The sequence below is a fragment of the Acetobacter persici genome (assembly GCF_018256955.1).
Taxonomy (GTDB): Bacteria; Pseudomonadota; Alphaproteobacteria; order Acetobacterales; family Acetobacteraceae; genus Acetobacter; species Acetobacter persici.
The window spans coordinates 1-57,671 of record NZ_JAERKU010000004.1 but is presented as its reverse complement, the minus strand read 5'-3'; the positions used below and the strand labels follow the sequence as shown (position 1 = coordinate 57,671).

Here is a 57,671-nt window from a genome sequence, read left to right as displayed (position 1 = left end):
CGACTCTCTTTCCGCTCTTGCAGCGTGGCGGTGTATCCCCTACATGGAGGATCATCCTTTCATTGAATTCAGAATTTTGGGGGGTGGCCTTGACGGGCCGCCTTTTTTGCATTGGACGCTGATCTGCCTGCTCATTCCGGTCTTGAAGCCCGGCTTGTCGCCCTTGTGGCGCCAACGCTGGAAGACATGGGATATGAAATTGTCCGCATTGCGGTGCTGGGGCGTGAAAGCCCGACCGTGCAGATCATGGCAGACCGCGCGGATGGTTCGCTGATCAGCGTGGAAGATTGCGAACGTATCAGCCATGCGGTCGGCGCCGTGCTGGATGTGGAAGACCCTATTCCGGGGGCGTGGACTCTGGAAGTTTCCTCCGCGGGAATCGACAGACCACTGACCCGCGCCAAGGACTGGAACCGCTTTGCCGGGCATCAGGCCAAGGCCGAAGTGCTGGTGCCAATTGACGGCCGCCGCCGGTTTTCCGGTGTTGTGCTTGGGGCGGAAGATGGTATTGCCCGGCTGCGGCTGGATGATGGGACCGAGGCCGCCCTGCCGCTGGAAGAAATCCGGCGGGCAAGACTGGTCCTGACAGATGCCCTGATCGAGGCGAGCGCGCAGATGGCGCGCCCGGCCGAAACGGGTGAAGAAGAAAAGAGCAAGGTCGGGGAAGAAGATCCGGCCGGGCGCAAGTTACACTGATCAAGCCGCCTGCTTTGGAGAGCTGAGAGTATGGATACCTCTGTTTCCCGTCCTGAACTGCTGCTGGTTGCAGATGCTGTCTCGCGCGAGAAAGGAATCGAGCGCGAGGAAGTTCTGGAGGCCATGGAGCAGGCCATCCAGAAGGCCGGTCGTGCAAAATACGGGCACGAAAAAGATATTCGCGCGACGATTGACCGCCGGACCGGGGAAGTCCGCCTTTCCCGCTGGACTGAAGTGGTTGAGACGGTAGAGAACGAAGAAACCCAGATCCCGCTGGCGATTGCCAGCAAGTTCCAGCCCGAAATCAAGGCTGGCGAGTATCTGGTTGATCCGCTGCCGCCGATTGATTTTGGCCGTATTGCCGCCCAGACTGCCAAGCAGGTGATTGTCCAGCGCGTGCGTGAATATGAACGCAAGCGCCAGTACAATGAGTTCAAGGATCGCGTGGGCGAGATTGTGAACGGCACTGTCAAGCGGACCGAGTATGGCAACCTGATGGTTGAAATCGGCTCTGCGGAAGCGCTGCTGCGCCGTGATGAACTGATCCCGCGTGAAACATTCCGCAACTCGGACCGCGTCCGCGCCTATATCTATGATGTGCGTGACGAACCGCGTGGCCCGCAGATTTTCCTCTCCCGCACGCATCCGGCCTTTCTGGCCAAGCTGTTTGCGCAGGAAGTGCCGGAAATCTACGATGGTATCATCGAGATCAAGGCTGTGGCGCGTGACCCCGGTTCCCGCGCAAAAATGGCCGTTATCTCCCGTGATGCGTCTATCGACCCGGTCGGGGCCTGCGTTGGTATGCGTGGCTCCCGCGTGCAGGCCGTTGTGGCGGAATTGCAGGGTGAGAAAATCGATATCATCCCCTGGAGCCCGCAGGCTGCCACCTTTGTGGTGAATGCCCTTGCTCCGGCTGAAGTCAGCAAGGTGGTGATGGATGAAGAAGCCGGCCGCGTTGAAGTGGTTGTGCCGGATGAACAGCTTTCGCTGGCCATCGGTCGCCGTGGCCAGAACGTGCGTCTGGCCAGCCAGCTTACGCGCTGGGATATTGATATTCTGACGGAAGCGGAAGAATCCGAACGCCGTCAGGAAGAATTCCGCCGCCGGACCAATCTGTTTGTGGAAGCGCTGGACGTTGATGACGTCATTGCAGGGCTGCTGGTCACAGAAGGATTCCACACGGTTGAAGAACTGGCCTATGCTGACCCGGACGAGCTGATTGGTATTGAAGGCTTTGACGAGTCGGTGGTGGGTGAGCTGGTTCAGCGCGCCGAAGCCTATCTGGTGCGTCAGGAAGAAAACCTTGATGCCAAGCGCCGTGAGCTTGGTGTGACGGACGATATCGCCAATCTCGGGGTCTTCACGAACCAGATGCTTGTGACGTTGGGTGAAAAGGGTGTAAAAACCCTCGACGACCTCGCTGACCTGGCTGGTGACGAGCTTGTCGAGATTCTCGGATCCGATGCCATTGAGGAAGATGCTGCCAATGAAATCATCATGGCGGCGCGTGCTCACTGGTTTGATGGAGAAGAGGGTAAGCCTTCCGATCAGGAAGAAGGCTGAGCAGGGACTTCGGGCCTGACGAACAATGAGTGGTGATTTGCCCGAAGCGTATGATGATGAGAAAGGTCCCCTGCGGCGTTGCGCGGTAACGCGGGAGCAGGGGCAGCCCTCCCTGATGATACGGTTTGTGGTGTCACCCTCTGGTGTTGTTGTCCCGGATCTGGACGCCCGTCTTCCCGGACGGGGAATATGGTTGAGCGCCCGGCGGGATGTGATAGAACAGGCCCGCAAACGCGGCGTGTTCGCACGCGCCGCGCGGTGCCAGGTTACAGTACCGGAAGATCTGTCCGCTCAGGTGGAGGCGGGTCTGCTCCGGCGTATGGTGGAACTTCTTGGGCTGGCGCGGCGTGCCGGGCAGTCCATAAGCGGTTTTATGAAGGTGCGGGAATGGGTTGCGCAGCGTCGTGCTGCCGTGATCGTTCACGCATCGGATGGAAGCGGAGATGAACTTGGGCGGCTCATGTCGGGCGCCAGGGACCTCCCCGTGGTTGAGGCGCTCTCAACGGAAGACCTTGCAAAGGTTTTCGGGCGGGAGCGAGTTGTGAATGCGGCGCTGGCGGCCGGGGTTCTGGCCTCGCGTCTGTGTTGTGAGAATAAGCGTTTTTCGGGGGTTGCCGATGGCGGCTCCCGGGTTCGTCGGACCTTTCCGGCGGATGGGTGTGAACAGGCGGGTCAATGAGCGAAGGCAAGGATCAGGATCAGGGCAAGGGGCGTCTGTCCCTTCGACCGGCAGGGCGTTCGGACGTCGGACGGACGGTTGATGCCGGGTCCGTGCGGCAGAGTTTCAGCCATGGGCGTTCGAAGGTTGTACAGGTTGAGGTGCGCAAAAAGCGTGGCCCCGGTACTCCTGGTGGCGCTGGTGGGCGAGGTGCCGGCGGGCGGGCCGGGGGTGGTCGCACCCTGACGGCTGCTGAACTGGCCATGCGCCAGCGTGTGCTGGTGGAGCAGGCAAAAGAAGCTGCTGAGGCTGAACGGCGTGAGGCCGAACGGCGCGAACAGGAAAAGATTCAGATCCTGTCTGCGGCTGAAGAAGCACGTCGTCGGGAAGAAGACGAAAAGCGTGCTGCGGAAGAGCAGGCCGCTGCTCAGGTTGAGGCGGAAGAAGCCGAACGTAAGGCCCGTATTGACGCCATCAAGCCGATCGAGCCGAAAGGCCCAGTTGTGTCGGCTGTGCCGATTCCGGGTGAAGTGACGCTTGCACCGCCCGTTAATCGCCTGAAGCCTCTGGCTGAACGTGCAATCATGCCGGCCCGTCCGCTCAAACCCGCAACACCCCGCCCGCAGCCTGCTGCGAGCACGGGTGCGGAAGCTCCGGCGGCTCAGACCCTGCGTCTGCGTGGCCGTGGCGCGGAAGGCGATGATGAACCGCGTCGTGCGCCCGCACGCCGTCCGGGTGGCGGCGGTGCACCGCCGAGCCGCAAGAGCGCCGGGCCGCGTAAAAATGATTCCGGGCGCCGTGCAGGCCGTATTGACGTGCAGGCCGCGATCGAAGGGGATGATGACAAGACGCGTTCACTCGCATCTGTGCGTCGCCAGCGTGAGCGTGAACGCCGTCAGGCTGAGCTTGAACGCCTGCGTGCCGATCAGGTCCGCGTGGTGCGTGATGTGATCCTGCCGGAAACTATTACCGTGCAGGAACTCGCCAACCGTATGGCCGCCCGTCAGGGTGAGGTTATCAAGGCGCTGATGAAAAACGGCGTCATGGCGACTGTCACGCAGAGCATTGATGCCGATACGGCCGAGCTGATTGTTGAAGAATTCGGCCACCGCGTGCGCCGTGTTTCTGAAAGCGACGTCGAACTGGGGATCGAAGGCGTTGAGGATCAGCCCGAAGAGCTGGTTTCTCGTCCGCCGGTTGTGACCGTGATGGGCCATGTTGACCATGGTAAGACCTCCCTGCTTGATGCGCTGCGCACCACGGATGTGGCCGCAGGGGAAGCCGGTGGTATTACCCAGCATATCGGTGCCTATCAGGTCACGCTGAAGTCTGGCGCGAAGATCACGTTCCTCGATACACCGGGCCATGAGGCGTTTACCGCCATGCGTGCCCGTGGTGCATCCATTACTGACGTGGTGGTGCTGGTGGTGGCAGCGGATGACGGCGTGATGCCGCAGACGATTGAAGCCATCAAACACGCCAAGGCTGCGAATGCGCCGATCATTGTGGCGATCAACAAGATCGACAAGCCGGGTGCAAACCCGGACCGGGTGCGGCAGGAACTGCTGAACCACGAGATTGTTGTGGAATCCATGAGCGGTGACGTTCAGGACGTGGAAGTGTCCGCCACTAAGCGTCTTGGTCTGGAACAGCTTGAAGAAGCCATTCTGCTGCAGGCCGAAATTCTCGACCTGAAAGCTAACCCGGACCGCTCTGCGGAAGGTGCGGTGATTGAAAGCCGTCTGGATCGTGGCCGCGGTTCTGTGGCCTCTGTGCTGGTGCAGAAAGGCACCCTGCATAAGGGCGACATTGTTGTGGCTGGTTCTGAATGGGGCCGTGTGCGTGCGCTGCTTGATGACCGTGGTCGTCAGATTACGGATGCAACGCCGTCCATGCCGGTTGAAATTCTCGGCCTGACAGGTGTGCCGTCTGCTGGCGCGCCGTTTGTTGTCGTGGAAAATGAAAACCGCGCCCGTGAGATTTCCGAGTTCCGTCAGCGGAAACTGAAGGAGCATCAGGTTGCTGGTCAGGTTGCCGCCCGCGGCACGCTGGACCAGATGCTGGCGCGGATTCAGGCTGGTGAGCAGAAGGAAGTCGCGGTCCTTATCAAGGCCGACGTGCAGGGGTCTGCTGAAGCCATTCAGACAACCGTGCTGAAGCTGGCGCATGAAGAAGTCGCGGTGCGGGTGCTTAACGCAACGGTGGGGCAGATCACGGAAAGTGATGTGCAGTTCGCCAAGGCGTCTGATGCCATCATCATCGCCTTCAACGTGCGCGCCACGGCGCAGGCCCGCACCCTCGCCCAGCGCGAGGGTGTGGAAATCCGCTACTACTCCATCATCTATCAGGTGGCGGATGACGTGGAACAGCTGGTGCGCGGCAAGATTGCGCCCAAACATCGCGAGAAGTTCCTGGGTTATGCCGAAATCCGCAAGGTTTTCGAAATTACCAAGGTCGGAAAAGTGGCCGGTTGCTACATTACGGAAGGCGTGGTCAAGCGCGGCTGTGGTGTGCGTCTGCTGCGTGATGGCGTGGTGATCCATGAAGGTGACCTGAGCCAGCTCAAACGCTTCAAGGACGATGTGAAGGAAGTGGCCAAAGGCTACGAGTGCGGTCTGTCTTTCGCGGGGTATAATGACCTGCGCGAGGGTGACGTGGTCGAGTGCTTTGAAAGCGAACTGGTGCCTGCATGAGCCGTCGCAACGGATCAGGCAAGGCAGGGAATGCAGGACCGGCGGGATATCTCGCCGGTCTTTCTCCATTAGGGCCGTCCCAGCGCCAGTTGCGCGTGGGTGAAGAAGTGCGGCGCGTGCTGGCGGAACTGTTTGCCCGCACCACATTCCGCGACCCGGATCTGGCAGATGCTACGGTCACGGTGACGGAAGTCCGGCTTTCTCCCGACTTTAAACACGCCACGGTTTTTGTGGCACGCCTTGGCCGAAGCGATGTGGATGCGTTGCTGCCTGCTCTCAAGCGGGTCGGGCCATGGTTGCGGACCCAGATGTCCCACAAGCTGCGTCTGCGCGCAGCACCGGAATTGCATTTCCAGCCGGATACGACACTGGATGTCGCGATGCATATGGATTCGCTGCTGAAATCCCCGGATGTTCAGCGCGATCTGGGGTCTAAAGACCACGACGAGGAAGAGCCGGAAGACTGAGACTTTCAGCTTTTCTGACTGTTCAGCTCTTCCAGGGCTGAACGACGGGGCGGATGGCAAAATTACTTTGTATCCGCACTACCCCCGGCATCCGGGATAATTCTTCTTTATGAATCCGTTCGTAATCTGACATGTCGCGGGCTTCCACGCGCAGCAGATAATCTGCGTCTCCCGTCATCAGGTAACATTCTTTGACATCCGGGCATTCGCGCGCCCGGCTTTCAAAGCGGCGCAGGCAATCATCGGTCTGCCGTTCCAGTGTGATCTGCACAATGACGGTGGACATGCTGTGGACCGCGTTTTTATCAATAATAGCGCGGTAGCCCTGAATAACGCCTTCCTGTTCCAGTATTTTAACCCGGCGCAGACAGGCGGACGGGGAGAGCCCGACCTTCTGGGCTAGTTCCGCATTGCTCATGCGGCCATCATGCTGAAGGTGGCGTAAAATCGCGTCTGTCAGGCGGTCGAAGATCATAAGGCGATATCCTGCTTTTCTTCACATAATCTACAGGAAATTTGGAGATGTGTCGCATTTTATGCGGCTGATCGACAGGATATTCCACAGGCTTTTTGTTAAGGTTTTGGAGTCGAAATATTCTGGATGGTTAGCTGTGGCGTCTTCCTGTGTTTCTGTTTCTCCTGACTGGCCAGCACATCGGGCCGGAGCAATTCTGACGGTTGACCTTGCCGCGATTGCTGCAAACTATCGTCTGCTGGACGCCAGAACCCCCGGCGCGCTCTGTGCCGCCGTCGTCAAGGCAGATGCGTATGGTCTGGGGGCTGCGCAGGTTGCCCCGGTGCTGGAGCAGGCCGGAGCGCGGCATTTTTTTGTCGCGCATGTGGATGAAGGTCTGGCTCTGCGGCAATGGGTCTCCCCGGCTACGCAGATTACCGTGTTGCACGGCGCGCGCCCTGAAGCCGTGGAAGACAGTGTTCGCTCCGGCCTGCGTCCTGTTTTAAATTCTCTTGAGCAGATCAGTCAGTTGCAGAGTCTGGCAAAACAGCTTGATCGCCCGCTGGATGCGGTCCTGCAACTGGATACCGGCATGTCCCGCTTTGGTCTTTCCGGCGCGGATGTCCAGCGTCTGGTACAGGAGCCTGAGCGCCTGACGGGTATTTTTCTCAGCCTGATCATGAGCCATCTGGCCTGCGCTGATACGCCGGAAAACCCTGCCAATGCGGACCAGCTCCGCACGTTGCAGACATATGCGGCTTTGCTGCCAAAGGCCCCTCTCAGCCTTGCGGCATCCTCCGGTATTTTTCTGGGGGAAGCGTTTCATCAGAGCCTTGTTCGGCCCGGTGCGGCTTTGTACGGCATTGCGCCGAACACATCCGGCCCCAACCCTCTTGCACCGGTTGTGACATTGCAGGCGCATATTCTGCAAATCCGGCAGTTATCCAAGGGAGATCGGGTGGGATACGGGCTGACATGGCAGGCAGACGGGCCGCGGCGTGTCGCGACCATCGCCACCGGCTACGCGGATGGCTTTGCCCGGCAGGGGGCTGCCAAAGGGTGTGCGTGGTTCCGGGGCCAGAGGCTGCCTCTGCTTGGCCGCGTCTCCATGGATTCCATGACGGTGGATATCTCCGCCATTCCGGAAGGGCAGATCACCGCGGATGATACGGTTGATCTGCTGAATGACGCCTATGGGGTGGACGCACTGGCGGCGGCTGAAGGCACCATAGGGTATGAAGTGCTGACGTCGCTCGGGCGACGCTATCATCGTGTTTATAAAAATACTGAACAGAGCATCTGAATTTCTAAAAAGGCGTTTACCATGAAGGTTGTTGTTCTTGGTGGTGGTGTTGTGGGCGTAACCTCGGCCTGGTATCTGGCGCAGGCCGGGCACGAGGTCACGGTGGTCGAGCGTCAGCCGGAATCCGGGATGGAAACCAGTTTTGCCAATGCGGGGCAGGTTTCTCCGGGCTATTCCGCCCCGTGGGCCGGGCCGGGTGTGCCGCTAAAATCCATCAAATGGCTGATGATGGCGTACCGGCCCTTCGTTTTCTGGCCAATGCCGGACCCGCATCTGTGGACATGGCTTGTGCAGATGCTGGAAAACTGCACGACTGCGGCCTATGACCGCAATAAAGGCCGGATGGTGCGTCTGGCGGAATATAGCCGGGATGTCATGATGGACCTGCGGGCCCAGACGGGCATTACGTATGATGATCGCCAGCAGGGCACATTGCAGGTCTTCCGCACCCAGAAGCAGCTTGATGGTGCTGAGCAGGATATTGCGGTGCTGAAGCAGTATCAGGTGCCCTATGAGGTTCTGGACCGGGCGGCCTGTGTACAGGCGGAACCGGGGCTGGCCGATGCCGCCAACAAGATTGTGGGTGGCCTGCGCCTGCCGGGTGATGAGACGGGGGATGCCTTCAAATTCACCCAGCGTCTTGCCAGAATGGCGGAAGAGGCTGGCGTGACATTTCTGTATAATACCCGCATCAAACAGCTTTTATCCGAAGGCGGCCGCATTACCGGTGTAGAGACCAGCAAAGGCGTGCTGACTGCGGATTCCTATGTTCTGTCTCTGGGGAGTTTCTCCCCGGCTCTGGTGCGTTCTCTGGGGATAAAGCTGCCGATCTACCCGGTAAAAGGCTATTCTCTGACAGCAGATATCACCAATGCGGACCGTGCTCCGGTTTCAACAATTATGGATGAAACCTTCAAAATCGGTATTACCCGTCTGGGTGACCGTGTGCGGGTGGGCGGCACGGCGGAGCTGGCCGGGTTCAGCCGTCGCCTGCGGGCTCCACGTCGCGCCACGCTGGAACATTCCGTGACGGATCTGTTCCCCGACTGCTGTGATGTGCCGGGTGCATCCTTCTGGACAGGCCTGCGGCCCATGACGCCGGATGGCACACCTATTATCGGCCGTACCGGGCTGGAAAACCTGTTCCTGAATACCGGGCATGGCACACTGGGCTGGACTATGGCCTGTGGTTCGGGCCGGGTTCTGGCAGATATTATGTCCGGCAAGAAACCCGATATTGCCTATGAAGATCTGAATATTTTCCGCTACCAGACAGCCTAAAAATTCATGTCATAACTGACATATTTCTGTAAAAAACCAGTATTGTCATGATGTTTGACGTGCCGCCTGCCCGAAAAGGCAGGCGGTTTTCTTTTCTGCATGCTGAACATGCAGGCCATGCAGAAGCGTGTGGTCTATGTTTTTTCAAAAAACTGTAAAACCGATCAGGCAGAAAAAATGTTTTTCTGAGAAAACATATTTTCCGCTGGCGTATGACATAGATATGCTTCGTTTGGATGCTGTGTTGGCGGCCGAACAGGGATGTTCATGTTGCTCCTGATGTTTTTATAGGATGGGCCTTGGTCGTTATGCTGCCAGACTGGTTTTTCTTGCCTTCCCGCTTCGCTTCTCTTTTCCGCCGTGCCTGCCGACCGGTTCCTCCCTGTGCCCAGCGGCTTTCTTTAGGCGTCAGCCTGCTTGCCGTAGCAGGCAGCCTGACCGCGATGCCGGTTGCGGCCTACGCGGCGGGCACACAGGCTGCGGGCGGGCAGGTGGCGGCCCCACAGACTTCCGCAATGCCTGCGCCGCCTTCCGCCAGCCAGCAGCGGCAGGCTGCCCGCCTGTCCACCAGCGTTGTGTTCAGGCCCAGCCGCACCGATATGGCGCTGATTGAGGATCTGGAACATCGGACGTTCCTGTGGTTCTGGGAAGCAGGGGATGCAAAGACCGGACTGGTGCCGGACCGTTACCCGTCTGACCAGACACAGGCGAGTGTTGCCTCCATCGGCTTTGGCCTGACGGCATATGGCATCGGGGTGGAGCGGGGTTACATTACGCGCCAGCAGGCCATCGGGCGGACTTTGAACACCCTGCGTTATCTCTCCAGCCTGCCACAGAATGACAGCATGGAAAAATCCTCTGGTTATCACGGGTTTTTCTATCACTTTCTGAATAAAGATACTGGACTGCGCTTTAATAAAGATATTGAACTGTCCAGTATTGATACTGCGTTACTGATGCAGGGTATTCTGTTTGCCGAAAGTTATTATACGCAGAATACGGCGCAGGAAGCGGAAATTCGCACGCTGGCCAACGCGCTGTATCAGAATGTGGACTGGGTCTGGATGCGCCGCCCTGACCTGCGGCTGAGCATGGGATGGTCCCCGGAGCGCCAGTTCCTGCCGAATTACTGGGAAGGATACAGTGAGGGCATGATGGCCTATATTCTGGCCCTTGGTTCTCAGAAGCATCCGCTGGACTCTGCCTCATGGCAGGTCTGGCTGACGACGAATGACCGGCGGTGGGGCGAGTATTACGGTCAGACCCTGCTGAATTTTGCGCCCATGTTCGGCCACCAGTACACTCACTCCTGGATTGATTTCCGCGGGATTCAGGATGACTGGAACCGGGAAAAGGGCATCGACTATTTTGAAAACAGCCGCCGCGCCACCTACGCGCAGCGGACCTACGCCATGACCAACCCCGGTAAATGGCAGGATTACGGGAAAGATGTGTGGGGCCTGACGGCGAGTGACGGGCCGGGGGAACTGACGCAGACTGTTGGGGGCACGCCACGCCATTTCATGTCCTATTCCGCACGTGGGACGGGGCGTGACTATACGCAGGATGATGGCACGATTGCTCCGACGGCGGCGGGCGGTTCCGTTGCCTTTGCTCCGGAAATTGCCATTCCAGCCCTGCGGGAAATGAAACACCGTTACGGCAGCCATATCTATAGCCGTTACGGGTTTGTGGATGCCTTCAACCCCAGCTTCCACAACGCGGACAAGTCTTTCTGGTCTGATACGGCCTATCTGGGCATTGATCAGGGGCCGATTCTGCTGATGATTGAAAACTGGCGCAGCGGGCTGGTGTGGAACACCATGAAGCGTAATCCGGCCATCAGGCAGGGTTTGCTCAAAGCCGGGTTCCGGGGGGGCTGGCTTGGGGAAAGTGCAGACAATGTCTCTGCACCGTTTCCCGCAACGCATGCCAGCGCAGCCCCGTCTGACCAGCCTGAGTCAGGCAGCCAGCATGCCCGCGCACGGGCGTCTGCCCGCAGCGGTGCGCAGCAGGCAGGGTGATACCCGGCGGCGTTTATCCCTGATAGGACGCTATTTCGATCAGGTTCTGGTCCGGGTCGTGGCAATAGACGGATGTAATCGGCCCCAGTGCGCCAAGCCGCGCAACGGGGCCTTCCACCACGGTCACACCGCATTTTTGCAGATGCTCAATCACATCATCACTTGTGACGGCGGTGACAAAACATAAGTCATTCCCGCCGGGCAGCGCATGCACGGCGGTCTCCCATCCTGTGGCGTCCTGCGGGCGCAGGTTGAGTTTCTGCCCCCCAAAACGCAGAGCAGTGCGGTTGTTGCGCCCGTATTCCTCACGCTCCATGCCCAGCACGCGCTGGTACCATGAGGCAGAAATTTCGAGGTCTCTTACAGTCAGGACCGCATGGTCCATCCGGTCAACAGTAAAGCGCATGAAGCAACCCGGCTCCTCTGGCTGGCCCGCCTTCCCATAAGGCGGGCATTCTGAACGTGTCAGCTCAGTTCAGCGTAGAAGTCATTTCCCTTGTCGTCGATAACAATAAAGGCGGGGAAGTCTTCAACCTCGATTTTCCACACGGCTTCCATGCCCAGTTCGGGATACTCCAGCACCTCAACCTTGCGGATACAGTCCTGCGCCAGCCGGGCAGCCGGACCACCGACAGACCCCAGATAGAAGCCACCATAAGTCTGGCAGGCTTCCTTCACCGCTTTGGAGCGGTTGCCTTTGGCCAGCATGATGTAGGAGCCGCCCGCGGCCTGAAGCTCGGCCACGTAAGAGTCCATGCGTCCGGCTGTGGTCGGGCCAAAGGAGCCGGTTGCCATGCCTTCCGGCGTTTTGGCGGGGCCAGCGTAATAAACGGGATGGTCTTTCAGATATTGCGGCAGGCCCTCACCCCGTTCCAGCCGTTCCCGGAACTTGGCGTGGGCAATATCCCGCGCCACAACGACTGTACCGGTCAGCGCAAGGCGGGTTTTGACCGGGTAGCGGGAGAGTTCTTTGCGGATATCATCCATCGGGCGGTTGAGGTCGATTTTCACAGCCTCGCCTTCCAGATGTTCATCCGTGGTTTCCGGCAGGAAGCGGGCCGGGTCATGTTCCAGCTCTTCCAGAAAGAAGCCATCCGCCGTGATCCGCGCCTTGATCTGCCGGTCCGCCGAGCAGGAGACGCCCATCCCGACAGGCAGGGAGGCACCGTGGCGCGGCAGGCGGATCACGCGGACATCATGGCAGAAATATTTACCGCCAAACTGAGCGCCAATGCCCAGCTTGCGCGTCAGGTCCAGAACCTTCTGCTCCATCTCCACATCCCGGAAGGCGTGGCCGGTCATGCTGCCGCTGGTGGGCAGGCTGTCATACCAGTGGGTGGAGGCCAGTTTGACGGTCTTGAGCGTCTGCTCGGCCGACATGCCGCCAATCACAATGGCCAGATGGTACGGCGGGCAGGCGGATGTGCCGAGTGTTTTGATTTTAACATCCAGCCAGTCCAGCAGCTTCTGCTCGGACCCCAGCAGGGCGCGGGTTTCCTGAAACAGGAAGGTCTTGTTGGCAGAACCGCCGCCCTTGGCCACAAACATCAGGTCAAACTGTTCATCATGATGCGTGGCGGGGCTGGCGAAAATATCGCACTGCACCGGCAGGTTGGTTCCGGTGTTTTTTTCCTCGAACATGCTGAGGGGCGCCATCTGGGAATAGCGCAGGCTGGTACGGGTATAGGTTTCATACACGCCTTTGGAGAAGGCGACTTCCTCATCACCTTCCACCCACACGCGCTGGCCTTTTTTGCCGAAAACAATGGCGGTGCCGGTATCCTGACACATAGGCAGCACGCCCCCTGCGGCAATGCAGGCATTTTTCAGCAGGTCCAGCGCCACGAAGCGGTCATTGTCCGAGGCTTCGGGGTCTTTGAGGATGCTGGCAAGCTGCTTGAGGTGCGCCGGGCGCAGATAATGCGCAACTTCATGAAAAGCCTGCGCCGTGAACTCCGTCAGGGCTTCCGGCGTGATGTGCAGGATGGTCTTGCCGCCACATTCCGATGTGCTGACACCGGCGATATCCACCTTCCGGTAGGACGTGGTGTCCTCCCCCAGAGGAAAAATGGGGGAGTAGGTAAAGGCGGGTACCGGGGGGCGAGGGGGCTGGCTGGTCATGATGTGCTGAACTCTCCGTCGGCCTGCCCCGAAAAGTGGGGCTTAACCGGGTGATGGCCCCTTCTTGCGAAAGGCGTCAAGACTGACAACCTGTGAGGAGGAGTCACTTTCCGCTGAGCCTTCCGCCTCGTCCCCAGCCGGGGTGGCCGCCGGGGCTTCTGCCACGGGCGCGGACTCTTCGTCCGGTTCCGCCGCCGTGAAATGCAGGCTGAGATGGATGGAAGGGTCCGCAAAACCGGTAAAGGCCCGCACGGGAATTTCCAGAATGGAGCCGACGCCGCCAAAGGACAGACCAACCGAGACTTTCCCTGCCGTGCGGTCCACATTCAGGTCCCAGAACTGGTGTTGCAGCACGATCGTCATTTCATGCGGGTACTGCGCGCGGAGCCGGTCCGGGATCACCACGCCGGGGATATCCGTGCGGAATGTCAGGTAAAAATGATGTTCCCCCGCAAGGCCTTCACGGCTCACATAGTCCAGAGCGCTCAGCATGACGCCACGATAGGCGTCCTCCAGCCATGTTTCATAAGGCAGCAGGCTTTCTGGCGGGAAAACGCCATTTTCCGGGGTGTTATCGTGGTCATCCGCCATGACTGCTCTCCTCGTTTGCGCCGGGTCGACATTCCGGCGTTCTGTCATATCACTCTGCCGTCAGCCATGCGTGAAAGAGGGGGGAAGTGCAAGTCGGCATGGCATAATTCTGCAACACATCCGGCTGGCAGACGCGCCACCGCTGCCTCTTCAAAAGTTCTTGATCCGCGCCTGCCAGGGGTGCTTACGGGACGTGCTGAGTGCTGAGTGCTGAGTGCTGAGTGCTGAGTGCTGAGTGCTGAGTGCTGAGTGCTGAGTGCTGAGTGCTGAGCCTGTGCCAGGCCACATCCCTGATTTCTGCGCAGGAGAATCTTTTAGGGGAAGGACGCCAGTTTTGCTGGCGGCTAAAGTGGGAGGGCTTCTGTTGCCCGGTGCCCTCCCGAACCGCGCTTATCGCTTATGCAGCGACAGCGAGCACCTCAGTGTTATCATTGGCACTTGTAAGTTTAGCCCGATAACGGCGGTACAATGCCGGGCAAAAGGAAGGTCTTTACCACGCGTGTCGAGCCTGTTTCGTCCCCATCCGTCCGGGCCGTAAGGCCGGATTGAAAATGGTGGAGACGCCGGGTACTGCCCCCGGGTCCACAACGATTATTCCACGTTCCGTTTATCACCATAGCCAAGGAGCAAGCCCCTCCGGCACTGATGAACATAAGGAGCACGGGGCAGTTTTGCAAGAGGAATGGAGCAGGCGTTATGCCGCATCAGGCCGGAAGGCGCTGTTTGCTATGGGCTTCAGCCAGTATCAGCAGGCGTTCCAGATCCTCTGTTTCAATATCAAATGTTTCCCCGGTTTTATGGAGGGCCGCCAGAATATCCTCGCGGTGCAGTCCGGCGGCTTTTTCTGTCTGGTGGGGAACGGTGACCGCATGGTGCGGGTAGCTGTGGCCGGAAAGCCTGTGAAACATCATGCCGATGCAGACCAGCACGAGGGAATTAAGCCCTACGGGAATGAGCGGGAAGAGGAGGGCCATGTCCATCCCGGCAGAAGAGGGGTGCAGCATAACCGCTGTCAGAGCGGCGGCTCCGCCCGGCGGATGCAGGGTGCGGGTGGCGCTCATCACCATAATGGCCAGCCCTACCGCGAGCCCCGCCGCAGGCATGGGATTGGCAATAAGCAGGCTGACCAGCACGCCGGTCGCGGCGGAGAGGATGTTGCCCATAATCACTGCGCGCGGCTTTGCCAGCGGGCTTGCGGGGATGGCAAAAACCAGAACGGACGACGCGCCGATGGGGGCAACCAGAGCAGGCAGGGCAGCGGGCGCACACAGGGCAGTCAGCCCCATGCTGGCCAGAATACCACAAAGTGCTCCCGGACCGGCTGCCAGAGAAAGCGGGACGGCAACGCCTGTTTGTCCTGAAGGCATGGGAAATTTCTGGAACAGGCTACGCATACATGCAGTATCCACTACATATGAATGTTTAATTTTTATTTATATCGATTGTAAAATAATTTGCGTATTCTACAATTTCTGGTGTCATAATCAGATAGACACTGTCTAATGAAATTTTATTATTAACTGATAATTGCTCTTTATATAGGCTGCGATAAGCGTCTTGCCGGTGCGATGAATCATTTCCGCGCAGAGCATTTTGCGCTAGGGAGAGGCTATGTCACTGACCGATGCTCAACGCGCCGAAATTGCGGCGCACGCCCAGGAAACAAGCTCCACCCGTCGGCCAACGGTGCCCGCGCTGGAAGCCATGCTCTATGAACCTCAGGAGGTGCTCGACCACGGGTTCCTGCGGGTGATTGACTATATGGGGGACGATTCCGCCATTGTGCAGGCGGCCCGTGTTTCCTACGGGCGCGGCACGCGCAAGGTCTCGGAAGATGCCGGGCTGATCCGCTATCTGATGCGGCATCGTCATTCCTCGCCGTTTGAAATGTGCGAGATGAAATTTCACGTCAAACTGCCGATCTTTGTAGCGCGGCAGTGGATCCGCCACCGTATGGCCAGCGTGAACGAATATTCTGCCCGTTATTCCATTCTCGACAGTGAATTCTACATTCCGGCCCCGGACCATATGGCGGCCCAGAGTGCCGTGAACCGTCAGGGCCGTGGGGATGTGCTGGCCACGGATGATGCCGCTGCCGTCATGGATATTCTGCGGGATGATGCCATCCGCACCTACCGCAATTATGAGACCATGCTGAGTACGGAAGAGGATGGCTACGGTCTGGCGCGTGAGCTGGCGCGCATCAACCTGACCGTGAACACCTATACCCAGTGGTACTGGAAGATTGATCTGCACAACCTGATGCATTTTCTGGCCCTGCGGCTGGACCCGCATGCGCAGTATGAAATCCGGGTTTATGCGGAAGCCATGCTGAAAATCCTGCATGCCTGGGTGCCGCAGACGGCGGCTGCGTTTGAGGATTATCGCCGTGGCGCGGTGACGTTCTCTGCCGGGATGCTGAAAATTGTGCGCCGTATGCTGGCCGGGGAACAGGTGGAGCAGGCAGGTTCCGGCCTGAGCAAGCGGGAATGGGATGAAATGATGGCTGTTCTGAAAGGCTGAGTTCCAGCCTGTGAAGAAGACCTCTTTTCACGATGAACCCTTTACGGAGAGTGAGGCGGGCGTTCCGGCTGCGTCCTCTCCGTTTCCGGCCACGCCGGATGATCTGAAGGGCTTGCGTCCGCCCTCAGAGCGCCTGCCGAATTTTACCCCCTTTCTTGTGGTGGCGGCCCTGCTTGTGGGCGTGTGGGCCTATCTGTTGTTTACGGCTCCGAAAGATATGAAGCCCCAGCATCTGCATGTGTGCGAGACACAGGGGCCGGACAGCCATAAGACGCTCTGTTTCCATTAAAAATTGACACATCCGTCAAATTCATTATTTTTGTGCAGGTCAGCCGATCAGGATGATGTGTGGTGACCGGACGTGTCTTTTCTGTATCGTTAGAAACGTCATCGTTTTTGCGGCTGGCTGATTTTTCTTACAGAAAATGGATTGAAGCGAGATGTCTATTTTGAAGCGCAGATTTGCACGCACACTCGGTCTGGCCGTAGGGGCGGCAGCCTTGTTCAGTACACTCGCTCCGGCTCATGCAGAGGACGACTCTCTTCGCCAGAAGCAGACGCAGGCCTGCAAAGGGGATGCCCTCAAGCTGTGCGCGCTGGCCATCCCGAATGAAAAGAAAATTACCGCCTGCATGGAACGGAAAAAAGACAAGCTCAGCCCGCAATGCCGTGCGTTTTTTGAAAACAAGCCCGCTGGCGGCAAAAAAGCGCCTGCTAAAAAGCACTAAATCCTGCGCCGGGGGAGGCGGGGGTAACCCGCCTCCCGGCCATTAACCGGCGGGGCTGCTCTTCGCCTTCAGAGCTGCGGCGGTCGCCTGCGCAATCCGGCGGAAGGCCTGAGCGCCCTCACTGTCAGGGGCACTGGCGACAATCGGCGCACCTGCATCCCCGGTGGAGCGGATATCGGCAAGAAGAGGTACTTCCCCAAGGAAGGGCACCCCCATGACCTCGGCTTCCTTCCGTGCGCCGCCATGGCCGAACAGTTCGGTATTATGGCCGCAGTTCGGGCAGCAGAAGTAGGACATGTTCTCAATCAGGCCGAGAACTGGCACCTTCATTTTCTCAAACATGCTTACGCCGCGCCGTGCATCAATCAGGGCGATATCCTGCGGGGTGGATACAATCACAGCGCCTGCCAGCGGCACTTTCTGCATCAGGGACAACTGGGCATCCCCCGTGCCCGGCGGCATATCAACCACCAGAACATCCAGCGGCCCCCAGTCCACATCTGTCAGAAACTGATTGATGGCCCCCATCACCATCGGGCCACGCCAGATCATGGCCTGCTTTTCATCCACCAGCATACCAATGGAGACAGCCTTCAGCCCCCACACCGGCATGGGTTGCAGGCGGCCTTCGCGCACTTCTGGTTTGTTTGTATCCGTGCCGAGCATGCGGTGCAGGGACGGGCCATGAATATCCGCATCCATCAGCCCCACGCGCAGCCCTTCCTGCGCCAGACCAATTGCCAGATTGGTGGCGGTGGTGGATTTGCCAACGCCCCCCTTGCCGGACGCCACGGCGATAATGGCTTTCACGTCAGGCAGAACCGGCGCATCTGGTGCCGGGGCCGGACCGCCAAACGGACGATGGCCACCGCCCGAGGCTTTGGGGCGTGCCGGGGCAGAAGGGGTAGCCGGCGTGCCGCCGGACGCCGGGCCGGGGCGGTGCGCTGTGAGAATGACGATGGCGGTCTGCACCCCCGGCAGCTTTTCCAGTGCGGGTTTGGCGGCATCACATAGCGGGGCGAGGGTTGCGGCCTGTTCCTTGCTGGCGGCCAGCGCCACACTCAGCCGCCCGTCTTCCAGCCGGAACCCGTCCAGCTTGCTCAGGGCCAGCAGGGAATGGCCTGTTTTGGTGTCCCGCACGGAATCCAGCACACGGGCAACGTCATCATGATGAAGGGGAGAAGAGTGTTCCACGGTTGTTTGTCCTGACTCCGGCTTTCTGTGCGGCGCGAAAGGCCTGTGCCCTGTTGGCAACAGCATGAGGCCGCCGCCGTCAAGGGGGCGGAACGGGTCCTGTTTTGCCCACCCCATCGTTTTGCCGCTTTTTTCGGGAATTCGGTGCGGGTAAAGAAGGAACTGGTCGCCCGATATCTGGTGTGCGTCTGAAGTCTGATGGAAAAAGGGGCTGATCCGTTATCATGAGCGTCCTGCCGCCTGATCCGTCTAGCATGGAAAGCCCTGTTTTGTCCTCAGCTTTACCTTCTCAGCCTGCGCCGCCGGTGGCGCGCTCCGTGCGGGACCACCGGATTGACGCCATGCGGGGTGTGGCGCTGCTGATGATGTTTGTGGACCATATTCCGCAAAGCCTGCTCAACCGTTTTACCATGCGCAATGTCGGTTTTGCCGATGCGGCGGAAATCTTTGTTCTGCTGGCAGGCTATGCCTCATGGCTGGCCTATGGGCGCGGTTTCAGGAAATACGGGGTGTCCGTGTGTCTGGGCCGGATCTTCCGGCGGTGCGGGCAGCTTTATATCGGCCAGACCATTATGGTGATGGTGTATGTCCTCACCATCCGTGTGTGGCGGCATTATACGCTGGTGCCGGTGGATTTTCTGGAGCCAGAACTGGCGCACGGGCTGAGCTGGGTCTGGCGCGTCATGATGTTTGATGCGTTGCCCAGTAACCTGAATATCCTGCCGCTCTACATTGTTCTGCTGGGCGGGTTTCCGCTGTTTTATGTGCTGATGCGCATTCACCGCTCTCTGGCGCTGCTGCTGGCTGGCGCGATGTGGATGCTGGTCAATCTGGACCCGGACCTCAATCTGCCCAATTGGCTGGACCCGGATGGCTGGTATTTCAACCCGTTTGCCTGGCAGTTCCTGTTTGCGCTCGGGGCGTCCGCCGCGGCTGAGACGGAACGGCGCGGCGCGGACTTCCCGCGGGTGGATCTGCTGGCCGGGTGCTGCGTGCTGTATCTGATGTTTTCCGCCCTTCAGGCTTTCCCGTGGGCTTTGTGGGGGTTGCCGGATCTGCGGCCGTTCGGTGCGATGATCATGCCGGAAAAAAGCTGGCTTTCGCCTTTGCGGCTGCTGGATGTGATGGCCATTTTCTATCTGGTGCAGTCTTCCTCCGCTGCGCGCAAATGGGCGGCGGAAAGCCGCATGGGCCAGATTCTGGCCCGTGTGGGGCGGCATTCTCTGGAAATTTTTGTGGTGGGCACCGTGCTGGACCTGTATGCGCGCCTGCTGTTCAGCACCTTTGGGGATGGCTGGCTGTTGCAGATTGTCGTCAATGTGGTGGGGCTGAGCATTTTGCTGGCGCTGGCCGCATGGCTGGATGGGTATCGCAAGCGCCAGCGGGCGGCAAAGGCAGCATGAGGGGCTGAGGTGGGGGCCGGAAGGCCCGTGCGCAAAACAGGCTGACGATGAGGCAGGATCGTGCGATAGATTGAGGTCTGATGTGATTTCTGTCGTTTGAGAGTAGTTTCGCCCATGCGCCTGTTCAGCCCTCTTCTTCGTGCCGGTTCCTTGTCCTGCCTGCTGCTGGCGGGGGTTTCCGGCCCGGTTGTGGCACGGGCGGCGGAGGGGGCTGCTCTGCCCACAGCCCCGCAGGCAACCACGGCGCCGGTCGCGGGGCGGTTAAACGGCGCACCAGACAGTTTTGCGGATCTCGCGGCCCGGCTGCTGCCTGCCGTGGTCAATGTCTCCACCACTCAGACCGTCAAAAGCGGTTCGGAAGACGACGATGATGAGGGGGATGGCGGGGATGATCAGCTTCCCCAGATGCCCAACTTCCCGCAGGGCTCACCGTTTGAAAAATTCTTCCATGATTTCATGAACCGCCAGAACAGCCCGGATGGGCCGCCGCGCCGGATGCAGGCGCTGGGGTCCGGGTTTATTATCGACCCGGCAGGCTATATCGTGACGAACAACCACGTGATCCGCCATGCCGACAAAATCACGGTGACGTTGCAGGACAATACAGTGCTGACGGCCCGCGCCGTCGGGCATGATGACCGGACCGATCTGGCCCTGCTCAAAGTGGAGAGCAAGAAGCCGCTCCCCGCCGTGCATTTTGGGGATAGTGACAAGCGCCGGGTCGGGGACTGGGTTCTGGCCATCGGCAACCCGTTTGGTCTGTCCGGCACGGTCACAGCCGGGATTATTTCCTCACGCGGGCGCAATATTGATCAGGGGCCGTATGATGATTTCATCCAGACGGATGCGCCCATCAACAAGGGCAATTCCGGTGGCCCGCTGTTTGATATGGATGGCAACGTGATTGGCGTGAATACCGCCATTTACTCGCCGTCCGGTGGCTCCGTGGGGATTGGCTTTTCCATTCCGTCCAACGAGGCCCGCGGTATTCTGGAGCAGCTCCGCAAAACCGGGAAAGTCTCCCGTGGCTGGCTGGGGGTGCGCATCCAGAATGTGACGCAGGATATTGCGGATGGTCTGGGCCTCAGCCCCGCACGCGGCGCGCTGGTGGCCGGTGTGGAAAAAGATGGCCCCGCCGACAAGGCGAAGTTGCAGACAGGCGATGTCATTCAGACGCTGGATGGTCAGCCGATTGAAGGCAAGGCGCTCCCGCGCCTCTCCGCCCAGTTGCCAGTTGGCACGGTGGCGCATCTGGGCGTGTGGCGTCACGGCAAGATGGTGGATGTGCCGGTGACGATTGGTATGCTGCCCGAACCGGCTGCGGAGCCGGAGGCCAAACCCGCAGCGGCTCCTAAAGGGGCGGCGGAAGTCAGCCTGTCCGCGCTGGGCTTTTCAGTCGGGCCGCTGGATGCAGCCGCACGGCAGAAATATAACCTGCCTTCCGGCCAGAAAGGTGTGCTGGTTACGTCCGTGAAGGATGGTGGGCTGGCGTCTGACCGTGGCCTGCGGGAAGGGGATGTGGTGACGGAGGTGCAGCAGGCGGAAGTGACCAGCCCGGCGGACCTCAAAAAGCGGATTGAAGCGGCTCAGAAGGCCCACAAAAAATCCATCCTGCTGCTGGTGCATGATGCCGATGGTCTGCGCTGGGTGCCGTTCCCACTGAATGGTGAGGACACTCCCTGAGCCTGTCCTGCGTTCTTTACCCGTCTTGTAAAGGCAGAACAGGTTTTTGATGCAGTTTAAATTTTTTGCCGCCCCATGGCTGGGGAACCCTGTTGTCCGGCAGACCATCAGACTTCTGGTCTCTGTCGGGCTTTGCGGGTTTGTGGCCTGGCTTACAAATTTGCAGGAGCCGGGCTGGGCGCTGATCACCTCGGTGATTGTCACACAGAGCAGTATTACGGAAACCCTGTCCAGCGGGCGGTATCAGCTTGTGGGCACGCTGATCGGCGCGGCCGCCAGCATCCTGCCTATTACGCTCCTGCTGTACCACTGGCCGTTATGGAGAGCCTTTGCTGTGGCCTTTGTGCCGCTGGCGGTTCTGGCCTCATGGAAGCCCGGCACGCGGATGAGCGTCGTCACGCTGATGATCGCAACGCTCTTTGCAACACCGAATGACCCATATCTCCTGCCAATTGAGCGTGTGTTATCGATCCTGATGGGGGTCGGGGTGTCCATGCTGGTGACCTATGTTGTGCTGCATGAACAGGCGCGGCGGGATGCCTTCCGCAACGCGGCGGCAACGGTGCGCCAGAGTGTCGCCATGCTCACCCATGCCCGGAGCCACGCCATGAGCTGGTCCGACATTCAGGATCTGAATGATGCGGGCATCGCCTCCCTGCGCAAGGTGCAGACGGCGGTGGAAGAGGCCCGGCGTGAACACTGGCGGCCTCTGGAAAAGCGGGACCCTATGCTCGCGGCGCTCCCCAAGGCGCTGCGGCAGTTGCAGACGGATGCTCTGGTGGTAACGCGGGCGGTTCTGCTGGCGGAAAATCCGCCTCCGGACGGGCAGGATGACGCGACGGACCCGCTCAACCCCGGCCTGATGCGTGCGTTTGACTGGATTATTGAACGGTGTGAGGGTGAAGCTGTAGCCCGCACGGGCGAGGAATATCGGGTGGCGGCCGGAGTGATTACGGCGCTGCCGGAAGATACGGCGCAGGATGATGAGATCATGCGGTTTGTGATGGGCGTTCTTCGCACGGACCTGAAAACCCTGATCCAGCTTCTGGCGCAGGACGATACCAGACAGGCCTGAGGCGCGCTGGTGTATGGAATTGTTCAGCCTCTTTTTTAAGACAGAAAGTGTTCTGCCATGAATGATGAAGCCAATACCGTCATACGAGTCCATGCGCCGGGTGGCCCCGGTGTTCTGAGTGTGGAACATCAGCCTGTGCCCAGACCCGCACGAGGGGAAATTCTGCTGCGGCAGGAGGCGATCGGCGTCAATTTTATCGATACGTATTTCCGCTCCGGCCTGTATAAATTTCCGTCTCTGCCCGCTGTGCCGGGGATGGAAGGTGCTGGCGTGATTGAGGCCGTAGGGCCTGACGTGCAGGATCTTACTCCGGGCATGCACGTTGCTTACGCCGGGGTTCTGGGCGGGTATGCGCACTACCGGACGATTGCGGCGGACCGGGTTGTGGTGCTGCCTGAGAGTGTGTCCTGCCGGACGGCGGCCTCCGTCATGCTGCGCGGGCTTTCCGCCCATATGCTGCTGCGGCAGGTTTATCCGGTGCGTAAAGGCGAGAGCATTCTGGTTTACGCTGCCGCCGGAGGGGTCGGACAGTTGCTCTGCCAGTGGGGCAGACATCTGGGCGCGCGGGTGATCGGCGTGACCTCCACGCAGGAAAAGGCAGATGTGGCCCGCGCCTGTGGAGCTGCGGATGTGCTGATTGGCACGGATAATCTGCCCCATCGCGTGCAGGACCTGACAAACGGCGCCATGGTGCCGGTGGTGTATGACAGCATCGGCAAGGATACGTTTGAGACCAGTCTGGACTGTCTGGCCCCGCGTGGCCTGATGGTCAGTTACGGGAATGCGTCCGGCCCGGTCACGGATGTGGATGTGGGGACATTAGGGGCGCACGGCAGCCTGTATCTCACCCGCCCGACGCTGATGACGTATATTGCAGACAAAGCCGAACTTCAGGCATCTGCCGCGGAACTGTTCCGTATGCTGGAGCAGGGCATGCTGAAGCCTGCCATTGGCCAGCATTACACGCTGGCAGATGCGGCGCAGGCACACCGGGCTCTGGAGTCGCGCAAGACAACCGGGAGCACCATTCTTCTGCCGTAAGGCGGTCTGGCGCAGTTGGTGAGGGCGCGTCACGAAGAGGTGCTCCTTGCCGGATTATGGAACGGTGGGGTGGCTGAGGCGTTTTTTAAAGACGTGCCAATGGAGGCACAGACATGTGGCGGTTACGGCATGACGGGCCGTCACGGATGCGTTAGATTGACCTGTCTGCCCGGTACATCGGGTAGCCAGAAAGAATGCAAGGATATCTGATATGCCGAAATGTCCGGTAAAATGCCCGAAATCTCCCTGTGTGCGCGGTCTGCTGATTGCTGGCGTGGTTGCGGCTGTGGTTTATTTCTTCCGCAAGAAAAAATGCTGCGGCTAAGTCTGATTTTCTGATCAGATAAAGCTGCCCAAAAGCCCGCCCGGTCCCTGCCGGGCGGGCTTTTTTTGTGCAGGCTGGCGGCCCACGGCCTGACGCACATGCCTTGAGGTAGAGCAATGTGCTGGTGACGGGTTGTGTTATAATCCCGGCCCTGTATCAGACTAAATCCAGTGTAACTGCGGTCTGCACCCCCTGTGTTGTCAGACTGATTTCAGAAAGGATAAGGGCGTTGCATCCTATCGTCTCCCGTCTTGCTTCTCTGGCTGCAGGGTCCGTGGCTGCATGTGCGCTGACAGTTGGCGGCGTTGTTGCCGCTGGCCTGCCCTCAGCAGCGCATGCGCAGGCTTCTGTTCTGCTCAAAAACCAGTCCGCCAAAGCGGTTGTGGAAACTGTTGATCATGACGCGCGTGAACTGCTGCTGCGTGAAGCCAACGGCCACCTCATCACCATTGAATATGGTGCGTCCGTGCGTGACCTGCCGCACGTGAATGCTGGTGACAAACTGAGCATCCATTTTGTGGAAACGCTGGGTGCGGAAATTGCGCCTCCCGGCAGCCCGCTGCCGGAATCCACGCTGACAACTGCTAAAGGCTATGTGCATGGCCACCCGCGCGGCGTGATTGCGGCCTTCCGCCGTGAACGTGCGACGGTGCAGAGCATTGACCTTGCAACACACACTCTCTCCTTCGTCACGACGGATGGGGAATCTCACGTTGCCGTGCTGCGCATCAAAGCGATGCAGGACTTCATGGCGACGCTGAAGGTTGGTGATGTGATTGACATCACACGCATGGAATCCATTTCCTACCTTATCCTGAATGACACGGTTGCTCCGGCGGCCGACCCGAATGCGCCGGCTCCGGCCGATGCGGCCTCTGCCGCTGGTGCTGTGCCGGCCGCTCCTGCGGTTCCTGCCGTGCCAGGTGTTCCGGCTGCGCCCGCAGTTCCGGCGGCCCCTGCTGTACCGTCTGCTCCGGCAGCGCCTGCGGCCCAGTAACGCGCCTCATTTTTGCAGAGCGTGCAGCAAAGGCGTCCCATCCGGGGCGCCTTTTCTTTTTGAGGTACGTGCCATGAATTCACCTGATTCCTCATTGCACAGTCGAACTGTTTTTGATGGATCTGTGCTGCATGGTAAAAGCTCTCTTTCCTCTGCCTGAGACAGAGTCCCGCAACGCAGGGATAGATGTTCTGCGAGGTCTGGCAATCATCATGGTTATTGTGAACCATGTTGCGATCAGACTGCCGCTTGAAAAAACCCATGTTGCGGGTGTTTTGCCCTATCGTGTGCTCCGTTTTCTCACACATCAGGGTTACCACAGCGTTTTTATGTTTTTTGTTATTTCCGGATTTTTGATTACATCCGGCATGCTTCGGCGCTGGGGAAATTTGCGGAATAGTCAGCTTCCATTTTTTTATGTCCGGCGCTTTTCCCGTATTGTTCCCTGTCTGCTTGTCTTGCTCAGTACCCTTGTTGTGCTGGACCTCTGCGGTGTGCCGGATTTCACAATTAATAAAGCAGGGCAAAGCCTTGGTGCTGCTCTGGCTTCAGCATTAGGATTGTATCTGAACAAATATGAATGCTGGACAGGATACCTGCCTGCGAACTGGGATGTTCTGTGGTCTCTTTCTATTGAGGAACTGTTCTATCTTATTTTCCCGCTCATTTGCCTGATGCTGCCACGATCAGAAAAATGGCAGATTATCCTGTTTGGAAGCGCGGCATTCGCTCTGCCTGTCACTATGCACCTGATGACGGGCGATGCTGATATCTGCCGGCATAAAGCCTATCTTCCGGGAGCATCGGCGTTGTCCGCTGGTGTGGCGGCGGCCCTTCTTCTGTCCCGGTGGGGCCGGATGGGGCGCTCTGGTGTCACGCTTCTGGGGTGGCTCGGTAGTATCGGGATTTTTCTGAGCTGTGTTCAGGTATATTTTATGCCCGACCCTGTGGCGGATGATCTGACTGTAGCCTTGACCCTGAGCACTGGGGCTTTGCTGATAGCTCTCTCCAAAGGCTGGGGGAGTATGGCACGGCACAGGGCTCTGGCGTGGGTCAGATCATGCGGCTTCATGAGTTATGAGATCTATCTGACCCATATGTTTTTTGTGCTCGGGCTTGTGCGGGCATATCAGGCTGCCGGATTTTCAGAGCGTTCAGCATGGATCTGTTACCCAGTCGCCCTGTTGGGGGCATGGTTGCTGGGGTACGTGACGGACCGGTTTTTGTCCTATCCCGCAGAGCGCAGGCTGCGTGTGCTGTTCCAGCAGCGTTTTTTCAGAAAGCAGAAAAAATTCTAAAAAGGATAAGTGCCAGTCAAAGAACAATGGTGAAGGCATGTGGTGATTATGCCGGGGATTGGTCTGGATGTGATGGGGATGGGCATCGTCCGCTCATAAAACACTAATAAAAATAGTTATAATATAATTACAACACGATAATGTTGACTTCAAAATTAAACACTAATAACGATTGTTTTTGTATCGTTTCGTATCCACGATTTTTATCGTAGATCCACATCAAAGGAAAATATCTTATGAAGCGGCGCCAGATCAGAGGCACATTCTGGGTCTCTCTTACCTGCACCGCTCTGTCCTGCTCAGGTCAGGCGCTGGCCAGCGCGTCTCAGGGCACAGAACCGGAGAATGAAAACGTCATCGTGACGGGCACGCGAGAGATCCACAAAAAAGTGCGGGACAGTCTCTCACCGGTGGATGTCGTCAGTAACCGCGAGATGCTCAACACAGGCCAGACAAATGCCACAGCAGCTCTCGCCCAGATTCTGCCATCTGTGACGCGCCCGGCGGTTGGACAATTTGATGGTGCCCCAACGGATTTCATCAGCCTGAGGGGCCTTAACCCCAATCAGACTCTGGTGCTTGTCAATGGCAAGCGCCACCATAATTCTTCCTATTTATATACAGACGGTTTTGCCGATGGTGCCACGCCCACGGATATTGACCTGATTGCTCCGGAACTGATCGACCATATTGAAGTGCTGCGGGATGGTGCCGCGGCGCAGTACGGGTCCGATGCTATTGCCGGTGTGGTCAATATTATTCTGAAAAAAGCAGATCATGGCGGCAGCGCGCGGAGCCAGATTGGCCAGACCTACGAGGGTGACGGTTTTGTTGTTCAGGCAGGGGCCGAGAAAGGGCTTAAACTCGGCTCATCCGGCTTTGTGGATCTGAGCTTTGACTACCGCCATCAGGACCACACGTTCAGAAGCGGGACGGACAGCCGGACAGGCACGGATACGCTGCGTGTGGTGGGGGACCCCTCAACAACCCGTTATGACGCCGCTTTGAACGCGGGCTATACGTTTGAAAACGGGATTGAGGCGTATACGACGGAAACATACGCGCACCGCTTTACGGATATCATGCAGGTCTATCGCGTGCCCAGCCGTTTCCCGGCGGTTTATCCCAACGGGTTTACGCCGCATCAGACGGCGACGGAAAATGATTTTTCCGCAGCAGTCGGGCTGCGCGGCAATAACCTGTTTGGCTGGCACTGGGACCTTGCATCCAATTATGGTGGGGACTTCATCAACAGCAACCTGAATAATACGCTCAATAGCGGTCTCTACGAGGCGACGGGTTCCAGTCCGCTTTCTGTTCATCTTGCGGATTATTCCACCACACAGTTAAATAATGCCTTTGATCTGACAAAGCCTTTCAAAATTAAGGGGCTTGCAGGACCGTTAACTGTTGCGGCAGGTGTGTCACACAGGTTTGAGACATATGGCACGGGCGTGGGCAGCCCCGCCTCTTATCTGTATGGGGGAACACAGGCGCAGGCAGGCTTGTTGCCCTCCAACGCAGGCCCACATTCCCGCGTGGTCTATAGTACTTATCTGGATCTTTCTGCACGGCTGACCAGAAACTGGCAGGCGGAACTGGCTGGCCGGTACGAGCATTACACAGATTTTGGAAATACCTATAACGGCAAAGCCTCAACCCGATATGATATTACGCCGAAGCTGGCCGTAAGGGCGACATTCAGCACCGGAACGCGCGCGCCAAGTCTGGCGAATGAATATTACAGCGCGCTTGCTGTCGGGCCGGAAAGTGCAAGCGGCACACTGGCGGCAAACTCTGCCGCCGCGCGCCTGCTGGGGGCCACCCCGCTTAAACCGGAATATGCCACCAATCTGACGGCGGGGCTGGTCTATTCACCGCTTAAGCGTCTGCATGTCACACTGGATGCCTATCAGATTGATATTCGGGATCGTATTGTCAGCGGTCCCGGTATTTCCGGGAATGCGGCTCTGGAGGCTCTGCAGGTGCAGGGGATTGCTGTCTCGTCCTCTCTCGCGCCGGACGATGTTTCAGCGTCTTTCTTCACCAATGCGGCCGCCACCAGAACGCGCGGTGTTGATGTAACGGTCACGTACCGTACAGAATTCGGCCGTTTTGGTAATGTCGACTGGGATGCCTCTCTGAACGCCAATTACACCAGCATCCGGCATGTAAATACGCTGGCAAATGGCATGTCGGCACTCAATGCGCAGACGGCCGCCTATCTGGCCAGCAGTACACCAAAAAACCGGATTATCTTTGGCGGCCACTGGCAGTCTGCATCCGGAACGTGGGATGTCAGTCTGCATGAACAACGCTTTGGCCAGACCGCGGATGAAATGACATGGTACGAAGGGCCTTATGCCTATTCTGCTACAGATTTTAACAGAATTTACAATCAGCCCCGCTGGATTACCAATTTTGAGGTAGGCTACCGGCCGATTGAAAAACTCCGTCTCGCCTTAGGTGCCAATAACCTGTTCAACAGTTATCCCAGCCGGATTCCTGCGGCAAACGGATATTACGGGTCAGGAAAATATGATGGTGCAGCAAGCCAGATCGGCATCAATGGCGGGTTTTATTACGCACAGGCGTCTTATCAGCTCTGATTATCATGGCTCTGGCCGGGAGCCTTTCAGCAACAGGACAGACCATCATGGCTCAGCTTACAAAACGTCAGCTTTTTTCCCTTACAGCCTCGGCTGCGTTTCTCACCTCTCTCCCGCGGGCGCAGGCCGCCCCCGGCAAGCAGCCAGTTCTTGAACTGGCGTTAAATGAAAATCCGTTTGGTCCTTCGCCCAAAGCGGAGCAGGCGCTGGCTGCGCAGATTAAAAACGCTAACCGCTACGGGGATACTCTTTCAGCCGATCAGTTTGTGGAGCAGGTTGCCAGATTTGAAAATGTCGCATCTGAGCAGATCATTCTCGGAGAAATTCTGGAACTTCTTGGCCTGTTTCTGGCCGCCCGTGCACCGGTTGGAGGGAATATCGTCTATTCCTCGCCCGGTTACATGGCTCTGGTCGATGCGGGCAAACCGGCTGGTTTGACAGGCGTTGGGGTGCCGCTGGATGCGTCTTTGAAAAATGATTTACCAGCACTTGCAAAAGCCATCACACCCCAGACGAAAGCCCTTTATCTTGTAAACCCGCATAATCCGAGCGGGACTGTCTCGGCGCCAGCGGATTTTGAGAAATTTCTTCGGGACATCTCCAGAAAAACGCTTGTAATTGTCGATGAAGCGTATCTTGAATATGGCACTTCCGTGCGGAGCGCCGTCTCCCTTACGCGACAGGGGGAGAATGTCGCGGTTTTCAGAACATTTGATAAAATTTACGGTCTTGCCGGGCTGCCTATCGGGTATCTTGTGGCTCCGCGCTCACTGGCCACAGCGTTGCGCGATGCAGGGTTTGGGAACCCGCATGGTCTCGGGCGGCTGGCTATCAGTGCCGCCAGTGCCGCTTTGACGGATCAGAACTGGGTCCGTTCTGTTCATACCCGTATTGCCGCAGGGCGCACACGCCTGACGCAAACACTGGACAGTCTGAAATTAAAGCACACAGACAGCGAGGCCAATTTTGTCTTTTTCCAGAGCCCGAAACCTGTGACGGATGTCCGGGAGCAATTTGCAAAACAGGGCATCGTGATTGCCCGTCCTTTTGCGCCGCTGAATGACTGGCTGCGCATTTCCGTGGGTACGGAAGCAGAGGTGACGCGCGTTATCTCTGCCCTGAAAGAGATTTTTGCCACCTGACGGCCGGGAGGCCGGAGAAGAGACCGGCCTCCCGTTTTTTACAGGCGCTCTGTGCGGTTTTACCGCGGTGTGCGCCGGGTCAGTTGCCCGACGTCACGCACGGCACCACGTGCGGCACTGGTGGTGAGTGCTGCGTAGGCTTTCAGAGCCGTGGAGACAACGCGGTCTCGCTTTGGCTGCCATGCGGCATCGCCTTTTTCATCCATCCGCTCCCGCCGGGCAGAAAGCTCACTGTCTGGCACTGCAACGGACAGGCGGCGGTTGGGAATGTCGATCTCAATCCGGTCCCCTTCTTCCACCAGACCAATCACGCCGCCTTCCCCTGCTTCCGGGGAAATATGGCCGATGGACAGGCCCGAGCTGCCACCCGAGAAGCGACCATCGGTAATCAGGGCGCATTTTTCGGCCAGCCCTTTGGATTTCAGGTAGCTGGTCGGGTAGAGCATTTCCTGCATGCCGGGGCCGCCTTTGGGGCCTTCATACCGGATGAGCACCACATCACCGGGCTGAATTTTATCTCCCAGAATGGCGGCAACGGCATCATCCTGACTTTCAAAAATACGGGCCGGACCAGAGAAGGTTTCAAGGCCTGCTGCCACGCCAGCGGTTTTTACAATCGCACCGTCTTCGGCCAGATTGCCGTACAGCACTGCCAGACCGCCATCCTGATTGTAAGCGTGCGCGCCATCACGAATGGCGCCGTTTTCCTGATCCGTATCCAGCTCCTTATACAGGCTGGCCTGAGAAAACGCCTGCGTGGTGCGCACGCCGCCGGGGGCCGCACGGAAGAAGTCACGGGCTTTAGTATTGTCCGCATTGTCGGTGGCCCGGATGTCCCATGCTGCCAGCCCGTCTTTCAGGCTTGCGGCATGCACCATCGGGATTTCATTATGCAGCAGGCCGAGGCGGTCCAGCTCCCCCATAATGGCGGGAATACCACCAGCCCGATGCACATCTTCCATATGCACGTCCGAACGGGACGGAGAGACCTTGCACAGATGCGGCACCTTGCGGGAGAGGCGGTCAATATCCTGCATGGTAAAGGGCACTTCACCCTCATGGGCGGCAGCCAGCAGATGCAGCACCGTGTTGGTGGAGCCCCCCATGGCGATATCAACAGACATTGCGTTTTCAAACGCCTTCATGGTGGCAATGCTGCGGGGCAGCACGCTGGCATCGTCCTGCTCGTAATAGCGGCGGGCCAGATCCACGACGCGCTTGCCGGCTTCCACAAACAGCTCCCGCCGTGCGGCGTGCGTTGCGACCAGCGTACCGTTACCGGGCAGGGACAGGCCGAGGGCTTCTGTCAGGCAGTTCATGGAATTGGCGGTGAACATGCCGGAGCAGGAGCCGCAGGTCGGGCAGGCGGAGCGTTCAATGGCCTGAGAGTCCGCTTCACTGACGCTCGGGTTGGCGGCGGCGACCATGGAGGTTACGAGGTCGGCCCGCTGCTCGATATCATCCAGCGTGACGCGCCCGGCTTCCATCGGACCACCAGAGACAAACACCACCGGAATGTTCAGCCGCATGGAGGCCATCAGCATGCCGGGGGTAATCTTGTCACAGTTGCTGATGCAGACCAGCGCATCCGCACAATGCGCGTTGACCATATATTCCACGGCATCGGCAATCAGCTCACGCGAGGGCAGGCTGTAGAGCATCCCGCCATGACCCATGGCAATGCCATCATCCACCGCAATGGTGTTGAACTCGCGGCCAATGCCTCCGGCTTCCGCAATGGCGTCACATACAAGCTGACCCATGTCTTTGAGGTGGACATGGCCGGGCACAAACTGGGTGAAGGAGTTGGCGACGGCAATAATGGGTTTGCCGAAGTCTGAATCCTTCATGCCTGTGGCGCGCCACAGGCTGCGGGCGCCTGCCATGTTGCGGCCATGGGTAGTAGTGCGGGAACGGTAGCCGGCCATTGCGGGGTCTCTCTGGTCAATACATCAAAAGGGGTAAAAAGACGGCCCGGTCTCAGGCAGGCCGACAATGCGGGCGCGCATCCTACGCCATAAGTGGGGCTGTGTCAGGGTGTGGGGAAGGGGTTTGAGACATATTCGGTGTAAAAGTGCTACAGTTTCATGACATTTGTTGCGTATGGGTGCGTTTGTTCACGGCTCTGGTTGCAGGCCGCCGGGTGGTTCAGTATTGCTCCCAATTCCCGGCCTGTAGATCGGAACGGAGTGCAGATGGACGGAACCGCAGTGCAGCCCCCGCAGGCTGCAACGCCTCAGATAAACCGCCGATGGGATGGTGATGCCCTGTTCAGGACGCTGGTCGTTGTGACGGGTATTGGCGTCCTTCTTGTGCTGGGCGCCATCATTACAGTGATGCTTACAGGCGGCTGGAAGGCATTTTCCACGTTTGGTCCGGGCTTTTTTGTCACGGCTGTCTGGAATCCGGTCACGCAGCATTTTGGTGCGGTGGCCCCGGTGTTCGGCACGCTGGCCAGCAGCTTTCTGGGGCTGGTGATTGCCGTTCCGCTGGCCTTTGGTACGGCCTTCTGGCTGACAGCTCTGGCGCCCCCGGCGGTCTCCTCCGTTATTGGTATGGCCGTGCAGCTTCTGGCGGCTGTTCCCTCCATTATTTTTGGCATGTGGGGCTTTTTTGTGCTCGTGCCTGTCATGGCGCATTACGTGCAGCCGACGGCGCGCCACATGTTTGGCCATGTGCCTGTGCTGTCCGCGCTGGTCAGCGGGGCGCCATTCGGCACCGGCCTGCTGACAGCCGGGCTGGTACTGGCGGTGATGGTCGTGCCGTCCATTACCGCCGTGATGCGGGATGTGTTTGTTTCCATGCCAACTGTGCTGCGTGAAAGCGCATACGGGCTGGGCGCGACTCGCTGGGAAGTGATGCGGCAGGTTGTGCTGCCCTGGTCCCGGCAGGGTGTTGTTGGCGGCATTGTGCTGGGCATGGGCCGCGCCATGGGGGAAACCATGGCTGTGACCTTTGTGATCGGGGACAGTAACCATATTGGCTGGTCTCTCTTTGCACCGGCCAACACCATTGCCTCTCTGATTGCTCTGGAATTCCCGGAAAGCCCGTCGGGCAGCCTCAAGCTGTCCTCCCTGATGGCGCTCGGGGCTATTCTGATGGCTATTTCCTTCGTGACGCTCTGGGTCTCGCGCATTCTGCTGGCCAGAGGGGAAGCACAGGCAGGAAAACGCTCATGACCCGTCAGGTCTTCTCACTGGCTGCCGGGCGGCCACAGCGGTCCGGCGTACTGGCCCTGCATCGCAAGATGATCGACAAGCTGGCAACCGGCATGAGCTGGCTGGCCATGCTGATTGTGGTGTTTGTGCTGGGGTCCATTCTCTGGACGCTGCTTAAAAACGGCCTGCCCGGTCTGACCCTCTCCCTGTTCACCCATTCCATGGGGGCTCCGGGGGCTGGTGGTGGTCTGGCCAACGCCATTGTTGGCAGTCTGCTGCAAACGGGTCTGTCCATTCTGCTGGGCGCACCGGCTGGTCTGCTGACGGGTATTTTTCTGGCGGAATACGGGGCTGACAGCAAACTGGCCCGGACTGTGCGGTTTGTGTCGGACATGCTGCTGTCCGCGCCGTCCATTCTGATCGGCCTGTTTATCTACATGCTGCTGGTTGAGCCGTTTGGCCACTTCTCCGGTTTTTCCGGTGCCGCAGCCCTCGCGCTCATGGCCATGCCAATTATTGTGCGCACCACGGAAGACATGCTGCGGCTGGTGCCGGTGTCCATGCGTGAGGCCGGGATTGCACTGGGTGCGGCCAAGTGGCGCGTCATTCTGTTTATCTGCGTGCGGGCCGCGCGCGGCGGCATCATGACCGGTGTGCTGCTGGCCATTGCCCGCGTGGCGGGGGAGACGGCGCCGCTGCTGTTCACCTCGCTGGGGAATTCTGAGTGGTCTCTGGATATGCGGCGGCCCATGGCCAGCCTTCCGGTGGCAATTTATCAGTATGCAGGCTCTGCCTATCAGGACTGGATGCAGCAGGCATGGACCGGAGCCCTGCTGGTGACGATGGGTGTGCTCATTATCAATATTGTGGTGCGGGTGGGCATCCGCGGAGGACGGACATGAACGAGAACACCATGCAGGTTATGCCCTCGGCTAACGGGGAGGCTGATGCGTCAGCTGCTGCGCTGTCAGAACGTCCGATCGCTATTCAGGTGAATGATCTGGATTTCTATTACGGCAAGACCCACGCGCTGCATAACATTACGCTGGGCTTTCCCGAGCGGAGTGTGACGGGGATGATCGGCCCCTCGGGCTGCGGAAAATCCACGCTGCTGCGGGTGCTGAACCGGATGTATGACCTGTATCCGGGCCAGCGCGCCACGGGTGAGGTGCTGTTTGCCGGCCAGAATATTCTGGGCAGCGGACTGGATCTGAATGCCCTGCGCTCCCGCGTGGGGATGGTGTTCCAGAAGCCTACGCCGTTCCCGATGTCCATTTATGACAACATCGCGTTTGGCATCCGCCTGCATGAGCGTGTGTCCCGCTCCGAAATGGATGGGCGTGTGGAAGATGCGCTGCGCCGCGTGGCGTTGTGGCCGGAGGTAAAGGACCGCCTTCAGGCATCCGCCACGGCACTTTCCGGGGGCCAGCAGCAGCGTCTGTGTATTGCCCGCACCATTGCCGTGCGCCCGGAAGTCATTCTGCTGGATGAGCCGACCAGTGCGCTGGACCCGGTCTCCACCGCCCGGATTGAAGAACTGCTGGACGAACTCAAGACCGATTTCACCATTGCCATTGTCACGCATAACATGCAGCAGGCTGCCCGCTGTGCGGATCAGGTCGCCTTTTTCTATCTGGGGGAACTGGTGGAAGTGGACAGCACGGCGCGGATGTTTACCGCCCCGCGTGAAAGCCGCACACAGGACTACATTACCGGCCGCTTTGGCTGAACAGGGAGGAGACACTCATGGGGAACGAACCCGCGCATACCGTCACCCGATATGATCAGGAGCTGGACCGTCTGCGTGGGCTGGTTGCCCGCATGGGTGGTCTGGTGGAACGCCAGACGGCGCAGGCCATTGCCGCCGTGGTGGATCAGGATGAAGACGCCGCTCTGGAGCCGCCTGAGCTGGATGTGGAAGTGGATGCGCTGGAGCGTGAGGCGGAAAGCCTCGCCATCCGTATTCTCGCCCTGCGTGCGCCGATGGCGGTTGATCTGCGCGTGATTATCGCCGTGCTGAAAATTACCGGCGATTTTGAGCGGATCGGGGATTATGCCTCCTCCATCGCCCGGCGGGCGCTGAAGGTCGAGCCGCTGGATGGGGCGCTGTCTTTTGGTGCCCTGCGCAACATGGCGCGTCTTGTGCAGGAAAACCTGCACAGCGCGATTGAAGCCATGGTCAATAATGACAGTGAATGCGCCATGCAGGTCTGGGGATCGGATACAGCGATTGACGAACTCTATACCGCCATGTTCCGTGAACTGGTGACGTATATGATGGAAGACCCGCGCAAGATTGGCCCCTGTATCCACCTGCTGTTCGTAGCGAAAAATCTCGAACGGATCGGGGATCACGCCACCAATATTGCCGAGCGCGTTTACTATGCGGTTACCGGGGAAATGCTTCCGGCGCTGCGCCCGCGTGGCGGAGCCGCGAAAAAGGGCAGCTAAAGCAGCCTGACTGCGTGCTGCCGTGGAGACTGAGAGGGGGGCAGGACGTGCGTAAAGCAGGCTGGATCGGGATGGTGTCGTTGCTGGCACTGGCCGGTTGCGCGGAAGAGAACGGGGTGTGTCAGGTCGCAACACTGGGCGACCTCCCTGTTCTGAACAAATTTGGCTCCCCTATCGTGGGGGTGACAATCAACGGGCATGACGCCGCGATGGTTGTGGATAGCGGGGCCGATCTTTCCATGATTTCGGAAGAGGCCAGCAAGAATTTTGGCCTTACGGACACCGGGCACGTTCTGAACATCAGCGGCGTGACGGGTGAGATGCTCTCCCCCGTCATGCGCGCCGACAAGATGGGTCTCGGCACCGCTACCAGCGGGGAAGTGTATCTCACACAGGCAAAGCGGTCTTTTGGCGGCACACTTGAAGGACGCCCTGTTGTCGGGCTGTTCGGGGCGGATTTCCTCCGGTCCTATGATGTGATGTTCAATCTGCCTGCCCGAAAAATTGCGCTCTATGAGCTGAGCGGGTGCAAAAGCCCGACCCCGACATGGGATGGTCCCTCCTCAACGCTCGACTGGTATCGCCTCGGGACTCAGGGGATGCGGATAGGCACCACCATGAGGCTGAACGGCAAGAAGATTGATACCATGCTGGACAGCGGGGCGTGGCATACAACTGTCCTGCCATCGCAGGCGCGTAAAGCGGGCGTCATGAAAGACGAACTGGCGCGGGGTGTTCCGGTGACATCAGGGGGTGTCAACGGAAAACGACGCGGCGGCGGATATCTGCATCGTTTTGACAGCCTTCAGATCGGGACGGAACTCTACCCCAACCCCATGCTGGCCGTCTCTCCCATTGAGACAGACGGCTATGCTCTGCTGGGGGCGGACTTCCTGCGGCATAACCGGGTGTGGATTTCCTACAAGAAGGAGCAGATCTTCATCCAGCGGCTGCGGCCGCCGGAGCAGGATCATACGTTCGAGTTGCTGATCAGGCAGAAAAATGCGCCGACCACAGGTGGCGTAAGCCCCACAGGCCCAGCGGCTGCGCCACTCCCAGTGACAGTACCCCCCGCTGCCGGGGTGCCCGTAAGCGGGCCTGCGGCGACCGCAGCGCCGTCTGACCAGACGGGTGCTGCGCGGTAAGCCCGCAGGAAAAGTTTTTTCAAAAAACAGACGCGCCCGTGCGGCCCGGTATCGGTCAGGATCGTCTGACCAGTACCGGGCCTGTTTTTTTATGGGGCGTGGAGCGTCAGCCCGAGTTGCTGTGCAAGCTGGGGGGATGTGGGCAACATGCTCAGGGTCGCGGCAATCGCCATCAACGGCACAGGCTGCGGCGGGTGTACGGTCATGGTCAGCGGGCCGTTGCCGGGGTTGGCCAGATAGCTTGCAAACTGAGGCAACGGCGCTTTCGGGTCGCTGCCTTCGGGGGCCATGCTGTTCCGCAGAGACGTTATATAGTCCTGCGGGGTTGTGCCGCGTGTGCTGGCAAAATTTGCAATCACTTTGGGGACCAGCCCGCGATCCCGGTAGGACAGGTTCATGCTGATCACCTGCATATCCGCAGCACTGGCTGAGAGCATGGCGAGCGTACTGGCCTCGCTGAAGTCTCCGTCCAGTGTCAGACGACCCATGTCCGGAGCTTCCAGACTGAAGGTGTCGATATGCAGCTTTCCGGCTTTGTAATCATGCGTCAGGTTCAGCACCAGCGCACCCCGGAAATGGTCATAGCCCAGAGCCGGCAGGAAAGAGAGGTTGGGCACGGCAGGCCACAGTTCCAGCCCCTGAACGGCTGAGACTTCTTTTTCCAATGACTCGGTATGGGTGGCGTGGGATGTGAGGCGGGCTACGCGGAGCAGAGGGCTTGTCCCTTCTATGCTCAGGGCGTCCACCTGAATATCCCGCACGCCGTCCAGCGGTTTGTAGGGGGCATTGGTGGTGTAACTCTTATACAGTCCGGCCAGATCCATCCCGTCCAGCAGGATGGCGCTGGCCGTAATCTGGCGCTGCGGGGCAACGCTGGTTGCCAGCCGGAGGTCTTTTGCGTCCAGATGGGAGGCTTCATCATTCCCGTAATCATCCACCTTCAGGCTGGATGCGGTGAAGTCCGACTGCATGCTGGCAATAAAGCCATGCAGCTTTCTGGCGTCCACATGTTTGATTTCCAGCGCCTGCGGGGGTGTGCCCTGTTTTTCATCGCCCTTGCTGGGCAGGGTAACGCCATCCAGAGACAGATCATCCAGACGCAGGTTGCCTGAGGTATCGGTAAACTGAAACTTGTGGAAAACGAGATGGCCGATTCGTCTGGCTTCATCCCCAGTGGTGCTGACTTTGGAAATTTCCGCGTCGTCCGCTGTCACGCTCTGCTGCCCCTGCCGGAAAACCAGCGCGGTAAATTTTACACTCCGCCCAAGCAGGCCGGGCCATGCCTTTTTATATGTAAAGGACGTATCCGGCCCCAGCGTCTGGCGGAAACTGTCGATACTTTTTTCCAGCATGACATGCTCGGCATGGCGGGCCGCCAGCCATCCGACACAGGCGAGGGCTGCAATACCAGCAACTGTAAAAGGGACATGTTTCTTCACCAGGTAGGAATCCTGCTTGTTTTGACAAAGGAAGTCTTCACCGTATCTCCCCGTGTAATGCACGGGCGGGGGGTGCTGCAAGTCTGGCTATGGTAACATGTTACCGTAAGAAAAACTGTTGATTTTACGGGGGTCAACGCCAATTCCTCTTGACGAAGCCCTTTGGCACCCGCATAAGGCGCCCATCTTCAAAGCTTATAGTCTTAACGGAATCACACTCTCATGAAGACCACCCTCTCGCTGAAACCCGCGGAGGTGACGAAGAACTGGATCCTGATCGATGCCGAAGGCCTCGCTCTTGGTCGTCTGGCCGTCATCATCGCGAACCGCCTGCGCGGCAAGCACAAAGCTCAGTTCACCCCGCACGTTGACTGCGGTGACCACGTTGTTGTCATCAACGCCGAGAAAGTGGCGCTGACCGGCAACAAGGCTGGCCAGAAGCTGTTCCACTACCACACGGGTTACCCCGGCGGTATCAAGACCCGCACCATTGCACAGCGTCTGGGTGGCAAGAACCCTGACCATGTTGTGGTGAAGGCTGTTGAACGCATGATCACCCGTGGTCCGCTGCAGCGCCAGCAGATGCGCAGCCTGCATGTTTATGCCGGTGCCGAGCACCCGCATGACGGCCAGCAGCCGCAGAAGCTGGACGTGGCTGCCATGAATCGCAAAAACGTCGTTAACGCGCAGAAAGGCTGAGCATCATGTCTGAAACTCAGGAACGTACAGGCACGCTGGCTGATCTGAAAGACGTGGTTCCCACGGCTCCGGAAGCCCCGGTCTATGAAGTTAAACGCGATGCGCAGGGCCGCTCCTACGCAACGGGCCGTCGTAAAGACGCTGTGGCCCGCGTGTGGATCAAGCCCGGTAAAGGCGACATTACGGTTAACGGTCGTCCCGTTGGCACGTATTTCGCACGTCCGGTGCTGCGCATGCTGCTGACGCAGCCCTTCCTGGTGGCTGACCGCTACAACCAGTTCGACGTTGTCTGCACCGTCGTTGGTGGTGGTCTGTCCGGTCAGGCTGGTGCAGTCCGTCACGGCATCAGCCGTGCGCTGACGCACTATGAACCCGGCCTGCGCAGCATTCTGAAAGCTGCTGGCTTCCTGACCCGTGACTCCCGTCAGGTTGAACGTAAGAAATACGGCCGCGCCAAAGCCCGTCGTTCCTTCCAGTTCAGCAAGCGCTGATCCGGCAGGGGCGAGCGGCTTACACGCTACGTCAGGAAAAGGCGGGAGAGGGAAACCTCTCCCGCCTTTTTTATGTCTGGCGGGTTTGGTATGGCCTGTTTTTCAGGGGGCCAGAAACGCCTTTACGTCCCGTGCCAGAGCCGCACGGCTGTCCGGGCGGGTATAGAGCATGTGGCCGCCGGGGTAGGTGTGCAGGCCAATGCGGTTGCGGCCGACAGGGATATGCTCCGTTACCCAGCGTGCGCTGGCAAAGGGGCAGGCCAGATCATAATATCCGTTGGCAATAAAGATCCGCAGGGTCGGGTTCAGAGCCAGCAGGCGGCGCAGAATGGGAATCTGATGCGCCATAGGTTCCCCATCCCCCCGGAAATCCCACGCGGCATTCACCTTCATGCTCAGCAATTCGTAAGACAGATCCGTCCGGTAATTCAGGGTTTTGGCGGCATAGTTCTCAAACGCGCTGCCATAGGCGCGGCCAAAGCCGGAGAGGGTCGGGTCCGGGCTGTCACCATTATCCACACCTTCGGGGAACGGGTCGGCAATGGACACCGTGGCATCATACAGCGTGTAAAGGCGTCCGTCCCGGCTGCGCACATCATGAGCCATGGGCTGCGGCTGGCCGCGTTCCTTGGCAATCACGTCCTGCGGCAGGCCGGTGTGGTTGGCAACCTCTTCATAAAAATCACGCGCGGCATCGCCCGTGGGCGGGGTGTTGGCCAGCGTGGAAAGATACGGGCCGAGCGCGTAGTGATAAGCCTCATCAAGCTGATGCGCTGCGGTTTCCGGCGCGAGTTTGTGCTGTAAGGCCAGTTTTGCGGCCTCAAAGGACGGCAGCGTGAGGGCGGAGGCCAGAATACTGTTGCTGGTATCCAGCAGCCCCATATCCAGCGCCGGTGAAATCATGACGATGCCGTTCACCATCAGATTCTGCTGCTGGGCCAGAGCTTCTGCGACCTCTATGGAACGAATGCCGCCGTAGCTTTCTCCCACCAGATAGCGCGGTGAGGTCAGGCGGCCGTTGGTGTTGGCCCAGAGCTGAATGGTCTTGGCAAAGGCCCGGGCATCCTGCTTGACGCCATAGAAGGTTTTGTCAGCAGTTTTCGGGTCGGTCGGGGTGGACCAGCCAGTGCCGGGGGCGTCAATAAACACCATGTCCGTGTCCGGCAGCCAGCTATCGGGGTTGAGCGCCAGCCGCGCGTTGGCGCCGTCCGTCGGGTTGCCTGCGGGAAATGTCAGCGCGGTGGGGCCAGCGGCCCCCAGATGCAGATAAGCCGTGGCTCCGCCGGGACCACCATTGAAGAAGAAGGACACCGGGCGTTTTGCCGGGTCCGCGCCGTCCTGCGTGTAGGCCACGTAAAACATGCGGACTGTGGGCTTGCCGGCATCATCCCGCAGCACGAGTGTTCCCGCGTGGGCGGTGTAGCTGATCTTGTGGCCAGCAAACGTGTCCGTGTGGTGCGTTATGGCATCATCCGGGAGCAGGGCGGCGGTGCCGGTAAACTCTGTCCGGGCCTCTTTGGGCGCATCAGCATGGGGTGCGGTTGGCGGCGTGGGCGGCACGGCGTATACCGGGGCCGCAGACAGGCAAAGGGCAGTGGCTAAAGCAAGTCCGGCCTTTGTGTGCGGTCTGCGCATGTGTTTGCAGAGTAAAGAAGGCTTCATCATCTGGGTTTATTCTCCAAACACAAAAAAAGATACGAGGGTGTGCGGGCAATTCTGTCCGGTCAGGGCGGGAATGGCCATTTTTTGACAAAATTTCCTGCCTAAAACACGCCCGTCTTCCTGATGGTTATCAGGAAATATGGAAGGAATATTTATGCAGTTCATTCGGAAAATCGCCGTTCTGGGGTTGCCGCTTGCAACGGTTCTGGTTTCAGCCACAGCCGCCCATGCTGATCCTTGCCTCTCCCTGACATCCTGCGCACAGCAGGGAGTGGAGAATACGCGGAATGCCGTCAAGACTGATGCTAACCAATTTTCATCCAATCTGAAAAACGCCGGCCAGTCCGCACAGGATCAGGCAAAAGAACGCTGGAATAATGCCAGCGAGGCAACCCGCAAGAAGTGGGAAGCCCAGCGTGACAAGGTGACCAACGCGGAGCAGAACGCTAAGGATAAATGGAATAACGCGAATGAGGAAACCCGCAAGAAGTGGGAAGCCCAGCGCGACAAGGTGACCAGCGCGGAGCAGAACGCGAAGGATAAGTGGAACAACGCGAATGAGGAAACCCGTAAGAAGTGGGAAGCCCAGCGCGACAAGGTGACTAATGCGGAGCAGAACGCGAAGGATAAGTGGAACAACGCGAATGAGGAAACTCGCAAGAAGTGGGAAGCTCAGCGCGATAAGGTGACGAACGCGGGCAAAAGCGCGCAGGAAAAATGGAATAATGCCGGGCAGGATACGAAAAATGCCTGGAAGAGCCAGAAAGATCGTCTGAAGTCTGACTGGAAAGATGCAACGTCTCTGCCCAGACTGTAAGGCGCTGAGTCGTTAGCAAAGAAAAAGGCCCCTTCCTTTCGGGAGGGGCCTTTTTTTGCGTCTGAGAGGATCAGAAGCCTTTACGCTTGCGGCTGGACGGACCGCTTTTGCTGAAGCCGCCACCGCCACCCTTACGGGGCGGACGCCCACCACCGGGGCCACCAGCAGAACGCGGCGGACGACCGCTGTCGCGGCTGGCACCACCCCGCGGCGGAGCGGAAGGCTCGACCGTAATTTCATCCGCATCAGCACCAGCGGCACAGGACTGGAAGCGTTCAGCTTTATCCTGTGCAATTTCTACCAGTGTGTGGTCCGGCTGGATGCGGATCGCGCCGATATCCTGCTTGCGGATACCGCCCAGACGGCAAAGCATCGGCACAAGCCATTTCGGGTCTGCGCGGTCTTCGCGGCCAACGGAGAGGCGGAACCATGCGCCCGGTTCACGCGGGCCACGGGTGTCACCTTCTTCATCATCCCGGCGGGTGCGTTCACGCGGCGCTTTTTTGACAGAGCCGGGAGAAATAACGCGTACGCTGGTGGGTTCCGGCAGGTTGGCGCGCCACATGGCAATCAGCGCCGCAGCAAGCTGGTCCGCAGAATGTGCTGCTGTCAGCTTGGTGATCAGCTCATGCATGCCACCGGCTTCCGGCACGGCAATGGAGAGTTCCGGGGCGGACAGCAGGCGTTCCGCATCGGCTTTGGCAATATCGTCCGGTGTCGGGGCACCGCCCCATTCTGCCGTAACTTTGGCCCCTTCCAGCAGGCGTTCCGCCAGTCTTCTGCGTGAGGGCGGCACCAGCAGAACACAGGTCCCTTTGCGCCCGGCGCGCCCGGTGCGGCCAGAACGGTGCAGCAGGGTTGCCGGGTTGGACGGCAGGCTGGCGTGAATCACCAGACCGAGGTCGGGGATATCAATGCCACGGGCTGCCACGTCAGTCGCCACGCAAACGCGGGCCTGACCATGCCGCAGGCTTTCAATGGCGCGGCTGCGTTCGTTCTGCCCGAGGTCACCGGAAATGGCGACGGAGGAGAAGCCACGCTGCGTCAGAATCCCCTGCAACTGCCGCACGGCTTCACGCGTGTGGCAGAACACAATAGCGGTGGGAGACTCCATCTGGCGCAGCACGTTGACGATGGTGCCAGCCATGTCGGACTGGTCCGTCAGAATGGCGCGGTATGTAATGTCCGTATGCGGGGCGCTGCCGGTCTGCGTATCAATACGCAGGGCGTCCGTCTGGTAGCGGCGGGCCAGATTGGCAATGTCCCGGGCGATGGTGGCGGAGAACAGCAGGGTGCGGCGTTCCGGCGGGGCGGCTTTCAGCAGGGTTTCCAGTTCATCCCGGAAGCCCAGATCAAGCATTTCATCCGCTTCATCCAGCACCACGGCGCGCAGATTGCTCAGTTTGAGCTGCCCGCGGGAGAGATGGTCACACAGGCGGCCCGGCGTGCCGACAACAATGTGGCAGCCAGCGTTCAGCGCACGGGCTTCCACACGGGGTTCCATCCCGCCAACGCAGGAGACAATGCGGGCACCGCTGGAGGCATAGAGCCATTCCAGCTCATTGCGCACCTGCAGGGCGAGTTCACGCGTGGGGGCAATGACCAGAGCCAGCGGCGCGCCCGGCGGGGGGCAGCGGCCATTGTCATCCAGCAGGGTGTTGGCCATCGCAAGGCCAAAGGCAACGGTTTTGCCAGAGCCGGTGCGGGCTGAAACAAGAAGGTCCCGACCTTCGGCGTCAGGTGCCAGAACGGCGGCCTGAACTGGGGTTGCGGAGTCGTACCCGCGAGCGGCAAGGGCGCTCGCAAGAGAGGCGGGGGCATTCTGAAAAGGCATTCTACTTTAGGTCCAGGCAACAAGATGTATGGGGGGATAAAGGTTCCCCGCATAAATGGCCAGAGGCCTGGCCGGAGAACTTTTGCCCTGAGCGCTTATGAGCAAGCGTGGTGTGTTACTGGAACGGCAGGTAACGGAAGTCCAGAAATATCTGACTCATGCTGGTATCCGGTCCGCCGCCCTGACCCTTCCAGGCATCCCTGCGGGAGTAGGCAAGCTGGGCTCCGGCTTCCACTGTTCCGTAATGTCCTTTGAAGAAGCGATACCATGCGCCGACGGTCGCTTCCATCACGCTCCGGGTGTTGGCCGTGCAGCCCAGAGTGGACAGTTCCGTCTCACATCCAAGGTTGGAATAGTTCGGGTTGCCGTAGCCATACGCGCCGCCGCCATAGTTGGAATAGCGCCGTCCGGCTTCCTGATACCCAAAGAAACCATACACATCCACGCGCGGGGTGGGGTGGGCAATAATGCCGCCGGTTGCCTGCACGGAGGGAATGGGCGCGACGTCCCCGTCAGCTTTCAGGGTGGCGTCAGGCAGCAGGACGGAGCCATAGCGGCCTATGCCAACTCCGGCGAGCCCGGCCAGACGCACTTCCACCTTATGCGGCACAACCGGCAGAACCATGGAGCCACCGCCACCGCCAGCAATGGCGGTATTGTTGTGGCCCTGCCCGAGGGATGCGACGCGGTCATGCGGGAAATGCAGAATTCCCACGGCTTCGTAATGGCCCCAGTGCGGGTCCCACGCCACCTTGCCGATCACATCCGGCGCAATCTCGTTGGAGAAGGGGGCATCATTGGTCAGGCCTGTGCCGTTGCTGCTGATGGTAGCGGTTTTGCCGTTGGGCAGCGTGACGGTGCCGTCCGCATTGGTAAAGCCGGTGGTATCATACAGCGTGGCGGAGTTTTCGATGGACAGGCCCAGCCACAGACGATGCTGGAGGAAGTCCTTCACAAACCGGAACTGGAGCTGCCGTGCCCATGTCTGGCCTGCCAGCATGGAGGATTCGATTGTTTCCGGCAGACTTTCCTGACGCGGGATAATGCCGATGCGGCCCGGTGTGAGCATGCTCCACGCCTGCCCGGCAAGGAAATGGAAGTCCAGATCACTATTATCATAAGCCAGATAGGCCTGCCGCATGCGGAAGGCGTAGCTGTTGCTTTCATAAGCGTCGGTCGTGGCGGCTCCAGCCCCGAAATCCATTTCAAAGAAGCCGGAGATGGTGGAGTGGTTATCCACATTGCCGCGCGCCATGAGGGAGATACGGCTGTAACGCGCGCTGCCTTCAAAATTGTTGGTGTGATAACGGGACTCGTTCGGATACGGCATGGCCTGCCAGTAGTTGAACGTGCCGGACGGCACATGGCGGTTTTCAACCACGGCTGAGGCATCCAGAAATCCACCCAGAATGAGGGTGACAGGTCCCATATGGAACACGCCGTGGTCACCCAGCGCACCGGCGGCCTGTGCGCCCGCAGTTTCCCGCGCATGCGGGCCAACGCTGTTTTCCGCAATGCGGGAAATGACGTCTTCCGCGCGGTGGCCAATAACAGCTTCCACATCCGGGTGCGTATCAACCCCGGAGAAGATGGGCTGAGCGTCCGGTCCTGTCGCATGGTGCACCATGTGGTGCGGCGTGTTCATGGCGGTGGAGGTGGCTTCGGCAGGTTCAATACCAGCCTCTTCAGCCCCGGTTTCCTGGGACCAGCCTTTATGGCTCGTGCCGCCGCTGCCAGATACGGTATTCCGCGCGGTTGTCAGCGTATGGTGGCTGCTGCCATCCACTGCGGAGCGGGTTGCAGACCCCCCGGCATGCCCCCCCAGCGCGGCCCGATGAGCGGCAATCTGCTTCTGCATGCCGACAAGCGCCTTCTGGAGCGCTTTCTGCTGCTCCTGAATTTGCGCCATCTGGTGTTCCAGAGCCTCCAGAGAGGCTGCTTCATCTTCTGCTGCGTGTGCCTCACGGGAGAGCTGCAAGCCGGACAGCCCCGTCGCCAGAATAGTGCCAACACACAGCCAGATCCGCATCTGGCGTGATGCCGGCGCAGGCAGAAGAGAAGAGGTGATCATTTCTTTAAATATTATCCCCGGAACAGGCGCATTTATTGTTTGAAACCATTTTGCCGAGGCGTGCGTAAAGACTATTTTTTTAAAAAATAATTTCAGCAAGACCGGCTTCCACGTTATGAGCACTGTAAATTTTGACGAAGCCGATGTCAGAGAGGATATGCTGTGGCAAAAATGATCCATTCCATGCTGCGTGTTCTGGAGGAACAGCGCTCGCTGGCGTTTTATGAGGCAGCGTTCGGGCTGCGCCCGGTGGACCGGCTGGTGTTTGACAGCTTCACACTGATCTATCTGGCGAATGAGGAGCAGACCTTTGAGCTGGAACTGACCATCAATCACGGCCGGACCGAACCGTATGTGCTGGGGGATGGCTACGGGCATCTCGCCGTTTCAGTGGAGGATCTGGCCTCCGAGCATGAGCGGCTGGACGCGGCAGGTTTGTCCCCGACGCCTATCAGGACGCTGGAACTGGAAACCCGCATTATCGGCACGTTCTTTTTCCTGACCGACCCGGATGGCTATAAAATTGAGGTGCTGAGCCGTGGCGCGCCGGGGCGTTTCCTCTGAGCCACGCGATGTTGTTCCGCAATGGTATTAGGGGCTGAACTGCCTTATAAGGCGCGGTATGCAGACCTCTTTCTTCAAGATGCACGGGCTTGGGAATGACTTTGTCATTTTCGACGAGCGTGCCGGCCATCTGTCCCTGACCCCTGCGCGCATTGCAGCTCTTGCTGACCGCCGGAGGGGCATTGGCTGTGACCAGCTTGTGACGCTGCGCCCGGCCTGTGCAGAGGGGGCGGATGTGTTTGTGCGCTTTTTTAACCCCGACGGGTCAGAGGCCGGGGCGTGTGGTAACGCCTCCCGCTGTGTGGCGGATCTGGTGTTCCGCCAGACCGGCACCCGTACCCCCGTCCTGCAAACACGCGCAGGAACCCTGCCTGCGCGCATTGAAGAAGACGGGCTGGTGACGGTGGATATGGGAGCTCCAAAACTGGACTGGCAGGCCGTGCCTCTTGCAGCCGAGATGGACACTCTCCATCTGCCCCTTCCCGGGGATCCGGCAGCGGCCTCCATGGGGAACCCGCACGCAACTTTTTTTGTGAAAGATTTTTCGATGCTCAGCCAAGGCAGCGCGCTTGAGCATGACCCGCTCTTCCCTGACCGTGCCAATATTGGTTTTGCCCGCATAGACAGCCCCGCCCGGATGCGCCTGAAAGTGCATGAACGCGGCGCAGGAGTTACGGAAGCCTGCGGGTCCGGTGCCTGTGCGGCTGTGGTCAATGCCGTGCGGCGCGGGTTGGTGGAGCGCCGCTGCGCCGTGGAGCTGGATGGAGGCCTTCTGCATATTGAATGGGCGGATAATGACCATGTGCTGATGACTGGCCCTGCGGCTGTTGCATTTGACGGGATGGTGGATCTGGCCACCTACGCCTCATGACCCGTCCGGAAATTCTGACCTTCGGGTGTCGGCTGAACACGTGGGAAAGCGAGGTCATGCGTGAGCATGCCGCAGCGCTGGAGGACGTGATTATCGTCAACACCTGTGCGGTGACGGGCGAGGCCGAGCGGCAGGCCCGGCAGGCCATCCGCCGCGCACACCGTGATAAGCCGGGTGCCCGGATCGTGGTGACGGGCTGTGCCGCGCAGATTGACCCGGATCGCTGGGCTGCCCTGCCCGGCGTAACCCGTGTTCTGGGTAATGAAGAAAAGCTGAAGGCGGAAAGCTGGGCACCCGCCGCCATGAACGAGCCGCTCGCCGTCTCGGATATTATGGCGGCCAGAGAAACCGCCGCCCATCTGGTCACGGAATTTGCGGGCCGGACCCGGGCCTTTGTGCAGGTCCAGCAGGGGTGTGACCATCGCTGCACGTTCTGCATCATTCCCTTCGGGCGCGGGCCATCCCGCTCTGCGCCGGTTGGCGTGGTGGTGGAGCAGGTGCGCGCCCTTGTCGAATCGGGCTACCGGGAGGTGGTGCTGACAGGCGTGGACATGACCTCATGGGGCGGGGACCTGCCGGGCACGCCCTCACTCGGGCAGTTGTGCCGCCGGGTGCTGGGGCTGGTGCCACAGCTTGAGCGCCTGCGCCTGTCGTCGGTTGATCCGGTGGAAATTGATGAGGATATCTGGCGTCTGCTGGAGCATGAGCCGCGCTTTATGCCGTATCTGCATCTCTCACTTCAGGCCGGATCGGACCTGATTCTCAAACGGATGAAGCGCCGCCATCTGGCGGAAGATGCCGCACGGGTTATCACGCGGGCGCGCGGTCTGCGCCCTGATATCGGGATCGGCGCGGATGTGATTGCCGGATTCCCGACGGAAGATGATGCGCTGTTTGAAGAAACACGCGCCTTTCTGGAGGCGCAGGGCGTGCCGTATCTGCACGTCTTTCCATACAGTGAGCGTCCGGGTACGCCTGCGGCGCGGATGCGGGCTGTGCCGGTGCCCGAGCGTAAGGCGCGGGCTGCGCGCCTGCGGGAGGTGGGGGCGGCCTCGGCCGAGCGGTATTACCAGAGTCTGGTCGGCCAGACTTTGCGTGTGCTGATGGAAACGCCCACATCAGGGCATAGTGAACAGTTTGCCCCGGTCCGTCTGGCAGAAGGTGAGGCGGAAACGGGTGAGATTATCAGTCTGCGGGCTGTGGCGGCAGATGCCGCGGGCCTGCTGGCGGAAAGGGTTTGAGATGGCGCTAGGTTTCTTTTCACGCCTCAAGCAGGGGCTGTCCCGCTCAACGCAGAAGCTGGGCGGCGGGCTGACATCCGTCTTCACCAAGCGCAAGCTGGATGATGAGGCGCTGGAAGAGCTGGAGGATCTGTTGATTACCGCAGACCTTGGCCCAAGCGTTGCTGAACGGATTATCGAATCGTTCCGTAAGACGCGCTTCGGCACGGAAGTTACGGACGAGGAAATCCGCAACACACTGGCGGATGAAATTGCCAGTGTGCTTGCGCCTGTGGCCATTCCGTTTGAACCCGACCCCGCGCATAAGCCGCATGTGGTGCTGGTGGTGGGCGTCAACGGTGTTGGCAAAACCACTACCATTGGCAAAATGGCCCGCTTTTTCACCGATCAGGGCAAGAAGGTGATGATGGTGGCAGGGGACACGTTCCGTGCCGCCGCTGTGGAGCAGTTGCAGGTGTGGGGTGAGCGTACGGGCTGCCCCGTGATTGCTGGTGCACCGAACGCGGATGCCGCCGGTCTGGCGTTTGAAGGGCTGAAACGGGCCAAGGCGCAGGGTGCGGATCTGCTGTTTGTGGATACGGCGGGCCGCCTGCACAATAAAAGTGCGCTGATGGAAGAACTGGCCAAGATTATCCGGGTCATGCGGAAATTTGATGAGACCGCTCCGCACTCGGTCCTGCTGGTGCTGGATGCCACCACGGGTCAGAACGCTGTGGAGCAGGTGCGCGTGTTCCGCGAACTGGTGAATGTCACCGGTCTGGTGGTGACCAAGCTGGATGGTTCGGCCCGTGGCGGTATCGTCGTGGCGCTGGCCGACAGTTTTGGCTTGCCGGTGCATGCTGTGGGTGTGGGGGAGCAGGTGGAAGATCTGCGTCCGTTCTCGGCGCAGGACTTTGCCAAAGGGCTGGTCGGCTCGCCTGAAATGGGGGCGGAAGCCGCATCCTGACGCAGGCGGAATTGTCCGCCGGTGCGCTTTTTTTGCATGCGTGACGGATTTTCCGCTCAGTGCTACGGATGCTTCCTTGACAGGATATGGCAGCGCCGTTAGCAAGCGCCTGCACCCCTCTGGAGTGCGAAGTATGGGTGAAGACAGCGACGAGTCTTTCGCGAAGCGACTGAAAGAGGCGGAACGCCGCTCCGGTCGGGTTGAGGAAGATGAAAAAGCCAGCAAAGCTGAGAAGGATGAACAGTCCTTGCCAGCACTGGCGCTCAGAGCCGGGACGGAAATGATTTCCGCGCTGGTGGTTGGGGTTGCTGTGGGATGGGGACTGGACCATTGGCTCCATACCCGTGCTGTTTTCCTGATCATCTTCGCGCTGCTGGGCGGAAGTGCAGGAGTGCTGAATGTCTGGCGGCTGGTAAAGCCACCGGAACAGTGAGTTGGAAAGCTGAGGGTCCGGCAGAATAGACCGGACACAGTGGAGTAGGAGAACGGTTTTGGCGGGCGGTTCCAGTATCGACGTACTTGGTCAGTTCGAGCTTCATCCCGTTCTTGGCGGGCTTGGTGAGGCGCTGCGCTTCAGTCAGTCACCCCTCTACATGATCCTGGCTGCGTGCCTGGTTCTTGCATTCCTGTATTTCGGTATGCGTCCTGCTGCTGTGGTGCCTGGTCGTTTTCAGGCCGCAGCCGAGGTGTGCTACGAATTTATTCACAGCATGGCGGTTGATACTATCGGGCCGGAAGGCGCTGCCTTTTTCCCCTTCATTTTCACGCTGTTTTTCTTCATTCTGGCCGGGAACTATATCGGTCTGCTGCCTTTCTCCTTCACCTTTACCAGTCACATCGCAGTCACCCTCGGCCTTGCCGTCATGGTGTTCCTGCTGACGGTTATCGTGTCGCTCAAGGTGCAGGGCATCCGCTTCTTTGCGCACTTCATGCCGGCGGGTGCCAGCATGTTCCTCGCGCCGCTGCTGATCCCGATTGAGATCCTGTCCTTTCTCTCTCGTCCCGTGAGCCTGTCCATCCGACTGTTTGCAAACATGGTCGCCGGACACGTCATGTTCGATATTTTCGCAAGCTTCGTCATCATGCTCGCCGGTTTTGGCGTCGTGGGTGATGTGTTTGCGATAGGGCCTATTGCCATTAACGTGGCGCTGGTGGCTCTCGAGTTGCTTGTTGGTGTGCTGCAGGCCTATGTGTTTGCCATTCTGACGTGCATCTACCTGCGGGAGGCCGTGGCTCACTGAGCTGCTTTGCCCGTTTCGTTTGAACTGTACTTTTTAACAAGGAAGTGACTGATATGGACATCGCTGCAGCCCGGGAAATCGGTGCAGGTATCGCCGTAATCGCCCTCGCCGGCGTTGGTATCGGCCTCGGCAACATCTTTTCAACGCTGGTGAGCAGCATTGCTCGCAACCCGGCCTCCCGTCCGCACGTGTTCGGTCTGGGTATGCTGGGCTTCGCGCTGACAGAAGCTATCGCGCTGTTCGCGCTTCTCATCGCGTTCCTGATCCTGTTCGTCTGATAAAACGGTAGGAAAAGGGAGGCCTTCCTGTGGGTGTCATGATGAAGATTGTCCGTGCTGGTTTACTCGCTACGGTATCCGGCGTGTCTCTTCTGGTAATGGCTGCACCTGGTGCACACGCCGCAGGGATGCCTCAGCTTGATTTTCACAACCCTCTGGTGACCGGTCAGGTCATCTGGGGGGCTGTGATTTTCCTGGGCTTCTATCTGGTGCTGAGCCAGATTATGCTGCCCCGCGTTGGTCGCGTTCTGGAAGACCGGAGCAAGCGGATCTCGGGTGATCTCGATGTCGCGCGCTCTGCCAAACAGGATGCGGATAAAGCCGTGGCGGAACTCCAGCAGGCACGTAAAGATGCCATGGCTGAGGCTCAGGCCAATCTGCAGAAAACGCTGGACGCTGAACAGCGCGCTGCGGATCAGAAACTGGCAGAAATCAACGCCCGTCTTTCGGCCGAAATTGCTGATGCTGAAAAACGGATTGCTGCCGAAAAAGCTCAGGCTTTCGGTACGCTCAAAGAAATTGCGGCTGATACCACACAGGCGCTTGTTTCCCGCCTGACAGGTGTCACGCCTGACGCCCAGCTTGTGGCGCAGAAGGTTGACGGCGCGATCGCGCATCAGAATATCTGAGACCGGCTCCGGGAGAATATAAAGTCATGTCTGGCATTTTTCACGAAGCAGGTTTCTGGGTCGCTGTTTCCTTCGTTCTGTTCTTCGTCTTTTTTGGCCGCAAGGTCTGGACACCTATCACGACCATTCTGGATAGCCGGGCCGCCCGCATCCGTCAGGAACTGGACGAATCCGCCCAGTTGCGCCGGGAAGCCGAGCAGATGCTGGAAGATGCCACGCGTGAGCGTGAGCAGGCTCTGATTGAAGCTAAAAGCGTGGTCGAGCAGTCCCTGAAGCACGCGGCCGAACTGGCTGAAAAAGCCCGTGCCGAAGCTGAAGCTGCTGTGCAGCGGCATGAACAGATGGCCCGTGACCGGATTGCCGCCGTAGAGCGCGCAGCCATCAAGGAAGTCCGTCAGGCCGCTGTCGATGTGGCTGTAGAAGCTGCTCGTAACGTTATCGGCCAGTCCCTTGACCAGCAGAAGGCAGAAGCACTGGTTGATCAGGCTATTGCCAACCTGCCGACCGCTCTTGCGCGTCAAGCCGCCTGAACCGCGCGTTTGCTGATTGATCCGGCTTGAGCGCGGTCTCTCCCTTCCGGAGTGATGATACTCCGGTTCTGAGCATTGTTATTGCTGTTCTGGATGAGCGGGAGAACCTCCCGTTTGTCTGTCAGGAACTGGCGGAAGCCCTTGAGCATCTGCCGAAAACTGAAGTCGTTTTTGTAGATGATGGCAGTCGGGATGATACCGTTGCCGTCCTCCAGAAAATGCGCGCCGAGGTTCTGCCCGGCTTACGTGTTCTCTCCCATGATCATTGTTGCGGGAAATCTGCCGCCCTGCGCACCGGTATTACCGCCGCGCGGGGTGAATGGATTGCCACTATCGATGGCGACGGTCAGGATGATCCGCGGGAACTGATTGACCTCCTGCGTCTGGGGCGCTCTGCTAATGGCACGCCTCCACTTGTGGTGGGCGTGCGTAAAAAGCGGAAAGATGGCTGGTCCCGCCGTTTTGCGACTCGCTTTGCCAATGGTCTGCGCCGCCGTTTGCTGCGCGATGAATGCCCGGATACGGGTGCGCCAATCAAACTGTTCCAGCGTGATGCTTTTTTAAAACTGCCTCAGTTTGAAGGCCTGCATCGCTTTCTGCCTGCGCTGTTTGCGTCTTATGGCGTGCCGTTGCTGTGCCATCCGGTCAAGCACCGCCCGCGTCTGCATGGGCAGTCAAAATATACCAATTTTAACCGTGCGCTGGTGGGGATCCGTGATTTGCTGGGTGTTATCTGGCTGCGGAACCGGACCCGCCTGCCGCGCTCGGTTCGCGAATGCTAAATCCACGCTGGGGCCAGCAACGCCTGTCCGGGCGTGCGCTGGCTTTGCTCGGTTTATTTGCATTTTTCCTCTTTCTGCCGGGACGGGCCTCGACGCCCCCGTTTGACCGGGATGAGCCGCGCTATATGGAAGCGACGGCCCAGATGCTTGAAAGCGGTAATTTTGTAGATGTCCGCTTTCAGGATAAACCCCGTTATCTGCAACCCGCCGGGATTTACTGGCTGGAAGCGGCGTCCGTCGCTGCGACGGGGACCCTGAAAAGCCACGCGGTCTGGGCGTATCGTCTGCCGTCTCTGCTGGCCATGACGGCCTCAGTGGTACTGACGGCATGGATGGGGTCTGTGCTGTTCGGTTCCACAGCCGGTCTGGGCGCAGGCCTCCTGCTTATGGTTTCTGTGCTGGTGACGGCAGAGAACCGGATGGGCACGATCGACTCAACTTTGTTGCTCAGTGTTCTGCTGGCGCAGGCTGGTCTGCTGCGGGCCTTGTGTGACCGCGAGGCAGAACGCCCCACGCCGCTGCGCACCGCTCTTCTGTATTGGGGAGCGATTGGCTGTGGCCTAATGCTCAAGGGGCCGGTGATTCTCATTCCGTCTCTGGCAACCCCTTTCTGTCTGGCCGTTGTGGAGCGGAATTTCAGTTTGTGGCGCAGGCTGCGGCCTCTGTGGGGCTGGCTGATTTCTATGGCTATTCTGCTGCCATGGTGCATTGCGATTGGTGTTGTCAGTCACGGCGAGTTTTTCCGCCGTGCTGTGGGCACCAATTTTCTGGGCAAGGTGGCCTCCGGCCAGCAGGCGCATGGGTTGCCGCCGGGCTACCATTTGCTGGTCTTTCTGATTGCCTTCTGGCCCGGTTCATTTTTTGCAGCGGCGGCTTTGCCTGCGGTCTGGAAAAACCGGACGCTTCTGCCTGTTAAATATCTTTTGTGCTGGATTCTCCCGCACTGGCTGGTGTTTGAGCTTATCGCCACCAAGCTTCCGCATTATGTGCTGCCGACCTATCCGGCAATCGCCATCCTTACGGCGGGTATGCTGACACAGGGGGCGCCTGTGTGGGCAGGCTGGCCGCGTGCGCTCTGGGCGCGGCTGGTTCTGTGGGCCTATGGCGTGCTCTGGACGGTTGCTGGCGTTGCGCTGGCTCTGGCTGGCCCCATCCTGTTATGGAAGCTGGAGCATGTGGTTTCTCCTGCAGCGCTGATTCTGGCCGCGGGCAGCCTGCCGCTGGTCGGCCTGTCCGTCGTCTTCATCTGCCGTTCGGAATTACGCAAGGCTCTGCTGACAAGTGCCGCCTGCGCTATGCTGCTCTACACTGGCCTGTTTCTGGTAGTTGTGCCGCGCCTGCACAGTATCTGGATGGCGCCACGCCTGACTGCACTGGTCAATGCACATCGTCCTTGTGCTCAGACTGATGTTTCATCCGTCTCGTTTTCTGAGCCAAGTCTCGTGTTCCTGATGGGTGGTAAAGTGCATCTGGAAGGACCGGAAGAAGCAGCCCACCGGATGCTCAGCAATGAAGCCTGCGCAGTTGCATTGGTGGATGTCAAAAACAGCGAGGCATTTCTGGCAACCCTCGGCCCCGCCCGTGACCGTCTGCGCACCTATGGCTCTGTAACTGGTGTCAACTATTCCAATGGCCATCATCTGACTATCAGCCTGTATAAGATAGCACGGTGAGGTTTTTCTTTTTTCCGATAGGTCATTGATTTCGAGAGAGTAAAAATGTTTTTTTCAAAAAATAAGATCTATTACGCTATAATTTTGTTACCAATATTCTCTCTCTGCCTTGCCAATTTTTTTATATTTAATGCGGATGATTTGGGTGTTCGTTACTCAGAAGACGCAAAAAATTCCTTCATCTCAGGGAATTATACAAATTATAGGTATTTTATACTGGCTCTGAGCTATGCTATTCGCTGGTTAAAAATAAACTATTTTGATAATGTTATTATTAATTCATTGCTATATTCTGCTGGGCTTATTTATTTCTGCTACGAATTCTCTCGTTATGTCGGCATAAGCTTAAAATATATAGCGTTTTTCTGTATTGCTGTAGCCTTTCAGGGGTTCATGGCAGATTTATCGTCTTTCACAATGGCCTACTGGAACTATGGTATTTCATGGATTGCCATGGGAGGCGCGCTTTATTTTTTAAGAACAAGCAAGAATTTTTGGGGCTTGTCTGCGGCAATCATTCTTTCAGTTATTACGCTCACGTCCTATCAGGTGGCGGCGCAGCTTCTTATCCTTGCTGCAGGATGCGCCTATTTATATGCAACTCTGTTTAAACCAAAAGACTCTTTGTTTCTTGAGCTAACATGGCGTCCGGTCTTTGTGTATGTCGTGTCCTGCGCAATTTTTTTGGTCATGAAAAAATGCATCGGGCCGGAATGGGGGCGTCCAGTACATTTTTCGGCATTGATACATAATATCAAGCCATATTTTACGGATATATTTTATCAATTTTTCAATGGAAAATATTCTTCTATATTTCCAATGCATGAAAGATTTCTATATTTTTCATCTATTTTTGTAATCAGTTTGTATTTAATATATATGCTGATTTCCAAAAGGAATTATTGTTATTTTTTCGCTCTCTTGAGTCTCGCTGCCTGCTTAGCGTTTGCGGAAAATCCGTTTAACTTACCGTTCGATCTTTTTTGGCCATCCCCTCGGTCTCTAACATGCAATTCTTTTCTTTATCCTGTGCTGCTTATCTTTGTAGTGCAGAAAATATTTTCTTATCATGAACAGCTTCAGAAGCCTGCATTCTATCTGGCCGCAGTTTTTTTGTTGCTGTCTATTAATAATCAGGCTGGTTTGTTCATGGAAAGACGGGAGCAAACGCAACGTGATATTGAAATTGGAAATGCTGTTCTGAGCGATATTAAAAATGTTGCTGGTATTTATAATGGTGAAAAAATCTCCGTTGTCAGTAGCTGGAGAAATATCGCGCAGTTAAACACGATTGCGGTAATGGACTATGCCTCTTCGGCCTTTACAACAGGGTGGAGTCCGGTGCCGCTTTTGCGCAAATTAAGTGGTGCGGACCTGCGGTCTGTTTCCATGCCAGCGTCAGTTTGTCCGCGAGAGCCTGAACGTTGGGATGTCCTGAAAATCAACGACGTTGTTGTTGTTTGTATGAAATAGCTCGTCAGGGATAAATGATCACATAATCATGCTTTTGAAAGCGAAGAAAAAAATTTTCGAGAATTGAAGTGATTTTTTTTAAAAAAGAAACAGCTTCTATTTTTTCAAAAAAGATATTTATCAATAAGGTGTAATCAGTGGCGTATGTCATTTTAGTCTTATTGTGATCGAGTGCCCAAAATTTATTTTGGGACTTCGCTCTCGTCGGATTGTCAGAATAAAGCGCGGTCAGACGCGAGTGCCTGAAGCAGAAAATATGTATGGTCAAAATCCGAAGTGATCAGACGCAGAAGAGAGACGCTTTAAGTCTCTTCGCGGTCATGACGGGCAGAGCAGATTCCTGCGACACCATAGCATATGTGACAAAAGACTATGAATAGTGTCGCAGTAGAGCATAAGCATGCCTCTCACTGATTATGCCCCGCCAAAACAAGTTATGTAAGAATATCCTGACTTGTCTATCAAAGCCCTGTTGGTATCAGAGACTTTGCAGAAATGTCTTTGAATATTTCAGGTGGAGGGATCGAAGAACTGTTGGTTGATGGGGCTGGCTCGTGATTTCAGGCTTTTGGCGATTTGATTGACGGTTCTTTGTGTTGCTTTTGATCTGCGTTTTGAGCAGATCGGGGGCTGTTACCCGCTGGATTACTATGCTGTGGTGCCGATCCGCTCCAGGAAGAGGAAGCGGCGCATGTTGTAGACGATATTGGCCAGGCCGATCCTCATGGTGACCCGGGTGATACCGACAGTTCGGATGAACAATCCCGTCTGCGATTTCTGATCGGCAAAGACATGCTCGACGCGGGATCGGATCACCGACTTCCCCGCGTTGGACCGCTGGATATGCCGGGGCATGGGCTTGAGATGTGGCTTCTTCCTGTGACTTTTCGAGACAAAGCCCTGCTTCTCCATGAAGTCCTCATTGGCTTTTGAGCGATAGGCCGTGTCAGCCCAGACCGTTGAAGCCGTATTGGTTTTATCCAGCAGCCCCTCTCTCAATCGTGTGCCATCACTGGCGGCGGCATGCGTCGTCTTCCATTTCCGGATGAACCGGTATTTCCGATCGATAGAAACATGCGATTTATAGCCAAAGAACGGGATGGCGAGATCGCTGGATGGCATGGTTCCATCATCCTGCCGCTTCGCCTTCGTGAACTTCAGTGTCCAGCGCGCATGGCGATCCTTGCGGGACAATTTGGATGGCTTGTCCTGCCAGTCTTGCGGGATCCGTCCCTTTCGAAGATCCGCTTTCTCGGTGTTCGTGTTGCGCTGCTTTGGAGCCGCTACCAATGTCGCGTCCAGGATCTGACCCGACATCGGCAGATAGCCCGCGTTTCGCAGGGTCGCGTCAAAGCGGTCAAACAGTCTTTCAATGGCCCCCGCCTGGGTCAGACGTTCGCGAAACAGCCAGATTGTTTTGGCATCCGGCACACGCTCCGACAGCCCCAGTCCCAGAAAACGCATGAACGACAGGCGGTCGTTGATCAGATATTCCGTCCGCTCATCAGACAAATTGTTCAACGTCTGGATCACCAGAATTTTGAACATCAGCACCAGATCGAATGGTGGTCGCCCGCCTTTGCTGCCATCCGAATACGCCAGAGCCTTCTCCAGATCAGGGCGGAACACCTCAAAATCCACAGTCCGGGAAAAGGCTTCGAGTTGATCACAAAGCCCGCTCAGCCGAGCAAGCCGCTCTTCAACGTCAAAGAAACCAGACTGCTTCATCAGCCATTCCCTCAATTAGAACCGGAGGAATGGAAGCATACAGAAGAACTCAAAACCAGGGGGTTTTTCGAACCCTCCA

51 protein-coding genes and 1 other RNA gene are annotated in these 57,671 nt (G+C 58.3%); 39 read left to right on the top strand and 13 right to left on the bottom strand.

Annotation, left to right across the window (positions count from 1 at the left end; translation table 11 throughout):
- Positions 1-111: 111 nt before the first annotated feature.
- Genes rimP through rbfA form a run of 5 tightly spaced genes read left to right on the top strand, consistent with a single transcriptional unit; the run spans position 112 to position 6,077 of the window.
- Positions 112-696 carry a ribosome maturation factor RimP gene (gene rimP / locus JK199_RS06785; protein WP_025828907.1) on the top strand — a complete coding sequence of 195 codons (585 nt, stop codon included), beginning with the start codon at positions 112-114 and terminating at the stop codon, positions 694-696.
- Between the two features lie 30 nt (positions 697-726).
- Positions 727-2,259 (top strand): transcription termination factor NusA, encoded by a 1,533-nt coding sequence (gene nusA / locus JK199_RS06780; RefSeq protein WP_077930640.1) that lies wholly within the window; start codon positions 727-729, stop codon positions 2,257-2,259.
- 25 nt (positions 2,260-2,284) lie between these two features.
- A complete protein-coding gene (locus JK199_RS06775) occupies positions 2,285-2,938 on the top strand; it encodes an RNA-binding protein (protein WP_077930639.1) in 654 nt (217 codons plus the stop codon).
- Positions 2,935-5,610: a translation initiation factor IF-2 gene (gene infB / locus JK199_RS06770; RefSeq protein WP_212374756.1), complete on the top strand. Its 2,676-nt coding sequence runs from the start codon at positions 2,935-2,937 to the stop codon at positions 5,608-5,610. The genes JK199_RS06775 and infB overlap by 4 nt, the downstream gene beginning before the upstream one ends.
- Positions 5,607-6,077 (top strand): 30S ribosome-binding factor RbfA, encoded by a 471-nt coding sequence (gene rbfA, locus JK199_RS06765; RefSeq protein ID WP_025829500.1) that lies wholly within the window; start codon positions 5,607-5,609, stop codon positions 6,075-6,077. Before infB ends, rbfA begins: the two co-directional genes overlap by 4 nt.
- A gap of 22 nt (positions 6,078-6,099) precedes the next feature.
- Here the strand turns inward: rbfA and JK199_RS06760 are convergent, their stop codons facing one another.
- Complete coding sequence (locus tag JK199_RS06760; RefSeq protein ID WP_035375174.1) at positions 6,100-6,552, bottom strand: Lrp/AsnC family transcriptional regulator; 453 nt, start codon at positions 6,550-6,552, stop codon at positions 6,100-6,102.
- A 136-nt stretch (positions 6,553-6,688) separates the two neighbouring features.
- Here JK199_RS06760 and alr point away from each other — a divergent pair, with 136 nt between their 5' ends.
- The 3 genes from alr to JK199_RS06745 all read left to right on the top strand — a co-directional run bounded on the left by alr (position 6,689) and on the right by JK199_RS06745 (position 11,139).
- Positions 6,689-7,834, top strand: a complete 1,146-nt coding sequence (alr, locus tag JK199_RS06755) for an alanine racemase (RefSeq protein WP_342356298.1) — start codon at positions 6,689-6,691, stop codon at positions 7,832-7,834.
- 21 nt (positions 7,835-7,855) lie between these two features.
- Complete coding sequence (locus JK199_RS06750; protein WP_212355287.1) at positions 7,856-9,115, top strand: D-amino acid dehydrogenase; 1,260 nt, start codon at positions 7,856-7,858, stop codon at positions 9,113-9,115.
- Positions 9,116-9,630: 515 nt separating this feature from the next.
- A complete protein-coding gene (locus JK199_RS06745) occupies positions 9,631-11,139 on the top strand; it encodes a glucoamylase family protein (RefSeq protein ID WP_244984976.1) in 1,509 nt (502 codons plus the stop codon).
- Between the two features lie 13 nt (positions 11,140-11,152).
- On the opposite strand, the gene JK199_RS06740 is transcribed toward JK199_RS06745, so the two are convergent.
- The 5 genes from JK199_RS06740 to JK199_RS06720 all read right to left on the bottom strand — a co-directional run bounded on the left by JK199_RS06740 (position 11,153) and on the right by JK199_RS06720 (position 15,218).
- Complete coding sequence (locus JK199_RS06740; protein WP_212355291.1) at positions 11,153-11,545, bottom strand: VOC family protein; 393 nt, start codon at positions 11,543-11,545, stop codon at positions 11,153-11,155.
- A gap of 59 nt (positions 11,546-11,604) precedes the next feature.
- Positions 11,605-13,260: a fumarate hydratase gene (locus tag JK199_RS06735; RefSeq protein WP_212374753.1), complete on the bottom strand. Its 1,656-nt coding sequence runs from the start codon at positions 13,258-13,260 to the stop codon at positions 11,605-11,607.
- Between the two features lie 42 nt (positions 13,261-13,302).
- Positions 13,303-13,851 (bottom strand): SspB family protein, encoded by a 549-nt coding sequence (locus JK199_RS06730; protein ID WP_212374752.1) that lies wholly within the window; start codon positions 13,849-13,851, stop codon positions 13,303-13,305.
- A gap of 348 nt (positions 13,852-14,199) precedes the next feature.
- Positions 14,200-14,532: a transfer-messenger RNA gene (ssrA, locus tag JK199_RS06725) on the bottom strand.
- A 23-nt stretch (positions 14,533-14,555) separates the two neighbouring features.
- Positions 14,556-15,218 carry an HPP family protein gene (locus JK199_RS06720; RefSeq protein ID WP_212374750.1) on the bottom strand — a complete coding sequence of 221 codons (663 nt, stop codon included), beginning with the start codon at positions 15,216-15,218 and terminating at the stop codon, positions 14,556-14,558.
- Positions 15,219-15,462: 244 nt separating this feature from the next.
- Between JK199_RS06720 and thyX the strand changes: the two genes are divergently transcribed.
- The 3 genes from thyX to JK199_RS06705 all read left to right on the top strand — a co-directional run bounded on the left by thyX (position 15,463) and on the right by JK199_RS06705 (position 17,102).
- Entirely contained in the window at positions 15,463-16,374 is a 912-nt protein-coding gene (gene thyX, locus JK199_RS06715; RefSeq protein ID WP_212374748.1) for an FAD-dependent thymidylate synthase, read from the top strand.
- Between the two features lie 10 nt (positions 16,375-16,384).
- On the top strand, positions 16,385-16,663 hold the full coding sequence (locus JK199_RS06710; protein ID WP_212374746.1) for a hypothetical protein: 279 nt from the start codon (positions 16,385-16,387) through the stop codon (positions 16,661-16,663).
- Between the two features lie 151 nt (positions 16,664-16,814).
- Positions 16,815-17,102, top strand: coding sequence for a hypothetical protein (locus JK199_RS06705; protein WP_237388861.1), 288 nt, complete (start codon positions 16,815-16,817; stop codon positions 17,100-17,102).
- Between the two features lie 42 nt (positions 17,103-17,144).
- Here the strand turns inward: JK199_RS06705 and JK199_RS06700 are convergent, their stop codons facing one another.
- Positions 17,145-18,296 carry an Mrp/NBP35 family ATP-binding protein gene (locus JK199_RS06700; RefSeq protein ID WP_342356297.1) on the bottom strand — a complete coding sequence of 384 codons (1,152 nt, stop codon included), beginning with the start codon at positions 18,294-18,296 and terminating at the stop codon, positions 17,145-17,147.
- 254 nt (positions 18,297-18,550) lie between these two features.
- On the opposite strand from JK199_RS06700, the gene JK199_RS06695 reads away from it, so the two are divergent.
- The 8 genes from JK199_RS06695 to JK199_RS06660 all read left to right on the top strand — a co-directional run bounded on the left by JK199_RS06695 (position 18,551) and on the right by JK199_RS06660 (position 29,869).
- On the top strand, positions 18,551-19,699 hold the full coding sequence (locus JK199_RS06695; protein WP_408742352.1) for an OpgC family protein: 1,149 nt from the start codon (positions 18,551-18,553) through the stop codon (positions 19,697-19,699).
- A 114-nt stretch (positions 19,700-19,813) separates the two neighbouring features.
- Positions 19,814-21,382, top strand: a complete 1,569-nt coding sequence (locus JK199_RS06690; protein WP_212374742.1) for a DegQ family serine endoprotease — start codon at positions 19,814-19,816, stop codon at positions 21,380-21,382.
- Positions 21,383-21,431: 49 nt separating this feature from the next.
- Entirely contained in the window at positions 21,432-22,457 is a 1,026-nt protein-coding gene (locus JK199_RS06685; protein WP_212355308.1) for an FUSC family protein, read from the top strand.
- Positions 22,458-22,514: 57 nt separating this feature from the next.
- The gene (locus tag JK199_RS06680; protein WP_212374740.1) at positions 22,515-23,498 is read left to right on the top strand and encodes a quinone oxidoreductase family protein; all 984 of its coding nucleotides are present in this window, start codon (positions 22,515-22,517) and stop codon (positions 23,496-23,498) included.
- A 554-nt stretch (positions 23,499-24,052) separates the two neighbouring features.
- Positions 24,053-24,820 carry a hypothetical protein gene (locus tag JK199_RS06675; protein ID WP_212355310.1) on the top strand — a complete coding sequence of 256 codons (768 nt, stop codon included), beginning with the start codon at positions 24,053-24,055 and terminating at the stop codon, positions 24,818-24,820.
- Between the two features lie 131 nt (positions 24,821-24,951).
- Positions 24,952-26,118: an acyltransferase family protein gene (locus tag JK199_RS06670; protein ID WP_212374738.1), complete on the top strand. Its 1,167-nt coding sequence runs from the start codon at positions 24,952-24,954 to the stop codon at positions 26,116-26,118.
- Positions 26,119-26,354: 236 nt separating this feature from the next.
- Positions 26,355-28,727, top strand: coding sequence for a TonB-dependent receptor plug domain-containing protein (locus JK199_RS06665; RefSeq protein WP_212374736.1), 2,373 nt, complete (start codon positions 26,355-26,357; stop codon positions 28,725-28,727).
- A gap of 47 nt (positions 28,728-28,774) precedes the next feature.
- The gene (locus JK199_RS06660) at positions 28,775-29,869 is read left to right on the top strand and encodes a pyridoxal phosphate-dependent aminotransferase (RefSeq protein ID WP_212374734.1); all 1,095 of its coding nucleotides are present in this window, start codon (positions 28,775-28,777) and stop codon (positions 29,867-29,869) included.
- Between the two features lie 59 nt (positions 29,870-29,928).
- Here the strand turns inward: JK199_RS06660 and ilvD are convergent, their stop codons facing one another.
- On the bottom strand, positions 29,929-31,797 hold the full coding sequence (gene ilvD / locus JK199_RS06655; protein WP_212374732.1) for a dihydroxy-acid dehydratase: 1,869 nt from the start codon (positions 31,795-31,797) through the stop codon (positions 29,929-29,931).
- A gap of 267 nt (positions 31,798-32,064) precedes the next feature.
- On the opposite strand from ilvD, the gene pstC reads away from it, so the two are divergent.
- From pstC to JK199_RS06630, 5 genes are read left to right on the top strand one after another with little or no spacing between them, the layout of a single operon-like run.
- Positions 32,065-33,048 carry a phosphate ABC transporter permease subunit PstC gene (gene pstC, locus JK199_RS06650; RefSeq protein WP_077930623.1) on the top strand — a complete coding sequence of 328 codons (984 nt, stop codon included), beginning with the start codon at positions 32,065-32,067 and terminating at the stop codon, positions 33,046-33,048.
- Complete coding sequence (pstA, locus tag JK199_RS06645) at positions 33,045-33,929, top strand: phosphate ABC transporter permease PstA (protein WP_212374731.1); 885 nt, start codon at positions 33,045-33,047, stop codon at positions 33,927-33,929. The genes pstC and pstA overlap by 4 nt, the downstream gene beginning before the upstream one ends.
- 20 nt (positions 33,930-33,949) lie before the next feature.
- Positions 33,950-34,756 (top strand): phosphate ABC transporter ATP-binding protein PstB, encoded by an 807-nt coding sequence (gene pstB / locus JK199_RS06640; protein WP_237388872.1) that lies wholly within the window; start codon positions 33,950-33,952, stop codon positions 34,754-34,756.
- A 17-nt stretch (positions 34,757-34,773) separates the two neighbouring features.
- Complete coding sequence (gene phoU / locus JK199_RS06635; protein WP_077930620.1) at positions 34,774-35,478, top strand: phosphate signaling complex protein PhoU; 705 nt, start codon at positions 34,774-34,776, stop codon at positions 35,476-35,478.
- A gap of 47 nt (positions 35,479-35,525) precedes the next feature.
- Complete coding sequence (locus JK199_RS06630; RefSeq protein WP_212374730.1) at positions 35,526-36,623, top strand: retroviral-like aspartic protease family protein; 1,098 nt, start codon at positions 35,526-35,528, stop codon at positions 36,621-36,623.
- Between the two features lie 89 nt (positions 36,624-36,712).
- Here JK199_RS06630 and JK199_RS06625 read toward each other — a convergent pair whose 3' ends face one another.
- Entirely contained in the window at positions 36,713-38,062 is a 1,350-nt protein-coding gene (locus tag JK199_RS06625; protein ID WP_212374728.1) for a hypothetical protein, read from the bottom strand.
- Positions 38,063-38,284: 222 nt separating this feature from the next.
- On the opposite strand from JK199_RS06625, the gene rplM reads away from it, so the two are divergent.
- Both rplM and rpsI read left to right on the top strand, forming a co-directional pair.
- Entirely contained in the window at positions 38,285-38,761 is a 477-nt protein-coding gene (rplM, locus tag JK199_RS06620; RefSeq protein WP_025827672.1) for a 50S ribosomal protein L13, read from the top strand.
- Between the two features lie 5 nt (positions 38,762-38,766).
- Entirely contained in the window at positions 38,767-39,252 is a 486-nt protein-coding gene (rpsI, locus tag JK199_RS06615) for a 30S ribosomal protein S9 (RefSeq protein WP_025827670.1), read from the top strand.
- Between the two features lie 102 nt (positions 39,253-39,354).
- On the opposite strand, the gene JK199_RS06610 is transcribed toward rpsI, so the two are convergent.
- Positions 39,355-40,917, bottom strand: coding sequence for a S10 family peptidase (locus tag JK199_RS06610; protein ID WP_212374727.1), 1,563 nt, complete (start codon positions 40,915-40,917; stop codon positions 39,355-39,357).
- Between the two features lie 151 nt (positions 40,918-41,068).
- Between JK199_RS06610 and JK199_RS06605 the strand changes: the two genes are divergently transcribed.
- Positions 41,069-41,731, top strand: coding sequence for a hypothetical protein (locus tag JK199_RS06605; RefSeq protein ID WP_244284792.1), 663 nt, complete (start codon positions 41,069-41,071; stop codon positions 41,729-41,731).
- 70 nt (positions 41,732-41,801) lie between these two features.
- Here the strand turns inward: JK199_RS06605 and JK199_RS06600 are convergent, their stop codons facing one another.
- Entirely contained in the window at positions 41,802-43,565 is a 1,764-nt protein-coding gene (locus JK199_RS06600) for a DEAD/DEAH box helicase (protein ID WP_212374725.1), read from the bottom strand.
- Positions 43,566-43,680: 115 nt separating this feature from the next.
- Entirely contained in the window at positions 43,681-45,636 is a 1,956-nt protein-coding gene (locus JK199_RS06595; protein WP_212374723.1) for a hypothetical protein, read from the bottom strand.
- A 162-nt stretch (positions 45,637-45,798) separates the two neighbouring features.
- Between JK199_RS06595 and JK199_RS06590 the strand changes: the two genes are divergently transcribed.
- The 12 genes from JK199_RS06590 (at position 45,799) to JK199_RS06535 (ending at position 55,864) form a co-directional block, all read left to right on the top strand.
- On the top strand, positions 45,799-46,200 hold the full coding sequence (locus JK199_RS06590; RefSeq protein ID WP_086656207.1) for a VOC family protein: 402 nt from the start codon (positions 45,799-45,801) through the stop codon (positions 46,198-46,200).
- Between the two features lie 58 nt (positions 46,201-46,258).
- Entirely contained in the window at positions 46,259-47,071 is an 813-nt protein-coding gene (gene dapF, locus JK199_RS06585) for a diaminopimelate epimerase (protein ID WP_212374722.1), read from the top strand.
- Positions 47,068-48,312, top strand: coding sequence for a tRNA (N(6)-L-threonylcarbamoyladenosine(37)-C(2))-methylthiotransferase MtaB (gene mtaB, locus JK199_RS06580; protein WP_212358780.1), 1,245 nt, complete (start codon positions 47,068-47,070; stop codon positions 48,310-48,312). Before dapF ends, mtaB begins: the two co-directional genes overlap by 4 nt.
- 1 nt (position 48,313) lies before the next feature.
- The gene (gene ftsY, locus JK199_RS06575; protein ID WP_077930614.1) at positions 48,314-49,258 is read left to right on the top strand and encodes a signal recognition particle-docking protein FtsY; all 945 of its coding nucleotides are present in this window, start codon (positions 48,314-48,316) and stop codon (positions 49,256-49,258) included.
- A gap of 133 nt (positions 49,259-49,391) precedes the next feature.
- Entirely contained in the window at positions 49,392-49,691 is a 300-nt protein-coding gene (locus JK199_RS06570; RefSeq protein ID WP_025827925.1) for an AtpZ/AtpI family protein, read from the top strand.
- 58 nt (positions 49,692-49,749) lie between these two features.
- On the top strand, positions 49,750-50,499 hold the full coding sequence (locus tag JK199_RS06565; protein WP_077930613.1) for a F0F1 ATP synthase subunit A: 750 nt from the start codon (positions 49,750-49,752) through the stop codon (positions 50,497-50,499).
- Positions 50,500-50,552: 53 nt separating this feature from the next.
- Positions 50,553-50,777 (top strand): ATP synthase subunit C family protein, encoded by a 225-nt coding sequence (locus JK199_RS06560; protein ID WP_003624142.1) that lies wholly within the window; start codon positions 50,553-50,555, stop codon positions 50,775-50,777.
- A 47-nt stretch (positions 50,778-50,824) separates the two neighbouring features.
- On the top strand, positions 50,825-51,406 hold the full coding sequence (locus JK199_RS06555; protein WP_025827913.1) for a F0F1 ATP synthase subunit B family protein: 582 nt from the start codon (positions 50,825-50,827) through the stop codon (positions 51,404-51,406).
- A gap of 35 nt (positions 51,407-51,441) precedes the next feature.
- On the top strand, positions 51,442-51,936 hold the full coding sequence (gene atpF / locus JK199_RS06550) for a F0F1 ATP synthase subunit B (RefSeq protein ID WP_208864141.1): 495 nt from the start codon (positions 51,442-51,444) through the stop codon (positions 51,934-51,936).
- Between the two features lie 26 nt (positions 51,937-51,962).
- Complete coding sequence (locus JK199_RS06545; protein WP_212374720.1) at positions 51,963-52,718, top strand: glycosyltransferase; 756 nt, start codon at positions 51,963-51,965, stop codon at positions 52,716-52,718.
- Positions 52,712-54,391, top strand: coding sequence for an ArnT family glycosyltransferase (locus tag JK199_RS06540; RefSeq protein ID WP_212374718.1), 1,680 nt, complete (start codon positions 52,712-52,714; stop codon positions 54,389-54,391). The genes JK199_RS06545 and JK199_RS06540 overlap by 7 nt, the downstream gene beginning before the upstream one ends.
- A 45-nt stretch (positions 54,392-54,436) precedes the next feature.
- Positions 54,437-55,864, top strand: a complete 1,428-nt coding sequence (locus JK199_RS06535; protein ID WP_212374716.1) for a hypothetical protein — start codon at positions 54,437-54,439, stop codon at positions 55,862-55,864.
- A 648-nt stretch (positions 55,865-56,512) separates the two neighbouring features.
- Here JK199_RS06535 and JK199_RS06530 read toward each other — a convergent pair.
- Positions 56,513-57,592, bottom strand: coding sequence for an IS5 family transposase (locus tag JK199_RS06530; protein WP_456304279.1), 1,080 nt, complete (start codon positions 57,590-57,592; stop codon positions 56,513-56,515).
- Positions 57,593-57,671 lie beyond the last annotated feature (79 nt).

Bases quoted from the DNA above. Each gene is read 5' to 3' on its own strand.
- nusA (WP_077930640.1), top strand. From the start codon at position 727: ATGGATACCTCTGTTTCCCGTCCTGAACTGCTGCTGGTTGCAGATGCT.
- JK199_RS06775 (WP_077930639.1), top strand. From the start codon at position 2,285: ATGAGTGGTGATTTGCCCGAAGCGTATGATGATGAGAAAGGTCCCCTG.
- infB (WP_212374756.1), top strand. From the start codon at position 2,935: ATGAGCGAAGGCAAGGATCAGGATCAGGGCAAGGGGCGTCTGTCCCTT.
- rbfA (WP_025829500.1), top strand. From the start codon at position 5,607: ATGAGCCGTCGCAACGGATCAGGCAAGGCAGGGAATGCAGGACCGGCG.
- JK199_RS06760 (WP_035375174.1), bottom strand. From the start codon at position 6,552: ATGATCTTCGACCGCCTGACAGACGCGATTTTACGCCACCTTCAGCAT.
- JK199_RS06750 (WP_212355287.1), top strand. From the start codon at position 7,856: ATGAAGGTTGTTGTTCTTGGTGGTGGTGTTGTGGGCGTAACCTCGGCC.
- JK199_RS06745 (WP_244984976.1), top strand. From the start codon at position 9,631: ATGCCTGCGCCGCCTTCCGCCAGCCAGCAGCGGCAGGCTGCCCGCCTG.
- JK199_RS06740 (WP_212355291.1), bottom strand. From the start codon at position 11,545: ATGCGCTTTACTGTTGACCGGATGGACCATGCGGTCCTGACTGTAAGA.
- JK199_RS06735 (WP_212374753.1), bottom strand. From the start codon at position 13,260: ATGACCAGCCAGCCCCCTCGCCCCCCGGTACCCGCCTTTACCTACTCC.
- JK199_RS06730 (WP_212374752.1), bottom strand. From the start codon at position 13,851: ATGGCGGATGACCACGATAACACCCCGGAAAATGGCGTTTTCCCGCCA.
- JK199_RS06720 (WP_212374750.1), bottom strand. From the start codon at position 15,218: ATGCCTTCAGGACAAACAGGCGTTGCCGTCCCGCTTTCTCTGGCAGCC.
- thyX (WP_212374748.1), top strand. From the start codon at position 15,463: ATGTCACTGACCGATGCTCAACGCGCCGAAATTGCGGCGCACGCCCAG.
- JK199_RS06705 (WP_237388861.1), top strand. From the start codon at position 16,815: ATGTCTATTTTGAAGCGCAGATTTGCACGCACACTCGGTCTGGCCGTA.
- JK199_RS06695 (WP_408742352.1), top strand. From the start codon at position 18,551: ATGGAAAGCCCTGTTTTGTCCTCAGCTTTACCTTCTCAGCCTGCGCCG.
- JK199_RS06690 (WP_212374742.1), top strand. From the start codon at position 19,814: ATGCGCCTGTTCAGCCCTCTTCTTCGTGCCGGTTCCTTGTCCTGCCTG.
- JK199_RS06685 (WP_212355308.1), top strand. From the start codon at position 21,432: ATGCAGTTTAAATTTTTTGCCGCCCCATGGCTGGGGAACCCTGTTGTC.
- JK199_RS06680 (WP_212374740.1), top strand. From the start codon at position 22,515: ATGAATGATGAAGCCAATACCGTCATACGAGTCCATGCGCCGGGTGGC.
- JK199_RS06670 (WP_212374738.1), top strand. From the start codon at position 24,952: ATGGTAAAAGCTCTCTTTCCTCTGCCTGAGACAGAGTCCCGCAACGCA.
- JK199_RS06665 (WP_212374736.1), top strand. From the start codon at position 26,355: ATGAAGCGGCGCCAGATCAGAGGCACATTCTGGGTCTCTCTTACCTGC.
- JK199_RS06660 (WP_212374734.1), top strand. From the start codon at position 28,775: ATGGCTCAGCTTACAAAACGTCAGCTTTTTTCCCTTACAGCCTCGGCT.
- ilvD (WP_212374732.1), bottom strand. From the start codon at position 31,797: ATGGCCGGCTACCGTTCCCGCACTACTACCCATGGCCGCAACATGGCA.
- pstC (WP_077930623.1), top strand. From the start codon at position 32,065: ATGGACGGAACCGCAGTGCAGCCCCCGCAGGCTGCAACGCCTCAGATA.
- pstA (WP_212374731.1), top strand. From the start codon at position 33,045: ATGACCCGTCAGGTCTTCTCACTGGCTGCCGGGCGGCCACAGCGGTCC.
- pstB (WP_237388872.1), top strand. From the start codon at position 33,950: ATGCCCTCGGCTAACGGGGAGGCTGATGCGTCAGCTGCTGCGCTGTCA.
- phoU (WP_077930620.1), top strand. From the start codon at position 34,774: ATGGGGAACGAACCCGCGCATACCGTCACCCGATATGATCAGGAGCTG.
- rplM (WP_025827672.1), top strand. From the start codon at position 38,285: ATGAAGACCACCCTCTCGCTGAAACCCGCGGAGGTGACGAAGAACTGG.
- rpsI (WP_025827670.1), top strand. From the start codon at position 38,767: ATGTCTGAAACTCAGGAACGTACAGGCACGCTGGCTGATCTGAAAGAC.
- JK199_RS06610 (WP_212374727.1), bottom strand. From the start codon at position 40,917: ATGATGAAGCCTTCTTTACTCTGCAAACACATGCGCAGACCGCACACA.
- JK199_RS06605 (WP_244284792.1), top strand. From the start codon at position 41,069: ATGCAGTTCATTCGGAAAATCGCCGTTCTGGGGTTGCCGCTTGCAACG.
- JK199_RS06600 (WP_212374725.1), bottom strand. From the start codon at position 43,565: ATGCCTTTTCAGAATGCCCCCGCCTCTCTTGCGAGCGCCCTTGCCGCT.
- JK199_RS06595 (WP_212374723.1), bottom strand. From the start codon at position 45,636: ATGATCACCTCTTCTCTTCTGCCTGCGCCGGCATCACGCCAGATGCGG.
- dapF (WP_212374722.1), top strand. From the start codon at position 46,259: ATGCAGACCTCTTTCTTCAAGATGCACGGGCTTGGGAATGACTTTGTC.
- mtaB (WP_212358780.1), top strand. From the start codon at position 47,068: ATGACCCGTCCGGAAATTCTGACCTTCGGGTGTCGGCTGAACACGTGG.
- ftsY (WP_077930614.1), top strand. From the start codon at position 48,314: ATGGCGCTAGGTTTCTTTTCACGCCTCAAGCAGGGGCTGTCCCGCTCA.
- JK199_RS06570 (WP_025827925.1), top strand. From the start codon at position 49,392: ATGGGTGAAGACAGCGACGAGTCTTTCGCGAAGCGACTGAAAGAGGCG.
- JK199_RS06560 (WP_003624142.1), top strand. From the start codon at position 50,553: ATGGACATCGCTGCAGCCCGGGAAATCGGTGCAGGTATCGCCGTAATC.
- JK199_RS06540 (WP_212374718.1), top strand. From the start codon at position 52,712: ATGCTAAATCCACGCTGGGGCCAGCAACGCCTGTCCGGGCGTGCGCTG.
- JK199_RS06535 (WP_212374716.1), top strand. From the start codon at position 54,437: ATGTTTTTTTCAAAAAATAAGATCTATTACGCTATAATTTTGTTACCA.
- JK199_RS06530 (WP_456304279.1), bottom strand. From the start codon at position 57,592: ATGAAGCAGTCTGGTTTCTTTGACGTTGAAGAGCGGCTTGCTCGGCTG.